The 57,671-nt window shown below is 71.8% G+C and carries 54 protein-coding genes (1 of these 54 only partly in view); 52 read left to right on the forward strand and 2 right to left on the reverse strand.

The features are described from left to right. The first annotated feature begins 131 nt into the window (after positions 1-131). The 17 genes from E4622_RS18020 (at position 132) to E4622_RS18100 (ending at position 17,837) form a co-directional block, all read left to right on the forward strand. Positions 132-1,157, forward strand: a complete 1,026-nt coding sequence (locus E4622_RS18020; RefSeq protein ID WP_134741634.1) for an ABC transporter permease — start codon at positions 132-134, stop codon at positions 1,155-1,157. A gap of 66 nt (positions 1,158-1,223) precedes the next feature. Further along, on the forward strand, positions 1,224-2,981 hold the full coding sequence (locus tag E4622_RS18025) for an ABC transporter substrate-binding protein (protein ID WP_167736151.1): 1,758 nt from the start codon (positions 1,224-1,226) through the stop codon (positions 2,979-2,981). A 117-nt stretch (positions 2,982-3,098) separates the two neighbouring features. Then, positions 3,099-4,106, forward strand: coding sequence for an ABC transporter permease (locus E4622_RS18030; protein ID WP_134741636.1), 1,008 nt, complete (start codon positions 3,099-3,101; stop codon positions 4,104-4,106). Then, positions 4,103-5,203, forward strand: a complete 1,101-nt coding sequence (locus tag E4622_RS18035) for an ABC transporter ATP-binding protein (RefSeq protein ID WP_134741637.1) — start codon at positions 4,103-4,105, stop codon at positions 5,201-5,203. Before E4622_RS18030 ends, E4622_RS18035 begins: the two co-directional genes overlap by 4 nt. Then, entirely contained in the window at positions 5,190-6,473 is a 1,284-nt protein-coding gene (locus tag E4622_RS18040; RefSeq protein ID WP_134741638.1) for a dipeptide ABC transporter ATP-binding protein, read from the forward strand. The genes E4622_RS18035 and E4622_RS18040 overlap by 14 nt, the downstream gene beginning before the upstream one ends. Then, a complete protein-coding gene (locus tag E4622_RS18045; RefSeq protein WP_245156101.1) occupies positions 6,460-7,842 on the forward strand; it encodes a replication-associated recombination protein A in 1,383 nt (460 codons plus the stop codon). The genes E4622_RS18040 and E4622_RS18045 overlap by 14 nt, the downstream gene beginning before the upstream one ends. Positions 7,843-7,853: 11 nt before the next feature. After that, positions 7,854-8,372: a hypothetical protein gene (locus E4622_RS18050; protein ID WP_134741640.1), complete on the forward strand. Its 519-nt coding sequence runs from the start codon at positions 7,854-7,856 to the stop codon at positions 8,370-8,372. Between the two features lie 52 nt (positions 8,373-8,424). Then, positions 8,425-8,709: a DUF6167 family protein gene (locus E4622_RS18055; protein ID WP_134741641.1), complete on the forward strand. Its 285-nt coding sequence runs from the start codon at positions 8,425-8,427 to the stop codon at positions 8,707-8,709. Continuing rightward, positions 8,709-11,426: an alanine--tRNA ligase gene (gene alaS / locus E4622_RS18060; protein ID WP_134741642.1), complete on the forward strand. Its 2,718-nt coding sequence runs from the start codon at positions 8,709-8,711 to the stop codon at positions 11,424-11,426. The genes E4622_RS18055 and alaS overlap by 1 nt, the downstream gene beginning before the upstream one ends. After that, positions 11,426-11,887 carry a Holliday junction resolvase RuvX gene (ruvX, locus tag E4622_RS18065; RefSeq protein WP_134741643.1) on the forward strand — a complete coding sequence of 154 codons (462 nt, stop codon included), beginning with the start codon at positions 11,426-11,428 and terminating at the stop codon, positions 11,885-11,887. The genes alaS and ruvX overlap by 1 nt, the downstream gene beginning before the upstream one ends. Further along, a complete protein-coding gene (gene mltG / locus E4622_RS18070; protein ID WP_134741644.1) occupies positions 11,880-13,073 on the forward strand; it encodes an endolytic transglycosylase MltG in 1,194 nt (397 codons plus the stop codon). Before ruvX ends, mltG begins: the two co-directional genes overlap by 8 nt. Before the next feature lie 3 nt (positions 13,074-13,076). After that, entirely contained in the window at positions 13,077-13,883 is an 807-nt protein-coding gene (locus E4622_RS18075; RefSeq protein WP_134741645.1) for a shikimate dehydrogenase, read from the forward strand. Further along, positions 13,880-14,605 carry an A24 family peptidase gene (locus E4622_RS18080; RefSeq protein WP_134741646.1) on the forward strand — a complete coding sequence of 242 codons (726 nt, stop codon included), beginning with the start codon at positions 13,880-13,882 and terminating at the stop codon, positions 14,603-14,605. Before E4622_RS18075 ends, E4622_RS18080 begins: the two co-directional genes overlap by 4 nt. Positions 14,606-14,645: 40 nt before the next feature. Then, a complete protein-coding gene (aroC, locus tag E4622_RS18085; protein WP_134741647.1) occupies positions 14,646-15,824 on the forward strand; it encodes a chorismate synthase in 1,179 nt (392 codons plus the stop codon). A 20-nt stretch (positions 15,825-15,844) separates the two neighbouring features. After that, a complete protein-coding gene (locus tag E4622_RS18090) occupies positions 15,845-16,315 on the forward strand; it encodes a shikimate kinase (RefSeq protein ID WP_134741739.1) in 471 nt (156 codons plus the stop codon). After that, complete coding sequence (gene aroB, locus E4622_RS18095; protein ID WP_134741648.1) at positions 16,312-17,412, forward strand: 3-dehydroquinate synthase; 1,101 nt, start codon at positions 16,312-16,314, stop codon at positions 17,410-17,412. Before E4622_RS18090 ends, aroB begins: the two co-directional genes overlap by 4 nt. Continuing rightward, positions 17,409-17,837: a type II 3-dehydroquinate dehydratase gene (locus tag E4622_RS18100; protein WP_134741649.1), complete on the forward strand. Its 429-nt coding sequence runs from the start codon at positions 17,409-17,411 to the stop codon at positions 17,835-17,837. Before aroB ends, E4622_RS18100 begins: the two co-directional genes overlap by 4 nt. A gap of 66 nt (positions 17,838-17,903) precedes the next feature. Here the strand turns inward: E4622_RS18100 and E4622_RS18105 are convergent, their stop codons facing one another. Further along, positions 17,904-18,197 (reverse strand): excalibur calcium-binding domain-containing protein, encoded by a 294-nt coding sequence (locus E4622_RS18105; protein WP_134741650.1) that lies wholly within the window; start codon positions 18,195-18,197, stop codon positions 17,904-17,906. A 185-nt stretch (positions 18,198-18,382) separates the two neighbouring features. Between E4622_RS18105 and efp the strand changes: the two genes are divergently transcribed. The 10 genes from efp to E4622_RS18155 all read left to right on the forward strand — a co-directional run bounded on the left by efp (position 18,383) and on the right by E4622_RS18155 (position 26,742). Next, the gene (gene efp, locus E4622_RS18110; protein WP_091025947.1) at positions 18,383-18,946 is read left to right on the forward strand and encodes an elongation factor P; all 564 of its coding nucleotides are present in this window, start codon (positions 18,383-18,385) and stop codon (positions 18,944-18,946) included. 13 nt (positions 18,947-18,959) lie between these two features. Then, on the forward strand, positions 18,960-19,367 hold the full coding sequence (gene nusB, locus E4622_RS18115) for a transcription antitermination factor NusB (protein WP_134741651.1): 408 nt from the start codon (positions 18,960-18,962) through the stop codon (positions 19,365-19,367). A 31-nt stretch (positions 19,368-19,398) separates the two neighbouring features. After that, a complete protein-coding gene (locus E4622_RS18120; RefSeq protein WP_167736152.1) occupies positions 19,399-20,196 on the forward strand; it encodes a DUF1206 domain-containing protein in 798 nt (265 codons plus the stop codon). Positions 20,197-20,232: 36 nt separating this feature from the next. Then, a complete protein-coding gene (locus E4622_RS18125) occupies positions 20,233-21,609 on the forward strand; it encodes an NAD(P)/FAD-dependent oxidoreductase (RefSeq protein ID WP_134741654.1) in 1,377 nt (458 codons plus the stop codon). A gap of 44 nt (positions 21,610-21,653) precedes the next feature. After that, complete coding sequence (locus E4622_RS18130; RefSeq protein ID WP_134741655.1) at positions 21,654-22,337, forward strand: hypothetical protein; 684 nt, start codon at positions 21,654-21,656, stop codon at positions 22,335-22,337. A gap of 64 nt (positions 22,338-22,401) precedes the next feature. Further along, the gene (locus E4622_RS23240) at positions 22,402-23,859 is read left to right on the forward strand and encodes a hypothetical protein (RefSeq protein WP_245156115.1); all 1,458 of its coding nucleotides are present in this window, start codon (positions 22,402-22,404) and stop codon (positions 23,857-23,859) included. A gap of 80 nt (positions 23,860-23,939) precedes the next feature. Beyond that, positions 23,940-24,956, forward strand: a complete 1,017-nt coding sequence (locus E4622_RS18140; protein ID WP_134741656.1) for an NADPH:quinone reductase — start codon at positions 23,940-23,942, stop codon at positions 24,954-24,956. 146 nt (positions 24,957-25,102) lie between these two features. Next, complete coding sequence (locus E4622_RS18145; protein ID WP_134741657.1) at positions 25,103-25,621, forward strand: hypothetical protein; 519 nt, start codon at positions 25,103-25,105, stop codon at positions 25,619-25,621. 72 nt (positions 25,622-25,693) lie between these two features. Further along, entirely contained in the window at positions 25,694-26,254 is a 561-nt protein-coding gene (locus E4622_RS18150) for a type 1 glutamine amidotransferase domain-containing protein (protein WP_134741658.1), read from the forward strand. A gap of 23 nt (positions 26,255-26,277) precedes the next feature. Beyond that, positions 26,278-26,742, forward strand: a complete 465-nt coding sequence (locus tag E4622_RS18155; RefSeq protein WP_134741659.1) for an NUDIX domain-containing protein — start codon at positions 26,278-26,280, stop codon at positions 26,740-26,742. On the opposite strand, the gene E4622_RS18160 is transcribed toward E4622_RS18155, so the two are convergent. Continuing rightward, the gene (locus tag E4622_RS18160; protein ID WP_134741660.1) at positions 26,739-27,146 is read right to left on the reverse strand and encodes a TIGR03618 family F420-dependent PPOX class oxidoreductase; all 408 of its coding nucleotides are present in this window, start codon (positions 27,144-27,146) and stop codon (positions 26,739-26,741) included. The two genes, E4622_RS18155 and E4622_RS18160, sit on opposite strands and share 4 nt — an antisense overlap. Before the next feature lie 143 nt (positions 27,147-27,289). On the opposite strand from E4622_RS18160, the gene pyrR reads away from it, so the two are divergent. The 25 genes from pyrR to fmt form a co-directional block, all read left to right on the forward strand. Beyond that, positions 27,290-27,865 (forward strand): bifunctional pyr operon transcriptional regulator/uracil phosphoribosyltransferase PyrR, encoded by a 576-nt coding sequence (gene pyrR, locus E4622_RS18165; RefSeq protein ID WP_167736153.1) that lies wholly within the window; start codon positions 27,290-27,292, stop codon positions 27,863-27,865. Next, on the forward strand, positions 27,862-28,818 hold the full coding sequence (locus E4622_RS18170; RefSeq protein ID WP_134741662.1) for an aspartate carbamoyltransferase catalytic subunit: 957 nt from the start codon (positions 27,862-27,864) through the stop codon (positions 28,816-28,818). Before pyrR ends, E4622_RS18170 begins: the two co-directional genes overlap by 4 nt. Next, complete coding sequence (locus tag E4622_RS18175; protein ID WP_134741663.1) at positions 28,815-30,131, forward strand: dihydroorotase; 1,317 nt, start codon at positions 28,815-28,817, stop codon at positions 30,129-30,131. Before E4622_RS18170 ends, E4622_RS18175 begins: the two co-directional genes overlap by 4 nt. Positions 30,132-30,213: 82 nt before the next feature. After that, positions 30,214-30,546: a cupin domain-containing protein gene (locus E4622_RS18180; RefSeq protein ID WP_134741664.1), complete on the forward strand. Its 333-nt coding sequence runs from the start codon at positions 30,214-30,216 to the stop codon at positions 30,544-30,546. Between the two features lie 195 nt (positions 30,547-30,741). Beyond that, entirely contained in the window at positions 30,742-31,914 is a 1,173-nt protein-coding gene (locus E4622_RS18185) for an MFS transporter (protein WP_134741665.1), read from the forward strand. A gap of 32 nt (positions 31,915-31,946) precedes the next feature. Further along, positions 31,947-35,654 (forward strand): nitrate reductase subunit alpha, encoded by a 3,708-nt coding sequence (locus E4622_RS18190; RefSeq protein ID WP_134741666.1) that lies wholly within the window; start codon positions 31,947-31,949, stop codon positions 35,652-35,654. A gap of 1 nt (position 35,655) precedes the next feature. After that, complete coding sequence (gene narH / locus E4622_RS18195) at positions 35,656-37,305, forward strand: nitrate reductase subunit beta (RefSeq protein ID WP_134741667.1); 1,650 nt, start codon at positions 35,656-35,658, stop codon at positions 37,303-37,305. After that, positions 37,302-37,997: a nitrate reductase molybdenum cofactor assembly chaperone gene (gene narJ / locus E4622_RS18200; RefSeq protein WP_134741668.1), complete on the forward strand. Its 696-nt coding sequence runs from the start codon at positions 37,302-37,304 to the stop codon at positions 37,995-37,997. The genes narH and narJ overlap by 4 nt, the downstream gene beginning before the upstream one ends. Then, on the forward strand, positions 37,994-38,722 hold the full coding sequence (gene narI / locus E4622_RS18205; RefSeq protein ID WP_134741669.1) for a respiratory nitrate reductase subunit gamma: 729 nt from the start codon (positions 37,994-37,996) through the stop codon (positions 38,720-38,722). The genes narJ and narI overlap by 4 nt, the downstream gene beginning before the upstream one ends. 1 nt (position 38,723) lies before the next feature. Further along, on the forward strand, positions 38,724-39,230 hold the full coding sequence (locus tag E4622_RS18210) for a hemerythrin domain-containing protein (protein WP_134741670.1): 507 nt from the start codon (positions 38,724-38,726) through the stop codon (positions 39,228-39,230). Positions 39,231-39,294: 64 nt separating this feature from the next. Further along, positions 39,295-40,488 carry a glutamine-hydrolyzing carbamoyl-phosphate synthase small subunit gene (carA, locus tag E4622_RS18215; protein ID WP_134741671.1) on the forward strand — a complete coding sequence of 398 codons (1,194 nt, stop codon included), beginning with the start codon at positions 39,295-39,297 and terminating at the stop codon, positions 40,486-40,488. A 1-nt stretch (position 40,489) separates the two neighbouring features. Further along, a complete protein-coding gene (gene carB, locus E4622_RS18220; RefSeq protein WP_134741672.1) occupies positions 40,490-43,810 on the forward strand; it encodes a carbamoyl-phosphate synthase large subunit in 3,321 nt (1,106 codons plus the stop codon). Beyond that, positions 43,807-44,865 carry a quinone-dependent dihydroorotate dehydrogenase gene (locus E4622_RS18225; protein WP_134741673.1) on the forward strand — a complete coding sequence of 353 codons (1,059 nt, stop codon included), beginning with the start codon at positions 43,807-43,809 and terminating at the stop codon, positions 44,863-44,865. The genes carB and E4622_RS18225 overlap by 4 nt, the downstream gene beginning before the upstream one ends. Next, complete coding sequence (locus E4622_RS18230; protein ID WP_134741674.1) at positions 44,862-46,022, forward strand: alpha-hydroxy-acid oxidizing protein; 1,161 nt, start codon at positions 44,862-44,864, stop codon at positions 46,020-46,022. Before E4622_RS18225 ends, E4622_RS18230 begins: the two co-directional genes overlap by 4 nt. Positions 46,023-46,134: 112 nt before the next feature. Continuing rightward, the gene (gene pyrF / locus E4622_RS18235; RefSeq protein ID WP_134741675.1) at positions 46,135-46,950 is read left to right on the forward strand and encodes an orotidine-5'-phosphate decarboxylase; all 816 of its coding nucleotides are present in this window, start codon (positions 46,135-46,137) and stop codon (positions 46,948-46,950) included. Beyond that, a complete protein-coding gene (locus E4622_RS18240; RefSeq protein WP_134741676.1) occupies positions 46,947-47,396 on the forward strand; it encodes a hypothetical protein in 450 nt (149 codons plus the stop codon). The genes pyrF and E4622_RS18240 overlap by 4 nt, the downstream gene beginning before the upstream one ends. Before the next feature lie 128 nt (positions 47,397-47,524). Then, entirely contained in the window at positions 47,525-47,845 is a 321-nt protein-coding gene (mihF, locus tag E4622_RS18245) for an integration host factor, actinobacterial type (RefSeq protein ID WP_134741677.1), read from the forward strand. A 19-nt stretch (positions 47,846-47,864) separates the two neighbouring features. Beyond that, on the forward strand, positions 47,865-48,467 hold the full coding sequence (gene gmk / locus E4622_RS18250) for a guanylate kinase (protein WP_134741678.1): 603 nt from the start codon (positions 47,865-47,867) through the stop codon (positions 48,465-48,467). A gap of 10 nt (positions 48,468-48,477) precedes the next feature. Further along, positions 48,478-48,810 (forward strand): DNA-directed RNA polymerase subunit omega, encoded by a 333-nt coding sequence (gene rpoZ / locus E4622_RS18255; protein ID WP_091025928.1) that lies wholly within the window; start codon positions 48,478-48,480, stop codon positions 48,808-48,810. Positions 48,811-48,868: 58 nt separating this feature from the next. Further along, a complete protein-coding gene (coaBC, locus tag E4622_RS18260; RefSeq protein WP_134741740.1) occupies positions 48,869-50,086 on the forward strand; it encodes a bifunctional phosphopantothenoylcysteine decarboxylase/phosphopantothenate--cysteine ligase CoaBC in 1,218 nt (405 codons plus the stop codon). A gap of 75 nt (positions 50,087-50,161) precedes the next feature. Next, a complete protein-coding gene (gene metK / locus E4622_RS18265) occupies positions 50,162-51,364 on the forward strand; it encodes a methionine adenosyltransferase (protein WP_134741680.1) in 1,203 nt (400 codons plus the stop codon). Positions 51,365-51,536: 172 nt separating this feature from the next. Beyond that, positions 51,537-54,092 carry a M4 family metallopeptidase gene (locus tag E4622_RS18270; protein WP_167736155.1) on the forward strand — a complete coding sequence of 852 codons (2,556 nt, stop codon included), beginning with the start codon at positions 51,537-51,539 and terminating at the stop codon, positions 54,090-54,092. 54 nt (positions 54,093-54,146) lie between these two features. Then, on the forward strand, positions 54,147-56,183 hold the full coding sequence (locus tag E4622_RS18275) for a primosomal protein N' (RefSeq protein WP_134741682.1): 2,037 nt from the start codon (positions 54,147-54,149) through the stop codon (positions 56,181-56,183). A 29-nt stretch (positions 56,184-56,212) separates the two neighbouring features. Next, positions 56,213-56,758: a peptide deformylase gene (gene def, locus E4622_RS18280; RefSeq protein ID WP_134741683.1), complete on the forward strand. Its 546-nt coding sequence runs from the start codon at positions 56,213-56,215 to the stop codon at positions 56,756-56,758. Next, positions 56,758-57,671, forward strand: partial view of a methionyl-tRNA formyltransferase gene (gene fmt / locus E4622_RS18285; protein ID WP_134741684.1) — the 5' portion only. It continues 67 nt past the right edge of the window; only the first 914 of its 981 coding nucleotides appear in the window; it begins with the start codon at positions 56,758-56,760; its stop codon lies beyond the right edge, outside the window. Before def ends, fmt begins: the two co-directional genes overlap by 1 nt.

Consider the following 57,671-nt stretch of genomic DNA (forward strand, 5'->3'; position numbering starts at 1 on the left):
AGATCGTTACGTCGGGGAGACCCGGTCGGCGCGATGTGTCACATAGAGTCGCGGGCGGCGCACAGGGCGCATCCCGGGACGACCCGGTCCGCCGTTTGGATTGGCAGACACACTGCCTGGACGAGGTGAGCATGTCGACACCCACGATGGGGTCCGAGACCGTCGGACACCTGAGTGACGAGACCGTTCCGGGCGACGAGCCGCCCGCCAAGAAACGGCAGGTGTCCGGTAAGTCCCCGATCCAGATCGCCCTAGGGCGGCTGCGCAAGGACAAGGTCGCGATGACCTGCTTCACCATCGTGATGCTCTTCGTGCTCGTCGCGATCTTCGCCGACGTGCTGCAGAACCTCTTCGACGTCACGACCGAGCCCGGCAACCCGGCCCAGCAGCTCAACCCGATGAACGAGCTGCTCCCCTACAAGGGCCCGCCGTCGGGGGGCTTCGATCCCGCCCACCCGTTCGGCGTCGCCCCCAAGACCGCGACCGACAACCTCGCCGTCTGGCTGGCGGGCTGCCGGACCTCCCTGCTCATCGCCTCGCTGGCGACCTTGGTGGCCTCGATCATCGGCATCACCCTGGGCCTCATCGCGGGCTTCGTGGGGGGCGTCGTCGACAAGGCGATCTCGTTCGTCATCGACTTCTTCCTCACCATCCCCTTCCTGCTGCTCGCGCTGACGCTGGCGCCGATCATCAACCAGCGCTTCGCGCTGAAGCCCGACCTCTACGAGAAGGCGCAGCTCTGGTCCCTGGTCGCGATCCTGGCGTTCTTCGGCTGGATGGGCGTGGCCCGCCTCGTGCGCGGCGAGGTGCTGTCGCTGCGCGAGCGCGAGTTCATCCTGTCGGCACGGGTCATCGGGATGCCGACCACGCGCATCATGGTCAAGGAGCTGCTGCCCAACCTGGTGGCGCCGATCGTCGTCGCGGTCTCCCTGATGCTCCCGGCGTTCATCGCCGCCGAGGCCGGCCTCGCCTACCTCGGCATCGGCATCACCCAGGGCAACTCCTGGGGCCAGACCATCCTGCGCGCCAGCAACTACTACGACGACTACGCGCTCTACTTCTGGGAGCCGCTGCTCGGGATCGTGATCCTGGTCGTCGCTCTCAACCTCCTCGGTGACGCCATCCGCGACGCCGTCGACCCCAAGACCCGTCGCTGACGGTTCCCCTAGATGTGGCCACGGGCCTCCGCCCGTGGCACGAATGAAAGAGAAAGGCTGGACAGCATGAAGCGCAACAAGACGCTCGCCGTTGTCGCGGGCTTCGCCTTGGCCGGTTCACTCGCGGCCTGTGGTGGAGATGGCGGCGACGACAACGCCGGTGACGGTCCCAGCAAGTTCATCGAGGCCGGCAGCGGCTTCGAGAAGATCGCCGACGCCACCGGACCGGCACCCGAGGTCGAGGGATCCCAGGTGGGCGGCGACATCACTGTCCACATCCCGCTCGACCCCGGCCCGGAGAACCTCGACCCGACCGACGGCTGGTCGGTCCTGGGCAACTCCATCCAGCAGGCGCTGACGCACCGCTCGCTCACCCAGTACCGCCGCAACGCGGAGTCCGGTGACATGGAGCTCGTGCCTGACCTGGCCACCGACCTCGGTACCCCGAACGACGACTACACCGAGTGGAAGTTCACGATCCGCGACGACGCGACGTGGGAGAACGGCAAGCCGATCACCGCGGAGGAGATCAAGTTCGGCATCGAGCGGTCCTTCGACGTCGAGAACTTCCCGGGCACGCCCGGCCAGGAGTACTCGGTCAAGAACATCGACTGCGGAGAGGGCTACACCGGCCCCTACAGCAGCAAGCCCGCCGACTGCTCCGGCATCACCGTCGACGGCCAGGACATCACCATCAAGATGACCCGCCCGTTCCCCGACATGGACTTCTGGGGCTCCTTCATGGCCATGGGCCCGATCCCGCTCGAGGGTTCGGAGCCGCCGGCCTACGGCGCGAAGCCGCTGTCCAACGGCCCCTACAAGATCCAGGAGTTCCGCCCGAACGAGACCCTCGTCCTGGCCAAGAACCCCGAGTGGAAGCCCGAGAGCGACCCGGGCCGTCACCAGTACGCCGACACCTGGACGTTCAAGTTCGACGCCGACCAGGAGAAGGTCGACGCGATCCTGCTGAGCGACTCCGCCGAGTCGCAGACCGCGGTCTCCAACCGCGTGGGCGCGACCAACGTGTCCAAGGCCAAGGACGCCCTGGGTGACAACTTCATCCAGCAGACCGGTCAGTGCGTGAGCTACCTTGCGCCCGACTACACCAAGATCACCGACATCAAGATCCGCAAGGCGATCGCCTACGCGTTCGACTACGAGAACATCTGGCTCGCCGGTGGTCAGGTCCCGAACGTCACCCGCATCCCCGCGAGCACGATCATGCCTCCGGGCATGTCGGGCCGCAAGGAGTACCAGCCCGACGGTGAGCAGTTCACCTTCGACCCCGAGAAGGCCAAGTCGCTGCTGAAGGAGGCGGGCGCCGAGGGCTACAAGCTGAGCTTCATCTACGACGACTCCGCTCCGGAGCTCGTGGACGCCAACGCCCAGCAGGTCAAGGGCTTCGAGGCCGCCGGCTTCGACGTGGAGGCCATCGCCTACCAGGAGGACGCTTACGAGCTCTTCGGGAACAAGACGAGCCCGATCAACAAGAAGCTCAACCTCCGTACGGTCAACTGGTGCTCGGACTGGCCGTCCGCCTACACGATGATCCCGCCCCTGGTCACCAAGGGCTCGCAGTACAACACCGCGTTCTTCGACGAGCAGGAGGTGCAGGACCGGATCGACGAGATCCCGACCCTGCCGCTCGAGGAGCAGGCCGGCGCCTGGGGCGACCTGGACGAGATGATCGGTACCGAGTACCTCCCGATCATCCCGACCGCCTACCGCAACGACCTGTTCGGTGCGGGCTCCAAGATCGGTGGCTTCACCGGTGACGCGGCCATGAGCGCGATCAACTACAAGGACCTCTACGTCGTCAAGTGACGAAGGTCCGGAGTAGCAGCTCCGCCGCATGACCGACGGTCGGGGGTCGGGCGCACCAGCGCCCGGCCCCCGGCCCCGGCTCCCACGTGCCTCGGCACACGCTGAAAGGTCCCCTGGATGTTCGCCTACATCGTCAAGCGGCTGCTGGCCGGACTCGTCGTGGTCGTCTTGATCTCGATGGCCGTCTTCGCCCTGTTCTGGTTCGGTCCCGAGTCCCCGGCGCGGCCCGTCTGTGAGTCGAAGACCGGCGGCAAGTGCACCGAGGAGCGGCTTGCGAACTTCGAGGAGAGCCTCGGGTACAACAACCCGATCTACGAGGAGTACGGCAAGTACGTCAAGGGCGTCTTCGTCGGGCGCGAGCTGACGGTCGGCACCCAGAAGATCGACTGCGACGCCCCGTGCCTGGGCTACTCGTTCAAGAACAACACGCTGGTCTGGGACGACCTCGTCAAGCGCATGCCCGCGACGGTCTCCGTCGCTGCCGGCGGTGCCTTCCTCTACCTCGCGCTCGGCATCCCCATCGGGGTGGCGGCCGCGAGACGGCGCGGCTCACTCACCGACAAGGTGCTGGTCAGCACCTTCCTGGTCGTGAGCTCGGTGCCCTACTACCTCTTCGCGCTCCTGGCGTGGATCTACTGCACCCTGGTGTTCGAGATACCCGTGCTGGGCAGCAGCGGCTACACGCCGTTCACCGACAACCCCTGGAAGTGGGCGACGGGGCTCCTGCTCCCGTGGCTCTGCCTGGGCCTGTTCGGCTGCACGCAGTACACCCGCTACACCCGCGGTGCGATGGTCGAGGCGCTCAGCGAGGACTACATCCGCACCGCCAAGGCCAAGGGGCTTCCGGCCAGCACCGTCGTCTACCGCCACGGCCTGCGCAGCGCGCTGGTGCCGGTGGTGACCGTCTTCGGCATCGACCTGGGTGTGCTCCTGGCCGGGACGATCTTCACCGAGAAGATCTTCGAGATCCAGGGCATCGGCCTGTGGGGCCTCAACGCCGTCGGTGCCAAGGACCTGCAGGTCGTCGCGGCGACCGCCCTGTTCGGGGCCGTCGTGATGGTCGTCAGTAACCTGTTGGTAGATCTCGTGTACAGCGTCCTCGACCCCCGCGTGAGGCTCTCGTGACCCAGACGTCCACCCCCTCGACCCGTCTCGACACCGACGACTTCCTCGTCGTCGAGAACCTGACCGTCGAGTTCCCGACCCCCGACGGGCCCGTGCGTGCCGTCAACGACCTCAGCTACTCGGTGGGGCTCGGCCAGACCCTGGGCATCGTGGGGGAGTCCGGCTCGGGCAAGTCCGTGTCGAGCATGGCCGTCCTCGGCCTGCACGACATGCAGCGCACCAAGATCACCGGCTCCATCCGCGTCGGCGGCCAGGAGATCATCGGGCTCGACGAGTCCGGGATGCGCAAGATCCGCGGCAACAGCGCCGCCATGATCTTCCAGGACGCCCTGGCCGCCCTGCACCCGTTCTACCGGGTCGGCGCGCAGCTCGCCGAGGCCTACGTCGTCCACCACCCCTCCGCCTCCAAGCGCGACGCGCGCCGCAAGGCCATCGAGATGCTCGACCGGGTCGGCATCCCGCAGCCCGACAAGCGGGTCGACGACTTCCCGCACCAGTTCTCCGGCGGCATGCGGCAGCGCGCGATGATCGCGATGGGACTGATCAACGACCCGTCGCTCCTCATCGCCGACGAGCCGACGACCGCGCTCGACGTGACCGTCCAGGCGCAGATCCTGGACCTGCTCCAGGACCTGCAGCGCGAGTTCAACTCCGCGGTCATCATCATCACCCACGACCTCGGCGTCGTCGCTGAGATGGCCGACGAGGTGCTGGTGATGTACGCGGGTCGCTGCGTCGAGTACGGCGCGTGCAAGGAGCTGCTCACCCACCCCGAGATGCCCTACACGTGGGGCCTGCTCTCCAGCATCCCGGACGTCACGGCCGACACCAACGCGCGCCTGATCCCGATCCCGGGCAACCCGCCGAGCTTGCTCGACCCCCCGAGCGGCTGCTCGTTCCACCCGCGCTGCGCCCACACCGACAAGGTGCCCGGCGCCCTCTGCGCCACGACGCTGCCCGAGCTGCTGCCCGGTGGGCGAGGGACGTCCCACCTCAAGCGCTGCCACCTGGCCAACCCCGACGAGGTCTTCGCACGCGAGGTGCTGGCCGAGATCGCCCCTGACATGGTCGAGGAGACCTCTGATGACCGAGCGTGACGCCACGCGCGACGAGCTGGTGCCCGAGGAGCAGACGACCTTGGAGCCCGAGCCGGTGCTCGTGCCCGAGGTGCCGAGCTTCGACAAGCTGGCCGAGCAGGCCAACACCGCGACCGAGCTCGACCTGTCCCGCGGCTCCGTGCTCGAGGTCGACAACCTCAAGATGTACTTCCCGGTCAAGTCCGGTGGGCTGATCCGCCGCAAGATCGGTGACGTGCAGGCCGTCGACGGCATCTCGTTCGAGGTGCAGCACGGCGGCTCGCTCGGCCTCGTGGGCGAGTCCGGCTGCGGCAAGTCCACGACGGGTCGCCTCATCACCCGCCTCTACACCCCGACCGGTGGCCGGATCCTCTTCGAGGACAAGGACATGGCGGAGATGAGCAACCGCGAGCTCAAGCCGATGCGGCGCCAGGTCCAGATGATCTTCCAGGACCCCTACACCTCGCTCAACCCGCGGCACACGGTCGGCTCGATCATCGGGGCGCCCCTCGAGGTGCACAAGGTGGTGCCTAAGGACAAGATCCTCCCGCGGGTGCAGGAGCTGCTCGAGGTCGTGGGTCTCAACCCCGAGCACTACAACCGCTACCCCAACGAGTTCTCCGGCGGTCAGCGCCAGCGCATCGGCATCGCCCGCGCGCTCACGCTCAACCCCCGGCTGCTAGTCGCCGACGAGCCCGTCTCCGCCCTGGACGTGTCCATCCAGGCGCAGGTCATCAACCTGCTCCAGGACATCCAGAAGGAGTTCGACGTCGCGTTCCTCTTCATCGCCCACGACCTGGCCGTCGTGCGGCACTTCTGCCCCGAGATCGCGGTCATGTACCTCGGCAAGATCGTCGAGATCGGCGACCGCGACAGCATCTACGGCAACGCCCACCACCCGTACACGCAGGCGCTGCTGTCGGCCGTGCCCGACATCAAGCAGGCCGCCATCGGTGGTCGCCGCGAGCGGATCCGGCTGCAGGGCGACGTGCCCAGCCCGATCAACCCGCCGTCGGGCTGCCGCTTCCGCACGCGGTGCCCGATCGCGCAGGAGATCTGCGCCAAGCACGAGCCGCCGCTGCTGCAGATCGGCAAGCGCCACAAGGTCGCCTGCCACTTCCCGGGCCCGATCGGTCACCACCCGGACACCCCGGTGACCGCGCCGCTGCTCGGCACCGACGCCTACGGCAGCCCCGACCCGGGCGCGACCCCGAGCCCGGCGATCACCAACAAGCCCGGCTACGACGACACCTGGTTCGACCTGGATGCGAAGACGCTTGGACGAGCCTGAGGGCCTGTTCGGCCCTCCCACGTCCGCGCCGCAGCGCCCCGGTGCCGGCTCCCTCGCCGGCAACACCCATGCCTCCGCCCCCCTGGCGGTGCGCATGCGTCCCCGCACGCTCGACGAGCTCGTGGGGCAGTCGCAGCTGCGCGCCCCCGGCTCGCCGCTGCGGCAGCTGATCGAGGGCGACCAGTCGATGTCGCTGCTGCTGTGGGGACCGCCGGGCACCGGCAAGACGACGATCGCGGCGATCCTGAGCCAGCAGACCGACCGGCGCTTCGTCGAGGTGTCGGCGGTCTCGGCCGGGGTCAAGGAGGTCCGCGCCGCGATCGACGCGGCTCGCGCGGAGCTCGTCAACGCCAGCCGCGAGACCGTGCTGTTCGTCGACGAGGTGCACCGTTTCAGCAAGGCGCAGCAGGACGCCCTGCTGCCGGGCGTGGAGAACCGGTGGGTCACGCTGGTCGCGGCCACCACCGAGAACCCGTTCTTCTCGGTGATCTCGCCCCTGCTCTCGCGCAGCCTCCTGCTGAGGCTGGAGTCGCTGACCGACGACGACGTACGCCGCGTCCTCGACCAGGCCATCACCGACGAGCGGGGTCTGGCCGGCCGCTTCACCGTCGAGCCCGACGCGCTCGACCACCTGGTCCGACTCGCCGGCGGTGACGCCCGCCGGTCGCTGACCTACCTCGAGGCCTCGGCGGGGGCCGCGTCGGCGCGCGGCAGCGACACCGTGGACCTCTCCACCGCGGAGACGGCCGTGGACCAGGCGGCGGTGCGCTACGACCGCCAGGGCGACCAGCACTACGACGTCACGAGCGCGTTCATCAAGTCCGTCCGCGGCTCCGACGCCGACGCCGCCCTGCACTACCTCGCCCGGATGATGGAGGCGGGGGAGGATCCCCGGTTCATCGCCCGGCGCCTGGTGATCCTGGCCAGCGAGGACATCGGGCTCGCGGACCCCACCGCGCTCACCACCGCGGTGGCCGCGGCGCAGGCCGTCCAGCTCATCGGCATGCCGGAGGCGCGGCTCAACCTGGCGCAGGCGGTGATCGCGCTCGCCGTCGCGCCGAAGTCGAACGCCGTCATCTCGGCGATCGACGCGGCGAGCGCCGACGTGCGTGCCGGCAAGATCGGGCCGGTGCCACCGCACCTGCGCGACGCCCACTACTCCGGAGCCAAGAAGCTCGGCCACGGCAAGACCTACAAGTACAGCCACGACGAGCCCTACGGCGTCGCGGAGCAGCAGTACGCGCCCGACGTCGTGCGCGACGCCGAGTACTACCGCCCGACCAGCCTGGGCGCCGAGGCCGCGGTCAAGGAGCGGTGGGAGCGCATCCGGCGCCTGATCCGCGGTGAGGGCCCCACACCCCCGCGATAGGGTCGACGACTGTGAGCGAGGACTGGACCGTGCCGGCGTGGACCATCGTGTCCGCGGTCGTCGTGGTGCTCCTGCTGGGGGTCGTCCTCGTCCTCATCACCGTCCGCGGCCGACGTCGGTCCGCCCGCGACCGGGCGGCCGCCCAGGCCGAGGCCGCCCGGCTGCGTGACCAGGTGGCTGAGATCGCCCGCCGGCTGGACGAGGCCGCGGCCGTGCCGGCGCCCGGCCGACCCGAGGCGGACACCAGCGACTACGTCATCACCCGCATCGGCACCCCGGACGAGCCGGCCCCCGTCGTCCCTGCACCGGTGTTCGCCGACCTCGTGCTGCGCGAGAGCGTGGTGCAGGCGGCCTCCCTGGTCGCCGGGCTGCGGCGCGCACTCGCCCCCGAGACCCGCCACCGGATCCGCTTCGAGATGCGGCGTGAGGTCAAGCGCTCGCGCAAGCAGCGGCGCGCCGACCTCAAGACCGCTCGCCGTGAGTGGGAGGCCCGGCAGCGGGCCGACGTCGACGAGGACTCCGCCGCATGAGCTCACCCCACGACCTCGCTCGCTGCGCTCCCGACGCCGCGGGGGCCCCGGCATGAGGCGGGGCCTCTGGTTCGTCGCCGGGGCCGGAGCCGGCGTCTACGCCATGGTCCGGGGCCGGCGCGCCGCCGAGGCGCTCACGCCCGACGGGCTCCGGGACCGGGTGGGCGCCGCCTTCGTCGGGGCCCGGATGTTCCGCGACGAGGTCGCGCAGGGCAAGGCCGACGCGGAAACCGACTTGCGGGAGCGGCTCGGCCTGGTGCCCGATGGGACCCCCGAGCTCACCGCCGCAAGCACCACCACCACGCACCAGATCACAGGACAGGAAGGCACCAGCTGATGGACACCGCGGAGATCCGCCGACGGTTCGTCGCTCACTTCGAGCGCAACGAGACCGTGGGGGCCCACCAGGCGGTGGCGTCGGCGTCGCTCCTGCTCGACGACCCGAACCTGCTGTTCGTCAACGCCGGCATGGTGCCGTTCAAGCCGTACTTCCTCGGCCAGGAGACGCCGCCGTACGAGCGTGCGGTGAGCGTGCAGAAGTGCGTGCGCACCCCCGACATCGAGGACGTCGGCAAGACCACGCGGCACGGCACGTTCTTCGAGATGTGCGGCAACTTCTCCTTCGGCGACTACTTCAAGGAGGGCGCGATCCAGCTCGCCTGGGACCTGGTCACCAGGTCGCAGGCCGACGGCGGCTTCGGGCTCGAGGAGAGCCGGCTCTGGCCGAGCGTCTACGTCGACGACCCCGAGGCGGTGGCGCTCTGGATGAAGGTCACCGGCCTGCCCGAGGAGCGCATCGTCAAGCTGGGCAAGCGCGAGAACTACTGGTCCATGGGCGTGCCCGGGCCGGGCGGGCCGTGCTCGGAGATCCTCTACGACCGCGGGCCGGAGTTCGGCCCGGACGGCGAGTTCGGCACCACGTCGCGCCTGGTCATGCCCACGGAGCTCGAGGACCGCTACCTCGAGATCTGGAACCTCGTCTTCATGCAGGACGAGCTCAGCGCCGTGCGCAGCAAGGACGACTTCGACATCCACGGCTCGCTGCCCAAGCGCAACATCGACACGGGCATGGGTCTCGAGCGGGTCGCGTTCCTGCTCCAGCAGAAGCAGAACATGTACGAGATCGACGTGATGTTCCCGGTGATCGAGCGCGCGATGGCGCTCACCGGTCGCACCTACGGCAAGGACCACGAGGACGACGTGCGGTTCCGCGTCGTGGCCGACCACGTGCGCAGCTCGATGATGCTCATCGCCGACGGCGTCACCCCCGGCAACGAGGCGCGGGGCTACGTCCTGCGCCGTCTGCTGCGGCGAGCGGTGCGCTCGATGCGCCTGCTCGGCTACGAGGACCCCGCGCTGCCCGAGCTGCTGCCCGTCAGCCGGGACCGGATGGGGGAGACCTACTCCGAGCTCCACCACGACTGGGACCGCATCGCGCGGGTCGCCTTCGCCGAGGAGGAGGCGTTCCGCAAGACCCTCCAGGCCGGCACGCAGATCTTCGACCTCGCCGCGGGCGAGGTCCGCGCCAGCGGGTCCACCACGCTGGCGGGGGACCGTGCGTTCGCGCTCCACGACACCTACGGCTTCCCGATCGACCTGACGCTGGAGATGGCCTCCGAGGCCGGGCTCAGCGTCGACGAGGCCGGCTTCCGGGCCTTGATGACCGAGCAGCGCGAGCGGGCCAAGGCCGACGCCCGCTCGAAGAAGGGCCAGCACGCCGACACCTCGGTCTACCGCGGGATCCTGGACTCCCACGGGCCCACCGACTGGGTCGCCTACGAGACCGAGGAGACCGAGTCGAGCGCGCTCGCGCTGCTCGTCGGCGGGGCGCCGGCGACCTCGCTGGCCCAGGGCGAGGTCGGCGAGCTCGTCCTCGACCGCACGCCGTTCTACGCCGAGTCCGGCGGCCAGGTCGCGGACGCGGGGACCATCGAGTTCGACGGCGGCCGGCTCGAGGTGCTCGACGTCCAGCGTCCGGTGCGTGGCCTCGTCGTCCACCAGGTGCGGGTCGTGGACGGGGAGCTCGTCCCGGGCTCGTCGCTGCACGCCAAGGTCGACCCGGAGTGGCGCGTCGGTGCCCGCCAGGCGCACTCCGGCACCCACGTCGTGCACGCCGCGCTGCGGGAGGTGCTCGGCCCCAGCGCGCTGCAGTCCGGCTCCTACAACCGTCCCGGCTACCTGCGTCTCGACTTCGGGTGGACCAGCGGGCTCTCACCGCAGCAGGTCCGCGACATCGAGCAGGTCTCCAACGAGGCGCTGCGCGCCGACCTCCCGGTGGGGTGGCAGTACATGACGCTGCCCGAGGCCAAGGAGTGGGGCGCGATCGCGCTGTTCGGCGAGACCTACGACGACCAGAAGGTGCGCGTGGTGGAGATCGGCGGCCCCTGGTCGCGCGAGCTGTGCGGTGGCACCCACGTGTCGCACTCGTCCCAGATCGGCACCATCGTGGTCACCGGCGAGGCGTCGGTGGGCTCGGGCAACCGCCGCATCGAGGCGTTCACCGGGGTGGAGGGCTTCGCCTACCTCGCCCGGGAGCGCGACGTGGTCGGGCAGCTCACGGGCCTGCTCAAGACCCAGCCCGACGACCTGGTCGGCCGCGTGTCCGACCTCGTCGAGCGGCTCCGGCAGGCCGAGAAGGAGCTCGAGAAGGGCCGGGTCGCACAGCTCCTGGCCGGCGCGGCGCAGCTCGCGGGCGCGGCCACCCGGGTGGGCGACGTCAACGTGGTCGCGCAGCGCGCCGACGGGGCGAGCGGTGGCGACGTACGCAGGCTCGCGCTCGACGTCCGCAGCCGGATGAGCCCCTCCGAGCCCGGCGTGGTCGTCATCATCGGCTCGACCGGGACCGGCGCCGACGCCAAGGTCGCCGTCGTCGCCGCGGTCAACGACGAGGCCCGCTCGCGAGGGCTGTCGGCCAACACGCTGGTGCGCGCCGTCGGACCGCTGCTCGGCGGCAAGGGCGGCGGCAAGGACGACGTCGCGCAGGGTGGTGGCACCGACGCGTCGCGCATCGACGAGGCACTCGCGCTGGTGCCCACCGAGGTGGCGCGCAGCTGATGCGCTTCGGCGTGCGGCTCGGCCTCGACCCCGGGGACGCCCGGATCGGGGTCGCCCGCAGCGACCCCTCCGGCTTCCTGGCCACCCCGGTGGAGACGGTGCGCCGCGGCAGGGGTGACCTGCGCCGGATCCAACAGATCCTGGCCGAGGAGGAGGCCGTCGAGGTGGTGGTCGGCCTGCCCCGCTCGCTGTCGGGCGGAGAGGGCCCGTCGGCCGCCAAGGTGCGCGAGTTCGCAGGTCAGCTGGCCCGTCGCGTCGCGCCCGTGCCGGTCCGGCTGTGCGACGAGCGTCTGACCACGGTGTCCGCGGAGGCTATGCTGCGCGACCGTGGCCACCAGGGCCGCAAACGGCGTGCCGTGGTCGACATGGCGGCCGCCGTCCTGATCCTGCAGCACGCGCTCGACACCGAACGCGCCTCGGGCCTCGCGCCGGGTGAGATCGTGGAGGAGACCCATGAATGACCCAGTGAACGACCCCGTGGACGACCGACCCGAGACCGACGAGGGCTCCTTCGTCGACGACGTCTACGAGGCCCCCGCCGGAGGCGCGCGCCGTCGCAAGCGGCGCGGCGTCTCCGGGTGCATCCCGGTGCTCGTGGTCCTGGCCGTGATCGCCGGACTCCTCTACTTCGGCGTCACCCGGGGGATGGACTTTCTCGAGGACCAGTTCGGCGAGGCCGAGGACTACCCCGGCCCCGGCAGCGGCCGGGTCACCTTCCAGGTCGTGAGCGGCGACAGCGTCGCCGACATGGGGCGCAACCTCAAGGAGGCCGGCGTGGTCGCCTCCGTGGACGCCTTCACCGCCGCTGCGAGCTCCAACCCGGACGCCACCAGCATCCAGGCCGGCTACTTCTCGCTGCAGAAGGAGATGAAGGCCGCCGACGTCGTCAAGATCCTCGTGGACCCGGACAACGTCAACAAGGGCGTCGAGAAGGTCACCTTCCCCGAGGGCCTGACCGTCGACCAGATCGTCGAGGTCATGGTCGACAAGACCGCCTTCAAGGCCAAGGGGATCCGCCGTGCGCTGGGCGACGCCGAGGCGCTGGGCCTGCCCGAGTTCGCCGGCGGCAACCCCGAGGGCTACCTGTTCCCGGCGACCTACATCGTGGCTCCGGGCTCCACGCCCGCGGACCTGCTGCGCCAGATGGTCGACCGCTGGAAGCAGGCGGCCGAGGACGCCGACCTGGCCGGCGCGGCCGAGCGGCTCGGCTACACCGAGCAGGAGCTGATGACGATCGCCAGCCTCACCGAGGCGGAGGCGCGCCCCAAGGACATGGCCAAGGTCGCCCGGGTGATCTACAACCGGCTGGAGAACGAGGGGACGGCCGGCACGGTCGGCCTGCTCCAGATCGACGCGACCGTCAACTTCGCGCTGGGCCGCAACCTCGGGGTCGCGATCACCGAGGAGGACAAGCAGGTGGACTCGCCCTACAACACCCACGAGGTCAAGGGCCTGCCCCCCGGTCCCATCGAGGCGCCCGGCGACGCCGCCATCCAGGCGGCCACCGAGCCGGCCAAGGGCGACTGGTACTACTACGTCACCGTCAACCTCAAGACCGGCGAGACCAAGTTCGCGGAGAGCTACGACGAGTTCCTCGACTACAAGGCCGAGTTCACCGAGTACTGCACCACGTCGGACGCCTGCTGACCCGTGAGGTGCGCCGTCCTGGGGGACCCGATCTCCCACTCGCTGTCCCCGGTGCTGCACCGGGCCGGCTACGCGGCGCTCGGCCTGGACTGGACCTACGACGCCGTGCGGGTCGGCCCGGGCGGGCTGCCCGAGCTGCTGCGCGGTGACTGGCGCGGCCTGTCGCTGACGATGCCGCTCAAGCGGGAGGCGGTCCCGCTCGCCGACGAGGTCACCGACCGGGTCCGGCTGGTGGGCGCGGCCAACACCGTGGTCGTCGCTGACGGCCGGGTGCTGGCCGACAACACCGACCTTCCGGGTGCCGTGGCCGCCGTCCGGGAGCGGTACGACGGTCCGGTGCGCGCCGGCACCGTGCTGGGCGGCGGCGCGACCGCGGCCTCGACCGGCCTGGCGCTGTGCGAGCTGGGAGCGACGAGGGTCACCGTGCTCGCGCGGTCGGCCGAGCGGGCGCAGGAGACCCTCGCCGCGATCGCCCGCCACCCGTCCGGGCCCGAGGTGCGCGTCGGCGCGCTCGGCGACGTACCGACCGGGGAGGTGCTGGTCTCCACCGTGCCGGCCTCGGCCCAGACTCCGGAGCTCATCCGCCGCGCCGCGGACGTGCCGGTGCTCTTCGAGGTGCTCTACGACCCGTGGCCCACCCCGCTGGCCGCGAGCGCGGGCTCGCGCCCCCTGGTGGGGGGCCTGGACCTGCTGGTGCACCAGGCCGCGCTGCAGTTCGAGCTGTTCACCGGCCTCGCCGCGCCGCTGTCGGCCATGCGGGACGCAGGGGAGGCCGCCCTCGCCGACCGTGCGGTGCGGCCGGCTCCGTGACGCAGGCCCCCGCCAGCCTGTTCCTGGTCATGGCCGCGTGCTGCGCCCTGGGCCTGCTGGTGCCGGAGCTGGTGCGACGCGTGCCCGAGCCGCCGCCGGAGCCGCCGGCCGAGCCGACGGGGGAGCCGCCCGCCGCCAAGGAGACCTACGCCGCGGTCGCGGCGCGTCCCGGGCTGGCGGCGAAGGCGGCGCTGGCCGCCGCGCTCGCGGGTGCGGTCATCGGCGCCGTGGTCGGCGCGCACTGGCCGCTGCTCTACCTGGTCCCGCTCGTCCCGATCTGCGTGGCGCTCGCGGTGATCGACTGGCGGACCTCGCTGCTGCCGACGAGGGTGATCGCGCCGACGTACGTGCTCACCGTGGGGCTGGTGCTCGTCGTCGCCGCCGTCACCGGCGACGTCGACGACCTGGTGCGAGCGGGATGGGGGTGGCTGATCGCCGGTGGGTCGTTCCTGCTGCTGTGGTTCGTTCACCCTGCCGGCCTCGGCTACGGCGACGTGCGGCTGTCGGGGATCCTCGGCATCGCCCTGGGCCACCTCGGGTGGGGCGAGCTGCTCGTCGGCCTCTACGCCGGCTTCCTGCTGGGCGGCCTCGGCGGGGGCCTGCTCGCGCTGCTGCGCGTCGTCGACCGTCGAGCGTTCCCCTTCGGTCCGTTCATGCTGGTGGGCGCCCTGGCGGGCATCGCCGTGGGCGAGCCGGTGCTGCGCAGTCTCGTGGAGGGGTGACCGGCGCGGCGGGCGGGGCGGTCAATGAAAGACTGCCCCCATGCTGCGTTGGCTCACCGCGGGCGAGTCCCACGGCCCGTCCCTGGTCGCGATCCTCGAGGGGCTCCCCGCCCATGTGCGGGTGACCTCCGACGACATCGCCGACTCCCTCGCCCGACGGCGGCTCGGCTACGGCCGCGGCGCCCGGATGAAGTTCGAGCAGGACCAGGTCACGATCACCGGCGGCGTACGCCACGGGCTCACCCAGGGCGGCCCGGTCGCGCTGCAGGTGGGCAACACCGAGTGGCCCAAGTGGGAGCGGGTGATGTCGGCCGACCCGGTCGACCCCGCCGAGCTCGAGTCCATGGCCCGCAACGCGCCGCTCACCCGGCCCCGTCCGGGCCACGCCGACCTGGCCGGCATGCAGAAGTACGACTTCGACGACGCTCGGCCGATCCTCGAGCGCGCCTCCGCACGCGAGACGGCCGCCCGCGTGGCCCTGGGCCGGGTGGCGTCCAACTTCCTCGAGCAGGCGACCGGCGCCCGGGTCGTCTCCCACGTCATCGAGCTCGGCGGCGTCCGCGCCCCCGACGGCCTGTGGCCCGACGCCGACGACGTCGCGCGCCTCGACGAGGACCCCGTCCGCTGCCTCGACGCCGCCACCTCGGCCGCGATGGTCGCGGCGATCGACCAGGCACACAAGGACGGCGACACCCTCGGCGGCGTCGTCGAGGTCGTCGTCCACGGGCTGCCGCCGGGTCTGGGCTCGCACGTCCACTGGGACCGCCGCCTGGACTCCCGGCTCGCCGGCGCGCTGATGGGCATCCAGGCGATCAAGGGCGTCGAGGTCGGCGACGGCTTCGCTCTCGCCGCCACCCCCGGCTCGCTCGCCCACGACGAGATCGTGCCGACCGACGAGGGCATCCGGCGCACGTCGGGCCGCTCCGGCGGCACCGAGGGCGGCATGACCACCGGCGAGGTCCTGCGCGTGCGCGCGGCGATGAAGCCGATCGCCACCGTGCCTCGGGCGCTGCGCACCGTCGACGTCGCGACCGGTGAGGCCACGGTCGCGCACCACCAGCGCTCCGACGTGTGCGCCGTGCCCGCCGCCGGGATCGTCGCCGAGGCGATGGTCGCCCTGGTGCTGGCCGACGCCGTCGTGGAGAAGTTCGGCGGCGACTCCGTGCAGGAGACCCGGCGCAACGTGCAGGGCTACCTCGACACGCTGAGGTACCGGTGAGCGTCGTCCTCGTCGGCCCCATGGGCTCGGGCAAGTCGACGGTCGGCCCGCTCCTCGCCGACGCGCTCGGCCTGACCGCGCGCGACATCGACGCCGAGATCGAGGCCCGCGAGGGGCGCTCGATCTCCGACATCTTCGTCGACTCCGGCGAGCAGCACTTCCGGGCGCTCGAGAAGGCCACGGTGGCCGCGGTGCTGGCCGAGCACGACGGCGTCGTGTCGCTGGGCGGCGGCGCGGTCCTCGACCCCGACACCCGGGAGCTGCTGGTCGACCACCAGGTCGTCTTCCTGCAGGTCGGCCTGTCCGAGGCGGTCAAGCGCGTCGGGCTCGGCACCGGTCGCCCGCTGCTGCTGGGCAACGTGCGCTCGCGCATCAAGGCCCTGCTCGACGAGCGGGCCCCCGTCTACGCCGCCGTCGCGGACCTCACCGTCGACACCGACCAGCGCTCCCCGGAGGACATCGTGGCCGAGATCGAGAGGGCGCTGCCGTGAGCGCCAGCGTGCTGCACGTCGGCGGCGCCTCGCCCTACGACGTGGTCGTGGGCGAGGACCTCGCCGGGCGGCTGCCCGCGATCCTGGGCGAGGACGTCCAGCGCGTGGCGCTGCTCTTCGCCGGCGCGCTGGGGGAGCAGGCCGAGCCGGTGCTCGAGGCGCTGCGCGAGCACTACGACGTGCTCGCGCTGGGGCTGCCCGACGGCGAGCGCGCCAAGACCTCCTCGGTCGCCAACGACTGCTGGGAGGCGCTGGGGGAGGCGGGGTTCACCCGCTCCGACGCGGTCGTCACCTTCGGCGGCGGCGCCACCACCGACCTCGGCGGCTTCGTGGCGGCCACCTGGCTGCGCGGGGTCCGCGTCGTCCACGTCCCCACCACGCTGCTCGCGATGGTGGACGCGGCCGTCGGTGGCAAGACCGGCGTCAACACCGCCGCCGGCAAGAACCTCGTCGGGAGCTTCCACGAGCCCGCCGGCGTGCTCTGCGACCTGGGGCTGCTCGCGACGCTGCCGCGCGAGGAGCTGGTCGCGGGCCTGGGCGAGGTGGTCAAGTGCGGCTTCGTCGCCGACCCCGAGATCCTGCGGCTGGTCGAGACGACCGAGCCGGAGGCGCTGACGGCCGGGTCGGAGGTGCTGCGCGAGCTGGTGGAGCGCGCGATCAGGGTCAAGATCGACATCGTCGTGGCCGACCTCCGCGAGACCGGCGGCAGCGACGGCCACCCGGGGCGCGAGGCGCTCAACTACGGCCACACCCTGGCCCACGCCATCGAGCGCTCCGAGGACTACGGGATCCGCCACGGCGAGGCGGTCGCCATCGGCGCCGTCTTCGCCGCGGAGCTCGCGCGAGCCGCCGGCGTGCTCGCGCCCGAGGTCGCCGACCGCCACCGCCGGGCGTTCGCGCGGGTGGGTCTGCCGACGACGTACGCCGGGGCCGACTTCGAGGAGCTGCACGCCGCCATGGCGGTCGACAAGAAGTCGCGGGGCTCGCAGCTGCGGTTCGTGGTGCTCGAGGACGTCGGCCGGCCGGTCATCCTCGCCGGCCCGTCCGAGGAGGACCTGCGCACCGCGTTCGGCGTCGTGAGCGGCGCCCGGCCGTGAGGGCGCTCGTGCTCAACGGCCCCAACCTGGGTCGCCTCGGGCGCCGGCAGCCCGAGATCTACGGCACCACCACGCACGCCGAGCTCGCCGAGCGGTGCGTCGCGTGGGGCGCCGAGCTGGGCCTGGACGTGGAGGTGCGCCAGACCAACCACGAGGGCGAGATGCTCGACTGGCTCAACGCGGCGGCCGACGACGGCGACGCCGTCGTGCTCAACGCCGCCGCCTGGACCCACTACTCCTACGCGATCTTCGACGCCTGCGCCCAGCTGACCGGCCCGCTCGTCGAGGTGCACCTTTCCGACCCCCACCAACGCCCCGAGGAGTTCCGCCACACCTCGGTGGTCACGCCGTACGCCGTGGAGGTCGTCGCCGGCCACGGGGTCGACGGCTACCGCATGGCCCTCGAGCGCGTCGCCCGGGGCTAGGCGTCCCGGGGGTCTCGACGGCCGCTCGCTGGCGCTCGCTGCTCGACCACCGGCGTCGGGCGGAGGTCACCTCTTCTCGCAGGCGATGCCGTCCTTGTCGCGGTCGCTCTTGGTGTTGGCGTCGTAGAGCGGCTTGCTCCGCTTGAAGCTGGTGACCGGGGTGCCGGAGGTCTTGTCGCGGGCGTTCGGCTTGCCGACACCGTGCGGGTAGACCTTGTTGAGGGCCGTGCAGTTCTTGAAGGTCTTGGCCTTGGCGGACACCGCGGCCTTCGCCGGCGGTGCGTCCGCGGCGGTGGCGGGGGCGGCGAGGCAGAGGCAGGCGACGGCCGCCAGGGCGACAAGCGGGCGAGCGAGGGACATGGGGTCTCCATCCGTTGACTGCGTGCAGTGCACCAGCGTTCGCGCCGTCTCGCAGGAGAACGCCTCAAGTGGCGAGGGCTACCGGTTCGGCGGGAGGTCGGGGCGCGGCTAGACTGCTCGGCTGTTGCCCGAGACCTCTCGGGGCGACGTACCAGACCCCCGGACACGAAGGCTGACTCGCGCGCATGGCATCGACCAACGACCTCAAGAACGGCATGGTGCTCAACATCGACGGTCAGCTCTGGGCTGTCGTCGACTTCCAGCACGTCAAGCCGGGCAAAGGCCCCGCGTTCGTGCGGACCAAGCTCCGCAACGTCGAGTCGGGCAAGAACGTCGACAAGACCTTCAACGCCGGCACCAAGGTCGAGACCGCGACGGTCGACCGCCGCACGATGCAGTACCTCTACAACGACGGCACGTCGTTCGTGTTCATGGACACCGGCACCTACGAGCAGACCGAGGTCTCGCCCGAGGTCCTCGGCGACGGCGCCAACTTCCTGCTCGAGAACCAGGACGCGATCGTGGCGACCAACGAGGGCCGCGTGCTCTTCGTGGAGCTGCCCGCGTCGGTCGAGCTCGTGATCACCTTCACCGAGCCCGGCCTCGCCGGCGACAGCGCCACCGGCCGCACCAAGCCCGCCACCCTCGAGACCGGGCACGAGATCCAGGTCCCGCTGTTCATCAACCAGGGCGAGAAGGTCAAGGTCGACACCCGCGACTCCTCCTACCTGGGTCGCGTCAAGTCCTGATGGCGGTCGTCTGATGGGGGCTCGCTCCAAGGCCCGCAAGCGCGCGCTCGACGTCCTCTACGCCTCGGAGATGCGCGGGGAGTCCGCCACCGAGGCGCTCGACCGCGCCATCGCCGACGGCGAGGGCCCGACCAACGACTACACCGCCACGCTCGTGCGCGGCGTCGTCGCGCACCAGGACGAGATCGACGAGCTGCTCTCCTCCCACTCCGAGGCCTGGACGCTCGACCGGATGCCGGCCGTGGACCGCAACGTCCTCCGGCTGGGCGTGTGGGAGATGCTCTACGCCGACGACGTGCCGGACACGGTCGCGGTCACCGAGGCGATGGCGCTCGTGCGCGAGCTCTCCACCGACGAGTCGCCGCCGTTCGTCAACGGCATCCTGGGCGCCATCCAGCGCCACCGCCCCACTCCTGCCTGAGGCCGGCCGCGGGCCTGGCATGCTGCACGCCATGAACTCGACGCCGGACCGGCAGGACGCCATGGACACCGCGGGACGTGTAGGGCTGGTGGCCTACGGCGTCGTGCACCTGCTGGTCGGGTGGCTGGCACTCCAGCTCGCCTTCGGCGACCGGGAGGGTGAGGCATCGAGCTCTGGCGCGGTGCAGCAGCTTGCCGAGCAGCCGTTCGGCAAGGCCATGGTGTGGGCGGTCGCCGTCGGGATGTTCCTGCTGGCGATCTGGCGGGTCCTCGACGCGATCCTCGGGCACGCGGAGGAGGACGACTCCGACCGGCTCAAGGCCGGCGCGGTGGGCGTCGGCAAGGCCGTCCTGTACGTCGCGGTCGGCATCAGCGCCGTGCGCGTGGCCTCCGGCTCGGGGTCGGGCGGCAAGAGCGGGACGGACTCGACCACGGCCAAGGTGATGGACGTGACCGGCGGGCAGCTGATCGTGGGCGCCGCGGGGCTGGCGGTCATCGGCTACGGCGGTTGGCTGATCTACACCGCCTGGTCCGAGCGCTTCCTCAAGAAGATCGACGGCAAGGACCAGGGCGGCAACACGGGCACGGCCTTCAAGTGGCTGGGCAAGGCGGGCTACGCCGCCAAGGGCGTCTCGATCGCGGTGATCGGCGGCCTCTTCGTCTACGCCGCCGCCAGCCACGAGCCGAAGAAGTCCGGGGGACTGGACGAGGCGCTGCACCAGGTCCTCGACCAGCCCTTCGGCCCCGTGCTGCTCACCCTCGTCGCCCTCGGCATCGTCGCCTACGGTCTGTTCGCCTTCGCGCGCGCCAAGCAGGACTCGCCCAGCTGACCCGCCCGTCGGGGGCGACCGTGGCAGGCTGACGCCATGGTTGCCACTGAGGTCGACGTCGTCGTGATCGGACTCGGCCCCGGTGGTGAGTACGCCGCCCAGAAGCTCGCCGAGGCCGGACTGCGCGTCGTCGGCGTCGAGAAGGGCCTGGTCGGCGGCGAGTGCCCCTTCTACGGCTGCATCCCGTCGAAGATGATGATCCGCGCCGCCAACACGATCGCCGAGGCACGGCGTGCGGTGACGCTCGCGGGCCAGGGCGAGGTGACGCCCGACTGGCGCCTGGTCGCCGAGCGCATCGACAAGCAGGCCACCAACCACTGGGACGACAGCGCGCACGTCGAGCGGCTCACCGGGGCCGGGGTGCGGATCCTGCGGGGGACCGGTCGCCTGGACGGCACCGGACGCGTCGTCGTCGCCGGCACCGACGGCAGCACCCACGAGCTCGTCGCGACCCGCGGGGTGGTCCTCAACGCCGGCACGGTGCCCGCGACGCTGCCCGTCGACGGCCTCGACGGCACGCCGTACTGGACCAACCGCGAGGTCGTGAAGGTCACCGAGCTCCCGAGGTCCCTGATCGTCATCGGCGGCGGGCCGATCGGGTGCGAGCTGACGCAGGCCTTCGCCCGCTTCGGGGTCCGCGTGACGCTGCTGGAGGTGGCCGAGCGGATCCTCGGCCCCGAGGAGCCCGAGAGCAGCGCGGTCGTCCACGACGTCCTGACCGGCGAGGGCGTGGACGTCCGCGCCGGGGTGCGCATCGAGCGGGTCGCGCACGACGGGGAGTTCCACGTGACCCTGGCCGGCGGGGACGTCGTGTCCGCCGAGCAGCTGCTGGTGGCGGCCGGTCGCCGCACCCAGCTCAGCGGCATCGGGCTCGAGACCGTCGGGCTGTCCGACGACCTGAGGCTCGTCGAGACCGACGAGCGGATGCGGGCCGGGGAGCGGTTGTGGGCGGTCGGCGACATCACCGGCAAGGGACAGTTCACCCACGTCTCGATGTACCAGGCGGCCGTCGTGGTGCGCGACGTCCTCGGCGAGGACGGGCCGTGGGCCGACTACCGGGCGGTGAGTCGCGTGACGTTCACCGATCCCGAGGTGGGCTCGGTGGGGATGACCGAGCACCAGGCGCGCGAGGCCGGCCTCCAGGTCCGGGTCGGGCTCGCGCAGGTGCCGGAGTCCAGCCGCGGCTGGATCCACCAGGCCGGCAACGAGGGCGTGATCAAGCTGGTGGCCGACGCCGAGCGCGGCGTGCTGGTCGGCGCGTCCTCGGTCGCACCCGCCGGGGGTGAGGTGCTGGGGCTGCTGGCGGCCGCCGTCCACGCCGAGATCCCGATCGCGACGCTGCGCACGATGCACTTCGCCTACCCGACCTTCCACCGGGCCGTCGAGGTGGCCCTCGACGGCCTGGTCGACTGAGACGCAGGTGGTTTGAGTGACGAGCGGATGGACACACTTCGCCCATGTCCTCGACGCTGCGCGCCCTCGCCGTCGGGCTGGCGGGCACGATCCTCGTGACCGGCTGCAGCGGTGACGACGGCGGCGAGGACGACGCCCGCCCGTCGACCAGCGCGTCGCCCCAGCCGCCGCCTGCTACCCCCACCGAGACGCAGCCGGTGGACGTGCCGGACGCGCCCTGCGCCGTGCGGGGCCAACTGCCGGGCGAGCGGGTGACGCTGGAGTCCGTGCGGTCGGTGGCGGTCTACGCCAACGCCTACACCCTCGCGCCCGGCACGAGCACCGGCGGCGAGGACGAGATGCTCAGCGCCCACGACCCCACCCCCATCCGCGTCACGTCCAGCAGCGGGAAGGTGCCGGCCGCCATCCGCCGTGCCGTGCTGGAGTCGGTGCTGGGTCTCTGGCCCGACACCGGTCCGCCCCCCGAGGACGGCCCGCACCGGATCCGCGTGCGCAACGACAGCGACGAGGACCGCCAGTACGTCGTCTACCGTGGTGGCGAGCTGAGGCGGGGCACCTGGTCCACCAAGCTCTGCGGCGCGCCGTACAACGACGGCACCCGGGTGGAGCGCCTGGCGGGCAGGTTCTCCACCCTGATGCGGCCGCTCGGCAAGGTGCGCACCTACGTGTGCGGCTCCGGGCCGAAGGACGACGTCGAACGCGCCGCCTCGCGCGTGTGCGCCGCCTGACGCCCGACCCGCCCGCCGCCCACCCGCCAGCAGCCGACCCGTCGCCCCGACACGGAGGAACCAGATGACCCAGCAGGAGCCCCCGGTCCCCGAGGACCACGACGTCTCCGACACGAGCGACCGCCTCTACACCCCCGAGGAGCTGGCCGCGTACGCCGCGCAGCAGGAGGCCGCGCCCGCGCCGGCACAGTTCGACCCGCTCACCGACCCCATGCCGGCCTACCCGTCGGGACCGCCGCCCACGGACCCGCCGAGCACCCCGCCGCCGGCGGCGCCCGCGGCTCCGCCGGTCCTCGCCGACCCGCCCCCGGCCTCACCTCCGCCCGTGGGACCGCCGCCCTCCTCGCCCCCGTCGTGGGTGTCCCCGCCGACGTCCCCGCCGCTCGTGACCTCCGTGCCGGACGCCGCCTCCGCGCCGCCAGCACCATCGGCACCGCCGCGGACGCCTCCCGCCGCGCCGCCCGCCCAGCCCTCGCTCCAGCAGGCCTCGCCGACGAGCCCGCCCCCCGCGCCGGTGCACAGCGCCCCGGCGCCGCCGGCACCGGTCGCGCCGGAGCCGGACCTGAGCGAGGCGGAGGTGCGCCGGTTCATGTCGGCGACCGACTTCCTGGACCGTCGCGACAGCGAGAAGGAGCTCGGCCCCGCGACGTGGGGCTGGCGCGGCCGGATGCGGCGCTGGACCGGCGGGCTGGTGCAGCCCAAGATGGGCCCGCGCGAGCTGGAGTACGAGGAGAACCGTCGTGCCATCCAGCGTGACTTCGACGGCCCGCGCACCATCGCCTTCATCAACCCCAAGGGCGGAGCCGCCAAGACCACCGGCGTGCTCGCGGCCGGCTTCACCTTCGGCACCGTGCGCGGCGGCGGCGTCGTGGCGTGGGACAACAACGAGACCCGCGGCACCCTCGGCATCCGCGGCACCCGCAGCGCGCACCGCAACACCACGCGCGAGCTCCTCGAGGACCTGGAGCGCTTCAGCGACGTCTACCAGTCGCGCATCGGCGACCTCGGCGCGTTCGTGCGCTCCCAGGGCGACGCGCACTTCGACGTCCTGGCCTCGGACGAGCGGCCCGACGTCACCGGCACCATCCGCGCCGACGACTTCAACGCCGTGCACCGGCTGCTCGAGCGCTTCTACCGGGTGATCCTCGTCGACACCGGCAACAACATGCGCGCCGAGAACTGGCTGGCCTCCGCGGACGCCGCCGACCTGCTCGTGGTCACGAGCACGGTCCGCGAGGACACCGGCTACAGCGGGCTGTGGATGCTCGACGCCCTCCAGGACGCCGGCATGCAGAACCTCAAGTACAAGGCGATCACGATCCTCTCCGACCCCTCGCCGCAGGTGGACAGCAAGCTCGCGCACGACCTGGTGCAGGTCTACGAGCAGCGCACGCGGGCGGTCTACCGGGTGCCCTACGACCCGGCGCTCGTCGCGGGCTCGGTGGTGCCCTACGCCCAGCTGTCCGAGGCCACCAAGATGTCCTGGCTCAAGGCGTGCGCGGGCATGGCGGCCGCCCTGTGATCGGCTCTGTGATCGGTCCTGTGATCGGCCCTGTGATGGAGCCGCGGAACATCTGAGCCGTTCTCGACCTTGGGAGTGACATGCGCGCAGTCGTCTACACCGAAGCCGGTCCGTCGTCCGTCCTGAAGGTCGTCGAGAGGCCGGTCCCCGAGCCCGGCCCCGGCGAGGTGCGGGTGCGGGTCGTCCGCGCGGGGGTCAACCCCACGGACTGGAAGTTCCGCTCCGGCACGGAGCCGGCCTTCGACGAGGTCGCGCCGGGCCAGGACGGCGCCGGCGTCGTCGACGCCGTTGGGGAGGGCGTCGACGGCCTGGCCGTGGGTGACCGGGTGTGGCTGGTGCTGGCCCAGTACGGCCGTGCGTACGGCGCGAGCGCCGAGCTCACCGTGCAGCCGGCCGCGCTGGTGGTGCCGCTGCCGGGCGGCGCCGACTTCGACCTCGGCGCCAGCCTCGGTGTGCCCGCGGTGACGGCGCACCGCGCCCTGACGTCGTCGCAGGAGGGTCCCGCTCGTCTGGGGCCGGGCACCCTGGACGGGGCCGTGGTGCTCGTGGCAGGGGGTGCCGGCGCGGTCGGCAACGCCGCGATCCAGCTGGCGCGCTGGTCGGGGGCCACCGTGGTCACCACCGTCAGCAGCGAGGAGAAGGCGGCCCTGGCCACCGCCGCCGGGGCGCACCACGTCGTCAACTACCGCACCGGCGACGCGCAGCGCGAGATCCTCGACGTGGCCCCGGACGGCGTGGACATCGCCGTCGAGGTGGCGCCGGCCGAGAACAACCCGCTGGACGTGGCCGTGGTCCGCAACCACGGCACCGTCGCGATCTACGCCAACAACGGCGGCGAGACCTTCGAGATCGACGTGCGCGCGACCTTCTCGCGCAACCTGCGCTACCAGTTCCTGCTGCTCTACACGCTGGACCCCGCGCTGCTGCGCGCCGCGACCGAGGACATCAACGCCGCGGTCGCCGCCGGTGCGCTCCGGGTGGGGGCCGACGCCGGCGTCCCGCTGCACCACTTCCCGCTCGAGGACACCGCGGCCGCGCACGACGCCGTGGAGGCCGGCACCGTCGGCAAGGTGCTCGTCGACGTCGGCACCGCGTAAGCGGTCTCTCAGGGCCCGATCGGAGGGTGGGACGTAGCCCGTTCGTCCGCTCGGGGCGGTCACGGATGGTCACGACGGGCCGTGGTGGACGCCGCGCGGGAGGACTAGAACGGAGAGACCCCCTCCCACCTCCCTCAGGAGCACCCATGTCCTCACGCAGCCTTCGCCCCTCGCTGTCGCTCGTCATCTCCGTCCTCGCCCTCGTCATCGCGATGGGCGGCACCGGCTACGCCGCGGCCAAGATCAACGGCGGCTCCATCAAGGCGGGCACCCTTCCGGGCTCCGCCCTGAAGGCCAAGACCGTCAAGGGCGCCAAGGTCAGGAACGACACGCTGACCGGGAAGCAGGTCAAGGAGTCCACCCTCGCGAAGGTGCCGGCGGCGGCGACGGCCGACACGGTCGCACCGGGAGCGGTCGGGTCGGCCGCGCTGGGAGAGATCACCCGTCGCAGCGGCTCGGCCTCCATCGCGGCGGGCGCGAACGGCTCCGCGACTGCGAGCTGCCTGCCGGGCGAGCGGGCCATCGGCGGTGGCAACGACGGGTCCTTCTCGTTCCGCGTCATCGCCTCGCGCAACACCGGTCTGGACGCCTGGACGGTCTACGTCTTCAACTCCGGCGGCAGCGCGGCCAGCCTCACGACCCACGCCTACTGCCTGGCCCCCTGAGGCCGGACACGGCCCAGCGGCACCCCCCACCGGTCCGGAGTGGCACCCGGGTCGTGTGGGTACCGGCAGACCATGACTGAAGACCTGACAGGCAAGAAGATCGCGTTCCTGCTGCACAACTCCGGTGTGGAGCAGGTGGAGCTGACCACCCCGTGGGAGGCCTTCCGCAGCGCCGGCGCCGAGACCACGCTCATCGCGCCCGAGAAGGGCGAGGTCCAGGCGTTCAACAACGACGTCGAGAAGGCCGACACCTTCGACGCCGAGCTGGCCGTCGCCGACGCCGACCCCGAGGAGTACGACGCCCTCGTGCTGCCGGGCGGCACCACCAACGCCGACTCGCTGCGCCAGGACGCCACGGCGGTCGCCTTCGTCAAGGCCTTCGCCGACGCGGGCAAGCCGGTGGCCGCCATCTGCCACGGCCCGTGGGCACTGGTGGAGGCCGACGTGCTCGACGGCAAGCGGCTGACGTCGTACGCCTCGCTCCAGACCGACATCCGCAACGCCGGCGGCACCTGGGTCGACGAGGAGGCCGTGACCTCCACCGAGAACGAGTGGACGCTGGTCACCAGCCGCGACCCCGACGACCTCGACGCGTTCGTCGACGCCGCCGCGGAGGCCTTCACCGCGCAGTGAGGCGCTCGCCGTAGCGTGGGGGCATGCCGATCCCCGAGTTCGTCGTCCGGCTGCGCGAGCACATCGGCCACGACCCGCTGTGGCTGCCGGCCGTGACCGCGGTCGTCCTTCGCGGCGAGGAGGTCCTCCTCGTCCGGCGCTCCGACAACGGTCGGTGGGCCCCGGTGACGGGGATCGTCGACCCGGGGGAGCACCCCGCCCTCACGGCCGTGCGCGAGGCCGAGGAGGAGACCGGCGTCGAGATCGAGGTGGAGGCACTGGCCTGGGTCAGCATCACGCCGGTGCTCACCCACGTCAACGGCGACCTGGCGCAGTACCTCGACCACACGTTTCGCTGTCGCTACGTCGCCGGCGAGGCGCACGTGGGCGACGACGAGTCGACCGAGGTGCGCTGGGCGCCGCTCGACGACCTGCCCGAGATGCAGCCGGTCATGGTCGAGCGGATCCGCACCGCGGTCGCCCACGCCGGCGATGTACGCCTGGACTAGTCGCGCGCGGCGCCCCAGCCGTGCCACCGGTCGATCTCCATCCACGCGCTGACCCGCGGGCTGTCGCGGGTGGGGTAGGGGGAGCCGCCGTAGTGGACGCTGAGGCGGTCGATGTCACGGAGCCCCTCGTCGTCCTTGAGCTCGACGACGCGGCCGATGAGCGAGACGTGGGTGTACCAGTTGTCGGCCGCCAGCGCGGTGAGCGTGACGCGGGGGTCGGCGCGCAGGTGGTTGAGGCGGACCCGGGTGTGGTCCATGTTGAGCAGCACCCGGTCGTCGTCCTCCAGCAGGTACCAGGTCGCGACCGAGACGGGCTGGCCGTCGGAGCGCAGCGTGGCGACCACGGCGGGGTTGGGCTGGGTGAGCAGGGCACGTACGTCGTCGGGGAACGGCAGGTGAGCCACGAGAACCTCCAGGGGTCGAGGGTCCCAACGTAACGGCTTCGTGAGCCGGTGCCCTGGGAGCCGTCCTGCGGGGTAGGGTGCTGCTCGATCGACATCCTTTAACGAGCCGTCCTGTGAGGCGGAGAAGGAGGTCACGCGCAGCCTTGTGTGCCCAGCCTGCAGACCCCCAGCCCGACCAGACCACCGGACGCGTGGTCCTCGACGCCCGTGACATCGCCCGGGCGCTGACCCGGATCTCGCACGAGATCCTCGAGCGCAACAAGGGCGCGGGCGACCTCGTGCTTCTCGGCATCCCGCGCCGAGGGGTGCCCCTGGCCCGCCGCGTGGCCGAGCGGATCTCCGCCGTCGAGGGCCTCGAGGTGCCGGTCGGCTCGCTCGACGTGACGATGTACCGCGACGACCTGCGCATGAAGCCGGCCCGCGCGCTGCTGCCCACCGAGATCCCGCCCGGCGGCATCGACGGGCGCACCGTGGTGCTGGTCGACGACGTGCTCTTCTCCGGGCGCACCATCCGCGCCGCGCTCGACGCGCTCAACGACGTCGGCCGTCCCGAGGCGGTGCGGCTCGCGGTGCTGGTCGACCGGGGTCACCGCGAGCTGCCGATCCGCGCCGACTTCGTGGGCAAGAACCTCCCCACGTCGCTCGTGGAGCGCGTCAGCGTCCGCCTGGCCGAGACCGACGAGGTCGACGCCGTGAGCATCGACGGAGCCCCGGCATGAAGCGCCACCTGCTCAGCGCCGCCGACCTGACCCGCGACGACGCGGAGCTGGTCCTGCGCACGGCAGAGGAGCTCCGCTCGCTCGCCGACCGCCCGATCAAGAAGCTGCCCGCCCTGCGGGGACGCACCGTGGTCAACCTCTTCTTCGAGGACTCCACCCGCACCCGGATCTCCTTCGAGGCGGCCGCCAAGCGGCTCAGCGCCGACGTCATCAACTTCTCCGCCAAGGGCTCGAGCCTGTCGAAGGGGGAGAGCCTCAAGGACACCGCGCTCACGTTGGAGGCGATGGGCGCCGACGCCGTCGTCGTACGCCACGGCGCCAGCGGCGCCCCCCACCGGCTCGCCCACTCGGGATGGGTGCGCTCCAGCGTGGTCAACGCCGGCGACGGCACCCACGAGCACCCCACCCAGGCGCTGCTCGACGCGTTCACGATGTGGCGCCACCTGGGTGCGCTGGACGGGCGCCGGGTCGCGATCGTCGGCGACGTGCTGCACAGCCGGGTCGCGCGCTCCAACGCGCTGCTCCTGCAGACCCTCGGCGCCGAGGTCACGCTGGTCGCCCCGCCGACGCTGCTGCCGGTGGGCATCGACACCTGGGGCGTCGAGACGTCCTACGACCTCGACGCGGTCCTGCCCAAGGCCGACGTGGTGATGATGCTGCGGGTGCAGCGCGAGCGCATGAACGCCTCCTTCTTCCCGACCGCGCGCGAGTACTCCCGCCGCTACGGCCTGGACGGCAAGCGCATGCGCATGCTGCAGGACCACACGATCGTCATGCACCCCGGCCCGATGGTCCGCGGCATGGAGATCACCGCCGACGTGGCCGACTCCGACCGCTCGGTGATCGTCGAGCAGGTCACCAACGGCGTCGCCGTGCGGATGGCCGTGCTCTACCTGCTCCTCTCCGGCGCCGAGGGCGTCACCGGCACCGACGAAAGCGAGAACGACGCGTGAGCGCGTACCTGGTCACGAACGTCTCCATCCTCGGCGGCGAGCCCACCGACCTGCTGCTGCGGGACGGGGTCGTCGCGGCGATCGGCTCGGGTGTTGGTTTCGAGACAGGCGCCAGCGCGCCTTCCTCAACCACCGACGGGGAGGTGATCGACGGGACGGGGCTGGTGGCCCTGCCGGGGCTGGTCGACCTGCACACCCACCTGCGCGAGCCGGGGCGTGAGGACGCCGAGACCGTCGAGTCGGGCACCCGGGCCGCCGCGCTCGGTGGCTTCACCGCCGTGCACGCCATGGCCAACACCGAGCCGGTCGCCGACACCGCCGGTGTCGTCGAGCAGGTCTGGCGGCTGGGCCGCGAGGCCGGCTACTGCGACGTCTACCCGATCGGCGCCGTCACCGTCGGCCTGGCGGGGGAGCAGCTCGCCGAGCTGGGCGCGATGGCCGACTCCGCGGCGCGGGTGCGGGTGTTCTCCGACGACGGAAAGTGCGTCAGCGACGCGGTGCTGATGCGCCGGGCGCTGGAGTACGTCAAGGCGTTCGACGGCGTCATCGCCCAGCACGCGCAGGAGCCGCGGCTGACCGAGGGCGCCCAGATGAACGAGGGCGAGCTGTCCGGCCGTCTGGGGCTCACCGGCTGGCCCGCGGTCGCCGAGGAGGCGATCATCGCCCGCGACTGCCTGCTCGCGGCCCACGTCGGCTCCCGGTTGCACGTCTGCCACGTGTCGACGGCCGGCTCGGTCGAGATCGTCCGCGACGCCAAGCGCAAGGGCTGGAACGTCACCGCCGAGGCGTGCCCCCACCACCTGCTGCTCACCGACGACCTGGCCGAGACCTACGACCCGATCTACAAGGTCAACCCGCCCCTGCGCAGCAGGGCCGACACCGAGGCGCTGCGGGCGGGCCTGGCCGACGGGACGATCGACATCGTCGCCACCGACCATGCGCCGCACCCCCACGAGGACAAGGACTGCGAGTGGGCCGCCGCGGCGTTCGGCATGCTCGGCCTCGAGACCGCGCTCTCGATTGTGCAGGAGACGATGGTCGACCCCGGGCTGCTCGACTGGGCCGGTGTGGCCGAGCGCATGTCCTACGCGCCCGCGCGCATCGGCCGCGTCGCCGACCACGGCCAGCCGATCGAGGTGGGGGCGCCGGCCAACGTCGTCCTCTACGACCCGTCCGTACGCCGGGTGGTCGACGCCGCCTCGTCCGCCTCGCTCTCGCGCAACACGCCGTACGCCGGGCGCGAGCTGCCCGGACGCGTCGTCGCGACGTTCCTGCGAGGCAAGGCCACCGTGCTGGACGGCAGGCTGACCTGAGTCGTCGCCGGGAGCGCCGGCGGCGAGAACGTGACATGGTGCAGGTGGGGGACCGGTTCGACCACCAGCACAGGAGACGAGCATGCAGGCGGAGTCCCTCACGGACCTGGTCCGACAGCACCTCGAGATCGCACGGTCCGCGTCCAGCGGACGTAGCGCCCACACGGTCCACGGAGGCCACGAGCACCGCCTGCGCCAGACGCTGATCGCGCTGGCGGCCGGTCACCGGCTCGACGAGCACGAGAGCCCCGGCGAGGCCACGCTCCAGGTCCTCCATGGCACGGTGACCCTCGTCGCCGGCGAGGAGCGCCATGACGGCGCGACCGGCGACCTGATCGTGATCCCGGACTCCCGCCACTCCCTCGAGGCGGTCGATGACGCGGTCGTGATGCTGACCGTCGCGATGCAGGTCTGACGCGCCGACCCGAACGGCCTCACTTCGAGGGACCTTGGTCCCTGACGCTCGCCGCGCGGCCGTAGTCGGATGGACCCGGCAGCCGATCCGGCTGCCGATGGGCACACCGGAAGGCAGGTCTCGATGGTCAGCAGGAGCAGGACGAGGGAGCAGGTCGCAGACGCGGTGGAGGCGCACACGGGATCACCGTGGGTGATGCTGTCCGTCGCCACGATCGGCTTCGTGGTCAACTTCTGGGCCTGGGCCCTACTCAGTCCCCTAGGCCCGCTCTTCCGTGACGAGGGGACGCTCGGGTCGCTGACCGAGTCCGACGTCGCGCTCCTGGTCGCCGTGCCCGTCGTCGTGGGCTCGCTCGGCCGGATCATCGTGGGAGCCCTGACCGACCGCTTCGGCGGCCGCGTGCTGTTCCCGCTCGTCTCCGTGGCCACCATCGTCCCGATCCTGTTCATCGCGTTCTTCGCTCTCGACTCCTACGCCCTGCTCCTCGTCGGCGGGTTCTTCCTCGGCATCGGCGGCACGGCCTTCGCGGTCGGCGTGCCCTTCGTCAACGCGTGGTTCCCCCCGGAGCGCCGCGGCCTCGCGGTCGGTGTCTTCGGCGCAGGCATGGGCGGTACGGCGATCAGTGCGCTGACCACGGTCAAGCTCTACGACGGACTCGGCACCGAGGCGCCGTTCCTGATCACCGCCGCGGCGCTGGCCGTCTACGCCGTCGTCTCCTGGCTGGTGCTGCGTGACGCCCCCGGGCGCGGGGTGCCCACGACGTCGCTGATGACCCGACTCTCCGCCAACGCCCGCCTTTCCATCACCTGGCAGGCCTGCGTGCTTTACGCCGTGGCCTTCGGCGGCTACGTCGCGTTCTCGGTCTACCTGCCCAGCTACCTCAAGACGGCGCACGGCCTGACTGCCGCCGACGCCTCCAACCGCATGGCCGGCTTCGTGCTCGTGGCCGTCCTCATGCGACCGGTGGGCGGCTGGCTGTCCGACCGGTTCGGCGCCGTCCCGGTGCTCGCCGCCGGCTACGCGGTCGTCGTGGCCGGCGCTGCGATCTCGGCCGGCACCCCGCCACTGGACGGCGTCGGCACCGCGGCGTTCCTCGCCATGGCCGCAGCGCTCGGCAGCGGCAGCGGCGCCACCTTCGCCCTCATCGCCAAGGTCACCGAGCCCGCCCGGGTCGGGGGCGTGACCGGGCTGGTCGGAGCGGCCGGAGGTCTGGGCGGGTTCGTGCCGCCGCTGATCATGGGCTACGTCTACGGCCGCACCGACTCCTACGCGATCGGGCTGTGGCTGCTGGCCGTCGCCGCCGCCGCCACCCTCGTCCTCACTCTCACCGTCGTCCGCCGTACCGCCCAGGCCCAGGAGCAGCAGTGACCCAGACGAACAGACCCAGCCAGGACATAGGGATGGACGGGGGGTTGGCCGACGCCCTCGTGCGCAGCCGTCGGTTCTTCACCAAGGGCACGGTCTCGGAGGACCGGCGGACGCTCACCAAGAAGGGTGGCCGCGAGGCCGACGACTTCTACCGCGACCGCTGGAGCCACGACAAGGTCGTCCGCTCGACGCACGGCGTCAACTGCACCGGATCGTGCTCGTGGAAGGTCTACGTCAAGGACGGGATCATCACCTGGGAGACCCAGCAGACCGACTACCCGTCGGTCGGTCCGGACTCGCCGGAGTACGAGCCCCGCGGCTGCCCGCGCGGTGCGGCGTTCTCCTGGTACACCTACTCGCCGACGCGGGTGCGCTACCCCTACGTCCGCGGCGTGCTGCTGCAGATGTTCCGCGAGGCCAAGGCCCAGCACGGTGGCGACCCGGTCAAGGCCTGGGAGCACATCGTCGAGAACCCCCAGCGCGCCAAGGCCTACAAGTCCGCACGCGGCAAGGGCGGTCTGGTGCGCGCCACGTGGGACGAGGCGGCCGAGATCGTGGCGGCCGCGCACGTCCACACGATCAAGAGGTACGGGCCCGACCGGGTCGCCGGCTTCTCGCCGATCCCGGCGATGTCGATGGTCTCCCACGCCTCCGGCGCGCGGTTCGTGAACCTCATCGGAGGCTCGATGTTGAGCTTCTACGACTGGTACGCCGACCTGCCGGTCGCCTCGCCCCAGGTCTTCGGTGACCAGACCGACGTGCCCGAGTCGGGGGACTGGTGGAACGCCGGGTACCTGATCATGTGGGGCTCCAACCTTCCGGTGACCCGCACCCCCGACGCTCACTGGATGACCGAGGCGCGCTACCGCGGCCAGAAGGTCGTCGCGGTAGCGCCCGACTACGCCGACAACGTCAAGTTCGCCGACGAGTGGCTGGCCGCCAAGCCTGGCACCGACGCGGCGCTGGCGATGGCGATGGGCCACGTGGTGCTGAAGGAGTTCTTCGTCGAGAAGGACACGCCCTACTTCACCGAGTACGTCAAGAGCTACACCGACCTGCCCCACCTGGTGCGCCTCGAGGAGGGCCCGGACGGGACCTTCACCTCGGGGAAGTTCCTGACGGCCTCGGACCTGACCGAGCACGCCGACGAGGAGAACGCCGAGTTCAAGACGGTCCTGATCGACGCGCGCACGGGGGAGGCCGTCGTGCCCAACGGGTCGCTGGGCCACCGGTACGGCGAGGCCGGGGTCGGCAGGTGGAACCTCGACCTGGGCGACGTCGACCCGATGCTGACGCTGCTCGACGTCACCGCCGAGACCGTGACGGTCCGCCTGCCCCGCTTCGACACGGGCGACGGGGCCGCGGCCGACCTACCGCGCGGGGTGCCGGTGCGGCGCGTCGACGGCCATCTGGTGACCACCGTCTTCGACCTGCTGCTCGCGCAGTACGGCGTGGGGCGCAGCGCGGGAGGCCGAAACCTGCCCGGCGAGTGGGCCGACGGCTACGACGACGCCACCGCGCCGTACACCCCGGCCTGGCAGGAGGCGATCACCGGCGTGCCGGCCGCCACCGCCGCCCGGATCGGGCGCGAGTTCGCCGCCAACGCCGAGGAGTCGCGGGGCCGCTCGATGATCGTGATGGGCGCCGGGACCAACCACTGGTTCCACTCCGACACCATCTACCGGGCGTTCCTGACCCTGACCAACCTGACCGGGTGCCAGGGCGTCAACGGCGGTGGCTGGGCGCACTACGTGGGCCAGGAGAAGGTCCGCCCGATCACGGGCTACACCCAGGTCGCCAACGCGCTCGACTGGAACCGGCCGCCGCGCAACATGATCCAGACGGCGTTCTGGTACCTGCACACCAACCAGTTCCGCTACGACCAGTTCGGCGCCGACACGCTGTCGGCGACCACCGGCAAGGGCCAGCTCGCGGGCAAGTCGACCGCCGACGTCATCGCGCAGAGCGCGCGGATGGGCTGGATGCCGTCGTACCCGACGTTCGACCGGAACCCGCTCGACCTGAGCGACGACGCGGCCGCCGCCGGCAAGCCGGTGGGGGAGTACGTCGTCGACCAGCTCAAGTCCGGTGACCTCGACTTCGCCGGTGAGGACCCCGACGCGCCGCAGAACTACCCGCGCATCCTGTCGATCTGGCGCGCCAACCTGCTTGGCTCCTCGGGCAAGGGCAACGAGTACTTCCTCAAGCACCTGCTCGGCACCGACTCGTCGGTGCGCGCCACCGAGACGCCGGAGGAGCACCGCCCGGTCGACGTGACGTGGCGCGAGTCCGCGCCCGAGGGCAAGCTCGACCTGCTGATGACGATCGACTTCCGCCAGACCAGCACCACGATCTTCTCCGACGTCGTGCTGCCGGCGGCGACCTGGTACGAGAAGCACGACCTCAACACCACCGACATGCACCCGTTCGTGCACTCCTTCAACCCCGCGATCGCCCCGCCGTGGCAGACCCGCACCGACTGGGACGCCTGGCAGACCATCGCCAAGCGCTTCAGCGAGCTGGCCGAGACGCATCTCGGGGTGCGCAAGGACGTCGTCGCGGTGGCGCTCACCCACGACACCCCGGACGCGATGGCCAACCCGCACGGCGTCGTCCGCGACTGGAAGAAGGGCGAGTGCGAGCCGGTGCCCGGCGTGACCATGCCCAAGCTGGTCGAGGTGGAGCGCGACTACGGCGCCGTCTACGAGAAGATGAACGCCCTCGGGCCGCTGACGGACACCCTCGGCGCCACCACCAAGGGCGTGACGTTCGAGCTCGGCAAGCAGGTCGACTACCTGCGGCACAAGAACGGCACGGTGCGCGGCGGCGTGGCCGACGGACGCCCGTCGCTGAAACGCGACGTCCATGTGTGCGAGGCGATCCTGGCGCTGTCCGGAACCACCAACGGCCACCTCGCGGTGCAGGGGTTCAAGACCCTCGAGAAGCGCACCGGCGTCCAGCTGGCCGACCTCGCCGCGGAGCACGAGGGCAAGCAGATCACCTTCGCCGACACCCAGGGCCCGCCCGTGCCGGTGATCACCTCGCCGGAGTGGTCGGGCTCCGAGACCGGCGGGCGGCGCTACTCGCCGTTCACCATCAACGTGGAGCGCAAGAAGCCCTGGCACACGCTGACCGGACGCATGCACTTCTACCTCGACCACGACTGGATGACCGAGCTCGGCGAGGGACTGCCGGTCTACCGGCCGCCGCTCAACATGGCCGCGCTGTTCGCCGAGCCGCAGCTGGGGAACGTCTCCGACGGGGCCGGCGGCGCCGAGGTCGAGGGGCTCACCGTGCGGTACCTGACCCCGCACAACAAGTGGTCGATCCACTCCGAGTACCAGGACAACCTGTTCATGCTGTCGCTCTCGCGCGGCGGGCAGAACATCTGGATGAGCGACCGCGACGCGGCCAAGGTCGGGATCGAGGACAACGACTGGATCGAGGCGGTCAACCGCAACGGCGTGGTGGTCGCGCGGGCGATCGTGTCGCACCGGATGCCCGAGGGCACGGTGTACATGTACCACGCGCAGGACCGGCTGATCGACGTACCGCTCGCCGAGACCTCGGGCAAGCGCGGGGGCATCCACAACTCCCTGACCAGGCTCCTGGTCAAGCCGTCGCACCTCATCGGCGGCTACGGCCAGCTCGCCTTCGCGTTCAACTACCTCGGCCCCACGGGCAACCAGCGCGACGAGGTCACGATCATTCGCAAGCGCTCACAGAACGTGGAGTACTGACATGCGCGTCATGGCACAGATGGCGATGGTCATGAACCTCGACAAGTGCATCGGCTGCCACACCTGCTCGGTGACCTGCAAGCAGGCGTGGACCAACCGCACCGGGACCGAGTACATCTGGTTCAACAACGTGGAGACCCGTCCGGGCCTCGGCTACCCGCGCACCTACGAGGACCAGGAGAAGTGGAAGGGGGGCTGGGAGCTCAACAAGAGGGGTCGGTTGGCGCTCAAGGGCGGCGGCCGCTTCAAGAAGCTGGCCACGATCTTCTCCAACCCCAAGCTCCCCTCGATCGGGGAGTATTACGAGCCGTGGACCTACGACTACTCCACACTCACCGACGCCCCGGCCCAGGAGCACACCCCGGTCGCCCGCCCCAAGTCGCTGATCTCGGGCAAGGACATGAAGATCGAGTGGTCGGCCAACTGGGACGACGACCTCGGCGGCTCCACCGCCACCGCGCACCTCGACCCGATGCTGAAGAAGATCGGCGACAAGGTGAAGTTCGAGTTCGAGCAGACCTTCATGTTCTACCTGCCGCGGATCTGCGAGCACTGCCTCAACCCGTCGTGCGCGGCGTCGTGCCCGAGCGGTGCGATCTACAAGCGAGAGGAGGACGGCATCGTCCTGGTCGACCAGGAGAAGTGCCGCGGCTGGCGCATGTGCGTCTCGGGCTGCCCGTACAAGAAGATCTACTTCAACCACAAGACCGGCAAGGCCGAGAAGTGCACGTTCTGCTTCCCGCGGATCGAGGTCGGCCTGCCGACCGTCTGCTCGGAGACGTGCGTGGGCCGGCTGCGCTACATCGGCCTGATGCTCTACGACGCCGACAAGGTGCTCGAGGCGGCGTCCACCACGGACGACCAGGGGCTCTACGAGGCGCAGCGCGAGGTCTTCCTGGACCCGTTCGACCCCGAGGTCATGCGGGAGGCCGAGAAGGCCGGCATCGCCCGCGACTGGGTCGACGCCGCGCAGCGCTCGCCGATCTATGCGCTGATCAACACCTTCAAGGTCGCGCTGCCGCTGCACCCGGAGTACCGCACGATGCCGATGGTTTGGTACATCCCGCCGCTGTCTCCCGTCGTGGACGTCGTGCAGGAGACGGGGGAGGACGCCGAGGACAAGGGCAACCTCTTCGCGGCCATCGACGCCCTGCGGATCCCCGTCGAGTACCTCGCGGAGCTGTTCACGGCCGGTGACGTCGAGCCGGTCGACGCCGTGCTGAAGAAGCTCGCCGCGATGCGCTGCTACATGCGCGACATCAACATGGGCCGCGAGCCCGACGGCTCGATCCCGGAGGCGGTCGGGATGAGCGAGGAGGAGATGTACGACATGTACCGGCTGCTCGCCATCGCCAAGTACGACGAGCGCTACGTCATCCCTCCCGCCCACGCCGAGCAGGCGCACGCGCTGGAGGAGCTGGCGACCGAGTGCGCGGTCCAGGACTACGGCGGCGGCCAGCAGGACCTCTTCGGGGAGGGCTCCGGGATGCCGACGCCGCTCGCGGTCGAGAACTTCCAGGCCCTCAAGGACCGCCAGACGTCCGACACCCTGGCGAGCCCGGCGGACAAGAGCGGCCGGGTCAACCTGCTCAACTGGGACGGCAAGGGCATGCCCTCCGGTCTCTTCCCGCCGCAGGAGAAGGACTCGTGAGCCGCCGGTCGAGGGGCGCCCTGGCCCCGGACCAGCTGACGATCGCCTGGCAGTCGGTCTCGTTGCTGCTGGACTACCCCGACGAGACGATGCTGGGACGGCTCGAGGTGGTCCGGGCTGCCTCACAGCGGCTGCCGCAGCCCGTCGGGGACTCGATCAGGGGATTCGCCGACCACCTGGAGGCCGCGTCCCTGCCCGACCTCCAGGCCGAGTACGTCGAGACGTTCGACAACCGTCGCCGCTGCAACCTGTTCCTCACCTACTTCGCCCACGGCGACACGCGCAAGCGGGGGATGGCCCTGCTGCGCTTCAAGCAGACCTTCCTCGACGCCGGCTACGAGCTCGACGACGCCGAGCTGCCCGACCACCTGTGCGTGGTGCTGGAGTTCGCGGCCACGGTGGACCAGGAGGCGGGGCGACAGCTGATGCTCGACCACCGGGCCGGACTCGAGCTGCTGCGGGTCTCCCTGGTGGACATGTCGTCGCCCTGGGCGCCCCTGCTCGACGCCGTCACGGCGACCCTGCCGCCCCTGCGCGGCGACGAGCGGGACGCCGTACGACGCCTCGCCGCCGAGGGGCCTCCCGAGGAGGAGGTGGGGCTGGCGCCCTTCGCCGCCCCGCAGTTCAGCCCGGGCGCCACCTCCGACACGACCCTCCTGCCCATGCCCTCCTTCCCAGGAGCACGTCGATGACCGAGTTTCTCTTCGTCGTGGTGCCCTACGTGTGCCTCACGACATTCGTCGTCGGCCACGTGTGGCGCTACCGCTACGACAAGTTCGGGTGGACCACCCGGTCCAGCCAGCTCTACGAGAACCGGCTACTGCGCATCGGCAGCCCGCTGTTCCACTTCGGGATGCTCGGCGTCGTAGGCGGGCACGTGATCGGCCTGCTGGTGCCGCAGTCGTGGACCGACGCGGTGGGCATCAGCCACACGACGTACCACGTGGTGGCCGTGGGGGGCGGCCTGCTCGCGGGCATCGCGGCCGTGGTCGGGATGGTGATCCTGATCTACCGGCGGCGCACGGTGGGGCCGGTCTTCTCGGCGACGACGGTCATGGACAAGGTGATGTACGTCTTCCTGGCCGCCGCGATCGTCCTGGGCATGTGGAACACCATCGCGGGCTCGATCCTGACCATCGGCGGTGAGTACAACTACCGCGAGGGCGTCTCGGTCTGGTACCGCTCGTTCCTCGCCTTCCAGCCCGACGCCGACCTGATGGGCGAGGCGCCGCTGGGATTCCAGCTGCACGCCCTGGTCGCGTTCGCGCTGTTCGCGCTGTGGCCGTTCACCCGGCTCGTCCACGTCTTCAGCGCGCCGCTGGGCTACCTCACCCGGCCCTACATCGTCTACCGCAGTCGCGACGACCGGGGCCTGGGCAGCCACCGTCCACGCCGGGGCTGGGACCGGGCCGGCTGAGATGTGCGAGCACTGCGGCTGCAAGGGCGTCGAGCCCATCGGTGAGCTCATGGCCGAGCACTCGGCGCTGGCGCACGAGGCCCACCACGTCCGGGGCGCCGTCGCCGTCGGTGACCACGCCGGGGCCATGGCGCTGCTGCACGGCATGGTCGACCACCTCGTCCGCCACGTGTCGCGCGAGGAGGACGGCATCTTCCGCGCCATGCGGGCGAGCGGGGAGTTCCTCGAGGAGCTGGACGCGCTCGAGGGGGAGCACCGCGACCTCGAGTCCGTGATCGCCGGCCTGGACATCGCCGACCCTGCTTTCGCGAGCACGGTGAGCAGGCTCCTGGACGACCTCGACCAGCACATCGAGCGGGAGGACCTGGGCATCTTCCCGGTCTCGGTCGTCACCCTGGGAGCGTCCGGGTGGGCCGTCGTGGACGGCGCCCACGAGCGCACCCCGAGCTTCCTCGTCGACGGGCCCGGCCACGCCTGGACGGAGTCGGGCGCGGTCCCCACCCACTGATACGCTCGCAGGGTTCCGACATCCTTTAACTGTCCGTCCTGAGAGGCGGAGAAGGAGGTACGGCGTGCCCCTGCATGCCCCCGCGATCCTGGTCCTCGAGGACGGTCGCACGTTCACCGGCGACGCCTACGGCGCGCCCGGCGAGACCTTCGGCGAGGCCGTCTTCAACACCGGCATGACCGGTTACCAGGAGACGCTCACCGACCCGTCCTACCACCGCCAGGTCGTCGTGATGACCGCCCCGCACGTCGGCAACACCGGGGTCAACGACGAGGACCCGGAGTCCTCGCGCATCTGGGTGGCCGGCTACGTCGTCCGCGACCCCGCGCGCATCCCGAGCAACCACCGCTCGCGTCGCAGCCTGGACGACGAGCTGCGGGCCCAGGGGGTCGTCGGGATCTCCGGCATCGACACCCGTGCGCTGACGCGGCACCTGCGCGAGCGCGGCGCCATGCGGGTCGGCATCTCCTCGACCGAGACCGACCCCGCCGCGCTGCTCGCGCGGGTCCGGGGCGCCGAGCAGATGAGCGGCTCCGAGCTGGCGGGCGAGGTCTCCACCCAGGAGGCCTACGTCGTGCCGGCGCAGCCCGGTCCGTGGGGGCGCGAGAAGCGCCTCACGGTGGCCGCGCTCGACCTCGGCATCAAGACGATGACCCCGCACCGCATGGCCGAGCGCGGCATCGAGGTGCACGTGCTGCCCGCGACCTCGAGCCTGGACGACGTGCTCGCCGTGCAGCCCGACGGCCTCTTCTACTCCAACGGGCCCGGCGACCCGGCGGCCACGACGCACCAGATCGCGCTGCTGCAGGACGCCCTCGCCCAGGACCTGCCCTACTTCGGCATCTGCTTCGGCAACCAGCTCTTCGGACGCGCGCTGGGCTTCGACACCTACAAGCTGACCTACGGCCACCGCGGCATCAACCAGCCGGTGATGGACCGCACCACCGGCAAGGTCGAGGTGACCGCGCACAACCACGGGTTCGCCGTCGACGCCCCGCTGGACGGACCGGTCGAGACGCCCTACGGCGTCGCCTCGGTCAGCCACGTGTGCCTCAACGACGACGTCGTCGAGGGGCTGGAGCTGCGCTCGCCCGAGGGCGGGCTGAAGAGCTTCTCCGTGCAGTACCACCCGGAGGCGGCCGCCGGTCCGCACGACGCGGCGTACCTCTTCGACCGGTTCGTCGAGCTGATGGGTGCGCGCTCGGGTGGTTTCGAGGCTCGCTCCGCTCGCACCTCAACCACCGAGGGAGACGCCTGACATGCCCAAGCGCGAGGACATCAAGAGCGTCATGGTGATCGGCTCCGGGCCGATCATCATCGGCCAGGCGTGCGAGTTCGACTACTCCGGGACCCAGGCCTGCCGGGTGCTCAAGGAGGAGGGGATCCGGGTCATCCTGGTCAACTCCAACCCGGCCACGATCATGACCGACCCGGAGTTCGCCGACGCGACCTACGTCGAGCCGATCACGCCGGAGTTCGTGGAGAAGGTCATCGCCAAGGAGCGCCCCGACGCGCTGCTGGCCACGCTGGGAGGGCAGACCGCGCTCAACGCCGCCATGGCGCTGGACAAGGCCGGCGTGCTGGAGAAGTACGACGTCGAGCTGATCGGCGCCTCGATCGAGGCGATCGACCGCGGCGAGAACCGCCAGGTCTTCAAGAAGATCGTCGAGGAGCTCGGCGGCGAGTGCTCCGCCTCGGTCATCTGCCACACCATGGAGGACTGTCTGGGCGCGGCCGACCAGCTCGGCTACCCGATGGTCGTGCGCCCCAGCTTCACCATGGGCGGCACCGGCTCCGGCATGGCCTACGACGAGACCGACCTGCGCCGCATCGCCGGGGCGGGCCTGGCCGCCAGCCCGACCACCGAGGTGCTCCTCGAGGAGTCGATCATCGGCTGGAAGGAGTACGAGCTCGAGGTCATGCGCGACACCGCCGACAACGTGGTGATCGTCTGCTCGATCGAGAACGTCGACCCGATGGGCGTGCACACCGGCGACTCGATCACGGTGGCTCCGGCGATGACGCTGACCGACCGCGAGTACCAGGCGATGCGCGACCTGGCGATCGGCATCATCCGCTCGGTCGGGGTCGACACCGGCGGCTGCAACATCCAGTACGCCGTCAACCCGGCGGACGGCCGGCTGATCGTGATCGAGATGAACCCCCGAGTCTCCCGGTCGAGCGCGCTGGCGTCGAAGGCGACCGGCTTCCCGATCGCCAAGATCGCGGCGAAGGTCGCCATCGGCTACACCCTCGACGAGATCTCCAACGACATCACGACCCGCGAGGACGGCTCGAGCACGCCGGCCAGCTTCGAGCCCACGCTCGACTACGTCGTCGTCAAGGTCCCGCGCTTCGCGTTCGAGAAGTTCCCGGGCGCCGACCCGACGCTGACCACGCACATGAAGTCCGTCGGTGAGGCGATGGCCATCGGCCGCAGCTTCACCGAGGCACTGCAGAAGGCGCTGCGCTCGCTGGAGAGCCCCGACGCCGTCTTCGACTGGCACCAGGAGTGGGTCGAGCTCGACAAGGACGCCCTGCTCGCCGAGATCGAGACGCCCCACGACGGCCGGCTCAAGAAGGTCATGGACGCGCTGCGCGCCGGCGCGACGCCGCAGGAGGTCTTCGACCACACCAAGATCGACCCGTGGTTCGTCGACCAGCTCCTGCTGATCAACGAGGTCGCCGAGGAGGTGACCGCGGCGGCCGAGCTCACGCCGTACCTGCTGCGGCGGGCGAAGCGCCACGGCTTCTCGGACGCGCAGATCGGCAAGATCCGCGGTATGACGCCCGACGTCGTGCGCGGGGTGCGCCACGCGCTGGGCATCCGGCCGGTCTACAAGACCGTCGACACCTGCGCGGCCGAGTTCGCCGCGGCCACGCCGTACCACTACTCCTCCTACGACGAGGAGAGCGAGGTGGCGCCGCGCGAGCGGCCTGCGGTGATCATCCTGGGCTCGGGTCCCAACCGGATCGGGCAGGGCATCGAGTTCGACTACTCCTGCGTGCACGCCAGCCTGGCGCTCAGCGAGGCCGGCTACGAGACCGTGATGGTCAACTGCAACCCCGAGACGGTCTCGACCGACTACGACACCTCCGACCGGCTGTACTTCGAGCCGCTCACGCTGGAGGACGTGCTCGAGATCGTCCACGCCGAGACCCTCGCCGGCCCGGTCGCCGGCGTCATCTGCCAGCTCGGCGGTCAGACCCCGCTCGGCCTGGCCCAGGGCCTGGAGGACAACGGCGTGCAGGTCGTCGGCACCTCACCGGCGGCGATCCACCTGGCCGAGGAGCGCGGCGCCTTCGGCGAGGTGCTGCGCGAGGCCGGTCTGCCGGCGCCCAAGTACGGCATGGCGACCAGCTTCCTCGACGCGCACCGCATCGCCGGCGAGATCGGCTACCCCGTGATGGTGCGCCCCTCCTACGTCCTGGGCGGACGCGGCATGGAGATCGTCTACGACGACGACGCGCTCGAGGCCTACATCGGCCGGGCCACCGACATCAGCTCGGCCCACCCGGTGCTGGTCGACCGGTTCATCGACGACGCGGTCGAGATCGACGTGGACGCCCTCTACGACGGGCAGGAGCTGTTCCTCGGCGGGGTCATGGAGCACATCGAGGAGGCCGGCATCCACTCCGGCGACTCCTCCTGCGCGCTGCCGCCGATCACGCTCGGCGCCGCCGAGATCCTGCGGATCCGCAAGGCCACCGAGGCGATCGCCGCCGGCGTGGGCGTCCGCGGCCTGCTCAACATCCAGTTCGCACTGGGCTCCGACGTCCTCTACGTCCTGGAGGCCAACCCGCGCGCGAGCCGCACGGTGCCGTTCGTCTCCAAGGCCACGGCGACGCCGCTCGCCAAGGCCGCGGCGCGCGTGATGATGGGCGAGACGGTGGCCGACCTCCGCGCCGCCGGCGTCCTCCCGGCGACCGGCGACGGTGGCACGCTGCCGGCCGACCAGCCGATCGCGGTCAAGGAGGCGGTGATGCCCTTCAACCGCTTCCGCACCCCCGACGGCGCCCAGGTCGACACCATGCTCGGCCCGGAGATGAAGTCCACCGGCGAGGTCATGGGCTTCGACTCCGACTTCGGGACCGCGTTCGCCAAGGCCCAGGCGGCGGCGTTCGGGTCGCTGCCGACCTCCGGCAAGGTGTTCGTCAGCATGGCCAACCGCGACAAGCGGCACATGATCTTCCCGATCAAGGTGCTCTCCGACCACGGGTTCGAGATCCTCGCGACCCAGGGCACGGCGGAGGTGCTGCGCCGCAACGGAGTCCAGGCCACCGTGGTGCGCAAGCACTTCGAGGGCCCCGGCCCCCACGGCGAGAAGACCACCGTGCAGCTGATCCTCGACGGCGAGATCCAGCTGGTGATCAACACGCCCAACGGCTCCGCCAGCGGTGGGGGCAGCGGCAGCTCCGCGCGCGTCGACGGCTACGAGATCCGCACGGCCGCGGTGATGGCCAACATCCCGTGCATCACCACCGTGCAGGGGCTCGGCGCCGCGGTGCAGGGCATCGAGGCGCTCGAGCGCGGTGACATCGGCGTGCGCTCGCTGCAGGACTGGGCGCGCCGCGCGTGATCTACGACAGGCTCTTCGAGCACGGCTTCACGCGGGTCGACCCGGAGCGTGCCCACCACCTGGGCTTCCGGGCGCTCCGCGCGGCGCGCCCGCTGCTGGAGGGTCTCGGCCGGCTCGACCGTCGCACGCCGGGTCGACCGGTCGTGGCGATGGGGCTGCGGTTCCCCCACGTGCTGGGGCTGGCCGCCGGCTTCGACAAGAACGCCGTCGGCGTCGACGCCCTGGCCGCGCTCGGCTTCGGGCACGTCGAGATCGGCACCGTCACCGGCGAGGCGCAGCCCGGCAACCCGCGGCCGCGACTGTTCCGGCTGACCGAGGACCGTGCGGTCGTCAACCGGATGGGCTTCAACAACGACGGCGCGGAGGCGGTCGCCCGCCGGCTCTCGGACCGGGCGGCCCGCGTCGGTCCCGAGCGGGCCGGCCGACCCGTGCTCGGCGTCAACATCGGCAAGACCAAGGTCGTCCCCGAGGACGACCAGGCGGCGGTGGAGGCCGACTACGAGAAGAGCGCCCGGCTGCTCACGCCGTACGCCGACTACCTGGTCGTCAACGTCAGCAGCCCCAACACCCCCGGCCTGCGGAGCCTGCAGTCGGTCGAGAAGCTGCAGCCCCTCCTCGAGCACGTACGCCGCACGGCCGACGAGGCCGCGGGGGAGCGGCGGGTGCCGCTGCTGGTCAAGATCGCCCCCGACCTGGCCGACGAGGACGTCCTCGCGGTGGCCGACATGGCGCTGGCCATCGGGCTGGACGGCATCCTCGCCACCAACACCACGGTCTCGCGCGCGGGACTGGCCAGTCCCGACGCGACCGTCGAGGCCGTCGGTGCCGGTGGCCTGTCCGGGCGGCCCCTGCGCCACCGCTCGCTCGAGGTCCTGCGCCTGCTCAAGGGGCGCGTCGGCGACGACCTCACGCTGGTGGGGGTCGGCGGCATCAGCACCGTCGAGGACGCCCGCGCCCGCCTCGAGGCCGGTGCCGACCTGCTGCAGGGCTACACCGCGTTCGTCTACGAGGGGCCCGCGTGGCCGCGTCGCATCGTCAGGGGAGTGAGCACATGAGCCAGTTCGGCGACTACCAGAACGAGCTGTACCTCGCCGCGCTCGGCGGGGTGCTGCCGCAGCACCCGTTCACCTACGCCGACCTCGAGCGGGGCGCCCTGGAGGTGCTGCCGCCCGAGCTGCGCAGCTACGTCGCCGGGGGCAGCGGCAGCGAGGCCACCCAGCGGGGCAACGCCGAGGCCTTCGGGCAGTGGGCGCTGGTGCCGCGGATGCTGCGCGGGACGGCCGAGCGGGACCTCTCCGTCGAGCTGTTCGGCAAGCGGCTGGACACTCCGCTGATGATGGCGCCGGTCGGCGTCGTCGGGCTGTGCACCCCCGACGGCCACGGCGACATCGCCACGGCGCAGGTCGCCGCGCAGACCGGCGTGCCGATGATCGCCTCGACGCTCATGAACGACCCGCTGGAGGACGTGGCGCCCCACTCGGGCGACACCCCGGCGTGGTTCCAGCTCTACACCTCCAAGAACCGCGAGCTGGCCGCCAGCCTGGTGAGCCGGGCCGAGGCGGCCGGCTACGACGCCATCGTGGTCACCCTCGACACCTGGGTGCCCGGGTGGCGCCCACGCGACCTGGCCAGCGGCAACTTCCCGCAGCTGCGCGGCAAGGTGCTGGCCAACTACACCTCCGACCCGGTCTTCCAGGAGATGACCGGTCCGGACCCCGACCCCGGGACCGTGGTGCTCACCTGGGTCAGCACCTTCGGCCAGCCACTCTCGTGGGACGACCTGCCCTGGCTGCGCTCGCTCACCACGCTGCCGATCGTCCTGAAGGGGATCTGCCACCCCGACGACGCCCGTCGCGCCCTCGACGAGGGCATGGACGGCATCTACTGCTCCAACCACGGCGGCCGCCAGGCCGACGGCGGCGGCTCGGCGCTCGGCTGGCTGCCGGGCGTCGTCGAGGCGGTGGACGACCGGGCGCCGGTGGTCTTCGACTCCGGCGTCCGCACCGGCGCCGACGTCGTCAAGGCGGTCGCGCTCGGCGCCACGGCGGTCGCGATCGGCCGCCCCTACGTCTACGGCCTCGCTCTCGGCGGGGTCCCGGGCGCCGTGCACGTCCTGCGCTCGCTGCAGGCCGAGGCCGACCTGGTCATGGCGGTCGACGGCTACCCGACCATCGCCGACCTCACCCCCGACGCCCTCGTGTGGCAGCCATGAGCAAGGAGCACTGCATGAGTCTCGACAGGCCGGTCGGGAGTTCCTTCGTCACTCCCGCGACCGCTCGACCTCCCCGCGTGATCCACCCCCTCGCGAGCTCGGGGGTGGCGCGGTGACGTTCGGTTCCCGCCTGCACGCCGCCCTCGCCGAGCGCGGCCCGTTCTGCGTCGGCATCGACCCGCACGCGGGCCTGATCAAGGAGTGGGGGCTCACCGACGACGTCGCCGGCCTGGAGCGCTTCGCGCTCGGCGTCGTGGAGGCCGTCGCCCCGGTCTGCTCGGTGGTGAAGCCGCAGTCGGCGTTCTACGAGCGCTTCGGCAGCCGGGGCGTCGCGGTGCTGGAGCGGGTGATCTCCGAGTCGCGCGCCGCCGGCGCCCTGGTGCTCCTGGACGTCAAGCGCGGCGACATCGGCTCCACCTCGCAGGCCTACGCCGACGCCTACCTCGACCCGACCTCGCCGCTCGCGGCCGACGCCATCACCGCCAGCCCCTACCTGGGCTTCGGCTCGATCGCCCCGATGATCGACACGGCCCGCCGGCACGACGCCGGTGTCTTCGTCCTCGCGCTCACCTCCAACAAGGAGGGTCCCGAGGTGCAGGGGGCGCGCACCGACGACGGAGGCACCGTCGGGGGGCTCATGATCGAGCACCTGCGGCGTCTCAACGACGGTGCGGAGCCCCTCGGCTCGTTCGGCGCGGTCGTCGGGGTCACCATCGGTGCGACCGACGTCGACCTCGCCTTCAACGGCCCGGTGCTCGCACCCGGCTACGGCGCCCAGGGCGGCACCGCCGCCGACATCCGGCGGATCTTCGGCTCCGCGGCCGGGCAGGTGCTGGCCAGCTCCTCTCGCGAGGTGCTGCGGCTGGGCCCCGACGCCACCGCGATGCGCGACGCCGTCCACGCGGCCAACGACGAGCTGCGGGCGTGAGCCGGCCGGTCGCGGGCGCGCTCCTGGCGCTCGTGCTGGCGGCCACGCTGGCCGGCTGCGGCGACGACGACCCGTACGCGGACTACTGCGAGGAGGTCACGGCCCAGCAGAAGGACGTCACCGAGGCGCTCGCCGACCGCGGACCGACCGCCCTCATCGAGGCGCTGCCGAGCTTCCGCGCGCTGCAGGACGAGGCGCCCCGCGACATCGCCGACGACTGGGACGTGCTGGTGACGCGCATCGACGCGCTGGCCGAGGCGCTCGAGGACGCCGACGTCGACCCGGCGACGTACGACGCGACGTCGCCGCCCGCCGGGCTGGACGCGGAGGAGGAGACCGCGATCGAGGCGGCCGCCACCGAGCTGGCCGGGCCGGCGGCCAGGTCCGCGCTCACGGCGGTCGACCAGCAGGCGCGCGACGTGTGCAAGACCCCGTTGTACCTGTGACGTGACGGTCCGCACATTTCTAGAACCTGTTCTCACTCTGCGATTGCAGGGCCGTCGGAGATCTGACTAGATTGGCCCCTCCAGTGGCGCGTGCTCCCGTCGCCCTGACAACTAAAGGACCCATCCCCGTGGCTCTGCCCCCCCTCACTCCCGAACAACGTCACGCCGCCTTGGAGAAGGCCGCCGCCTCTCGTCGCGAGCGGGCCGAGGTGAAGAACCGCCTCAAGAACTCCGGCGCCTCCATCACCGAGGTGCTGCAGCAGGGCACGACCAACGAGGTCATCGGCAAGATGCGGGTGGTCGACCTCCTGCAGTCCATGCCCGGCCTCGGCAAGGTGCGGGCCCGCCAGACCATGGAACGGCTCGGCATCGCCGAGAGCCGCCGGGTCCGCGGGCTCGGCACCAAGCAGGTCGCGGCGCTCGAGCGCGAGTTCGCCCCGGGGGAGTGACTCACCGGATACTGCTCCGGTGACCTCCGCACCTGCACTCACCCGTCTCGTGGTCCTCGCCGGCCCGACCGCCGTCGGCAAGGGCACCGTGGCCGCCGCCGTGCGCGAGCGCCACCCCGAGGTCTGGATCTCGGTCTCCGCCACGACGCGACGCCCGCGCCCCGACGAGGTGGACGGCGTGCACTACTTGTTCGTCGACGACGCCCGCTTCGACGAGATGGTCGCGGAGGACGAGCTGCTCGAGTGGGCCGTGGTCCACGGCGCCGCGCGCTACGGCACGCCTCGCGGCCCGGTCGAGGCCGCCCTCGCCGACGGTCGGCCCTCGATGCTGGAGATCGACCTGCAGGGCGCGCGCCAGGTGCGCACGACGATGCCGCAGGCGCTGTTCGTCTTCCTGAAGCCCCCGTCCTGGGACGAGCTCGTACGCCGCCTGGTCGGTCGCGGCACCGAGACCGAGGCCGAGCGGGAGCGCCGCCTGGAGACCGCGCGGGCCGAGCTGGCCGCCGAACCGGAGTTCGACGTCACCATCGTCAACCACGAAGTTCACGATGCGGCCGATGAGTTGGTATCCTGGATGGTGCTCGACTCCGAGCACTCCCATCCCCGGCCAACCGACTTGTGAGGCTTCACGCGTGTCTGCGCCCAACATCGACGCTCAGGGTGTCACCAACCCCTCGATCGACGACCTGCTCACCAAGACCGACAGCAAGTACAAGCTGGTCCTCTACAGCGCCAAGCGGGCGCGCCAGATCAACGCCTACTACTCCCAGCTGGGCGAGGGGCTGCTCGAGTACGTCGGCCCGCTCGTCGACACGCACGTCCAGGAGAAGCCGCTCTCGATCGCGCTGCGCGAGATCAACCAGGACCTGCTGACCTGCGAGGACGTCGACCCGGCCGAGCTCGCCGCCGAGGAGGCCGCTGCCAAGCAGGCCGCCATCGACGCCTCGTTCACGTCGAACGAGTAGTTCGCTGAGCATCACCGACACACGCGTGGCCGTGTCCCCTACGGGGGCGCGGCCCCGTGTGGTTCTGGGGGTCGCCGGCGGCATCGCGGCCTACAAGGCCTGCGAGCTCCTGCGCCGCCTCACCGAGTCCGGCCACGACGTCACCGTCGTCCCGACCGCCGCCGCCCTGGAGTTCGTGGGCGCGCCGACCTGGGCCGCGCTGAGCGGCAAGCCGGTCACCGCCTCGGTCTGGGACGACGTCCACGAGGTGCCCCACGTGCGGATCGGCCAGAGCGCCGACCTGGTCGTCGTGGCCCCGGCCACCGCCGACCTGCTCGCCAAGGCCGCCCACGGCCTGGCCGGTGACCTGCTCACCAACACGCTCCTCACCGCCCGCTGCCCGGTCGTGCTGGCCCCGGCCATGCACACCGAGATGTGGGAGCACCCGGCCACGCAGGCCAACGTCGCCACGCTCCGCTCGCGCGGGGTGCTGGTCATCGAGCCCGCGGAGGGGCGCCTGACCGGCAAGGACACCGGCAAGGGCCGGCTGCCCGAGCCGTCGGCGATCTTCGAGGTCTGCGTCGACGTGCTGGCCGGCGGATCCTCCGGTGCGGCCAGCCGGGGCCACGACCTCGCGGGTCGCTCGGTGGTGGTCTCGGCCGGCGGCACCCGCGAGTACCTCGACCCGGTCCGCTTCCTCGGCAACCGCTCCTCGGGCCTGCAGGGCTACGCGCTGGCCCGCGCCGCCCACGTCCGCGGGGCCGAGGTCACGCTGGTCGCCGCCAACGTCGCGCTGCCCGACCCCGCCGGGGTCAAGGTCGTGCACGTCGAGACCACCGCCGAGCTCCGTACCGAGGTGCTGGCCGCCGCCGCGGCGGCCGACGCCGTCGTCATGGCCGCGGCCCCCGCCGACTTCCGGCCCACCGCGGTCAGCGACGCCAAGATCAAGAAGGCCGACGACGGCTCGTCGCCGAGCATCGAGCTCGTGCAGAACCCCGACATCCTCAGCGAGCTGTCGCACCACCGCCCGCGCCCGGACGCCGTCATCGTCGGGTTCGCTGCGGAGACGGGCGACGCCACCGGCTCGGTGCGCGAGCTGGCCGCGGCCAAGCTGGAGCGCAAGGGCTGCGACCTGCTGGTGGTCAACGACGTCAGTGGGGGAGCGGTGTTCGGCAGCCCCGACAACGAGGGGGTCATCCTGGCCGCCGACGGCGAGGGGACCGACGTACCCCGGGGGTCGAAGACGGCCGTCGCGCACGCGATCTGGGACCAGGTCGCGCGTCGATTCGGTGACTGAGACGCCCGTCTTGCATGCTGGGCCCTGAATATGCTTGGACCTGTCGAGATTGCCTAGCGGGAATGAGTTTGCACTGTGGCTGGACGTCTTTTCACCTCGGAGTCCGTGACCGAGGGGCACCCGGACAAGATCGCTGACCGGATCAGCGACACCGTCCTGGACTACCTGATGGAGCACGACACGGACAAGGAGAACCTCCGCGTCGCCGTCGAGACCCTCCTGACCACCGGCCTCGTGGTCGTGGCCGGCGAGGTGCGCACCAACGCCTACGCCCCAGTCGCCGACCTGGTCCGCAAGGCCGTCCTCGACATCGGCTACGACTCCTCCGAGAAGGGCTTCGACGGCGCGTCCTGCGGCGTCCAGGTCGCCATCGGCGCCCAGTCCTCCGACATCGCGCAGGGCGTCGACCAGGGCCTGGAGGCCCGCGTCGGCTCCTCCGAGGACGAGCTCGACCAGCGCGGCGCCGGCGACCAGGGCCTGATGTTCGGCTACGCCTGCGACGACACCGACGTCCTGATGCCGCTGCCGATCGTGATCGCGCAGCGCCTCGCGGAGAAGCTCACCGAGGTCCGCAAGAACGGCACGATGAGCAACCTGCGCCCCGACGGCAAGACCCAGGTCACGATCGAGTACGACGAGGCCGACCGGCCCGTGCGCATCGACACCGTCGTGCTGTCCACCCAGCACTCCGAGGAGACCGACCTCGCCAAGCTCGAGGCCGAGATCAAGCAGCACGTCATCGACCCCGTGCTGGCGACGTTCTCGCTGCCCTCCGAGGGCTACCGCCTGCTGGTCAACCCGACCGGACGCTTCGTCGTCGGCGGCCCCATGGGCGACGCCGGCCTGACCGGCCGCAAGATCATCGTCGACACCTACGGCGGCATGGCCCGCCACGGTGGTGGCGCCTTCTCCGGCAAGGACCCCTCCAAGGTCGACCGCTCGGCCGCCTACGCCATGCGCTGGGTCGCCAAGAACGTCGTCGCCGCCGGGCTCGCCCGCCGCTGCGAGGTCCAGGTCGCCTACGCGATCGGCAAGGCCGTGCCCGTCGGCGTCTTCGTGCAGACCTTCGGCACCGGCATCGTGCCCGACGAGCAGATCCAGGCCGCCGTGCTCGAGGTCTTCGACCTGCGCCCCGCCGCGATCCTGCGCGACCTCGACCTGCTCCGCCCGATCTACGCCAAGACGTCGGCCTACGGCCACTTCGGCCGCGAGCTGCCGGAGTTCACGTGGGAGCGCACCGACCGCGCCGACGCGCTGAAGGCAGTGATCAACGCCTGAGCGACCCGTCGCACCGTCGACCCGTCAGGAACCTTCTGACGGGTCGACGTCTTCTCCGCCCGGTGACCGCCTCCCCGTCGTATGACCCGTTCGGGCCATGGGAACTGGTCACGGTCGCTGCCTAGGCTGCGCACCATGGCCGCCCGGCCATACGGTCGGACGGGAGACGGCGATGCGCGTGCACAGCAGATGGTCCACGGGGGCCCTGGCCCTGGCGGTGCTGACCGGGGGGCAGCTCGCGGTCCTGACCGGCGGCAGCCAGGCCGCCCCAGCAGACCCCGGTGACCGTGGCCGGTCGGCCGTCGAGCGGCTCCGTGCCGAGGCGGCGGACGCGGTCACGCTGGTCGGGCGTCCCGGAGCGGTCAGCTTCGTCGGCACGCCCGCCGGTGGCGGGATCGACAACCCCCGCGTCGACGACGGTACGCCGGTCGCCACGGCCGCCCGCGCGCACCTGGACCGCTACGGCAGCGCTCTCGGCGCCGACCGGGCCGGCACGCACCTCGCACCGACCGCACAGGTCCGCTCGGCCACGGGCCAGGACGCGGTGCGCTACCGCCAGGAGGTCGGCGGGCTGCCGGTGCTCGGTGGCGAGGTCGTGGTCAGCCTGCGACCCGGAGGCGACCTGGCCTCGATGCTGTCCACCATGAGCACCAGCACGGGCGTCCCGGAGGCCCTGGTCGATGAGGCCACGGCGGCGGACGCCGCGCTGGCCGCCGCCCAGAGCTCGTCGCGGCGCGAGGGCCTGCAGGTCGCCGACGAGGGCCGCTGGCTGTTCGACGCCGCGCTCCTGGGTGCCCGCACCGAGCACGGCGCCCGCGGGGTGTGGCGCTTCGAGGTCGGCAACGGGGCCGACGTACGGCGCCTGGTGCTGGTCGACGACCTCACCGGAGCCGTCGTCATGGACGTCGACCAGGTCGCGCACGCGCTGGACCGGATCGTCTGCGACAACAACAGCGTCGAGCGAGTGGACGCCGTGCCCTGCACCGCGCCGATCCGCAGCGAGGGTGAGGCCGCCGTCGGGCTCACCGACGCCAACCTGGCCTACGACTACGCCGGCGACGTCTCGGAGATGTACGCCGCCCTCGGGATCGACCTCACCGCACTGGTCGGCAAGGACGTCTCCGGGGTGAAGAAGCTCGCGAGCACCGTCCGCTGGTGCTTCACCGGCTCCGCCGGCTGCAACCCCTATGCCAACGCCTTCTGGAGCGGCACCGAGATGTACTACGGCGAGGGCTACGCCAGCGCGGACGACGTCGTCGGCCACGAGATCACGCACGGCGTGATCCAACGCAACGCCGACCTCCTCTACTGGGGCCAGTCGGGTGCGATCAACGAGTCGTTCGCGGACATCATGGGCGAGATCGTGGACCACCGGAACGGGGCCGGCACGGACGCACCCGGCGACTGGCAGCTCGGCGAGGACCTGCCGCCCGACGTCGGCGCCATCCGCGACCTGAGGAACCCGCCGGCCTTCGAGCAGCCGGACAAGATGACGAGCACGCTGTACACCAGCGACATCGGATTCGACTACTACAGGGACCGCGGCGGGGTCCACACCAACAGCGGGGTCGGCAACAAGACGGCGTACCTCATCTCCCAGGGCGGCACCTTCAACGGCCAGACCGTCACCGGCATCGACGGCGCGGACGCAGACCTGAACAAGACCGCCCGGCTCTACCTCGCCGCGATCCAGGGACTGACCTCCGGCAGCGACTACGCCGACCTGGCCCGGGTGCTCGACCAGAGCTGCCAGGACCTGGTCGGGACCCACGGCTTCACCGCGACCGACTGCGCCGAGGTCCACCAGGCGGGGGTCGCGACCGAGCTGACCACGACCCCGCCCAAGGCGCCGCAGCGGCCGGACGCGTCCGTGGCGTGCCCGGCGGGCAACGTGCGACGGGTGCTCTTCTCGAGCGAGACCGGGACGCCGACGGACAAGCTCGTCCCCAGCACCCCGGACGGCACCTGGTCCCGCGCCCCCGGTGACTACCCCGGCAACGCCACCTCGGGCAAGGACTCGTGGTTCGCCATCGACTCCCCGTCGATCCGCACGTCCAGCCTCGTCACGGCGGCCCCGGTCGTGCTGCCGGCGGGGAAGAAGAGCTATCTGAGCTTCAACGGCTGGTACGTCCAGGACTGGTACGAAGGCGCCTACCAGGACGGGGGGACCGTCGAGGTCGACGACCTGGGGACGGCGGCCGAGCCACTGGACGCGGCCGCGATGCCCTGGGTCAACGGGCCCCACCGGACGCTGAGCCAGTTCCAGGCCGTGCCGCAGCCGCACGCCGGGAAGAAGGCGTTCGGCGGGGACAGCTTCGGCTGGGTCCGCAGCCGGCTCGACCTGAGCAGCCTGGCGGGCCGCTCGGTCAAGCCGCAGTTCACCCAGCGCAGCGACGGTCAGTACGCCGTGTACGGCTGGTACCTCGACGACATCGAGGTCTACACCTGCGAGCCCGGCACCCTGGTGGCGCCGGCGCCGACCATCCGCGGGGTCGCCAAGGTCCGCAAGGTGCTCACCGCCGTCCCCGGCACCTGGCGACCCGCCGGCGTGCTGCTCACCTACCAGTGGTTCCGCGGAGCCAAGGTGATCCCGGGTGCCCGGGGGAGGACCTACAAGGTCAAGGCGGCCGACCGGGGCAAGAAGCTCACGGTCCGCGTGACCGGCACCAAGACCGGCCACACCACCAGGGTCGTGGTCTCCCGTCCCACGAGGAAGGTCCGCAGGTAGCAGGCTGGCACCGGCGCGGCGGGAGCGTCGACGGACGCTGGTAGAACTCTGGGCATGAGTGCACCGGAGGAGCAGCCCGAGCTGCTGCCGGGGATGGTGCGGGCGACCGTCAAGGCGTCGCAGGCCAAGGCGCGAGCCAGCCGGGCGCGCACGGTGGCCGCCGCGCCGGTGGCCGAGGTCGACCCCGTGGCGCGGGTGCTGGTGGACGTGCCGCTGGCCCACCTGGACCGCCCCTTCGACTACGCCGTGCCGGCCACGATGGACGACGGCGTGCGTCCGGGGGTGCGGGTCAAGGTGCGCTTCGCGGGGCAGGACCTGGACGGCCTGGTCGTCGGGCGCGGCGCCACGTCGGACCACCTCGGGGTCCTGGCCCCGCTGCGCCGGCTGGTGAGCGCCGAGCCGGTCCTCTCGCCGGCGGTCGCGGCGCTGGCCGACGACCTGGCCGAGCGCTACGCCGGGTCGCGCTCCGACGTGCTGCGGCTGGCCGTCCCGCCGCGCCACGCCACCGCCGAGAAGGAGCCCTCGCCGCCGGCCCCTCCCGTCGGCGAGCTGCCGGCGGCGCCCGAGGGCTGGTCCGACCACCCCCTCGCCGGCGCCTACCTCCGCCACCTGCGCGAGGGCGCGTCGCCTCGCGCCGTGTGGGGCGCCGTGCCGGGCGCCGACTGGCCCGCCCTGCTGGCCCACGCCGCCGCCGAGACCTACGCCGGCGGCCGTGGGGTGCTGCTGTGCGTCCCCGACGGCAAGGACGTCGCCCGCCTCGAGCGGGCGCTGGTCGACCGCCTGGGGGAGGGCCACCACGTCGCGCTGACGGCGGGTCGGGGCCCCGCGGCGCGCTACCGCGAGTTCCTCGCGGTCAGCCGCGGCGCGCGGCGGATCGTCGTCGGCACCCGCGCGGCGGCGTTCGCCCCGGTGCACGACCTCGGCCTGGTCGTCCTCTGGGACGACGGCGACGACCTGCACAGCGAGCCGCGCGCGCCCTACCCCCACGTGCGCGAGACGCTGCTGCTGCGCGCCGAGCGTGAGGGGACGGCGGTGCTGCTGGGCGGCTTCGCCCGCAGCGTCGAGGCGGCCTACCTCACCCGCACGGGCTGGGCCCACGAGCTCGCCCCGGACCGCCCGGCGCTGCGGGGTGCGGTCACCGTCAGCGTCACCGGCGCCACCGAGTGGGAGCTCGACCGAGACCCCCACGCCCGCACCAGCCGGATGCCGCGCCAGCTCCACGACGCCGTGGGCAGGGCGCTGGAGCGAGGTCCGGTGCTGGTCCAGACGCCACGCCTGGGCTACGTCACCTCGCTGGCCTGCGAGCGCTGCCGCGAGCCGGCCCGGTGCACCGTCTGCCAGGGGCCGCTGGCCCTGGGCGGCCCCACGGCGCCTCCGGCCTGCCGCTGGTGCGGCACCCCCGACGAGGCCTGGTCCTGCCGGGTGTGCGGCCACCGGGGGCTGCGCGCCCCGGTCCTGGGCGACGCCCGGACCGCCGAGGAGCTCGGGCGGGCCTTCCCGGGCGTCCGGGTCCTGACCTCGTCGGGCGACCGCGTCCTGGCCGACGTCGACGACGACCGCGCCATCGTGGTGGCCACACCCGGCGCCGAACCGGTCGCCCATGGCGGCTACGCCGCCGTGGTCCTGCTCGACACCTGGCTGCTGCTCGGCCGCACCGACCTGCGCACCGAGGAGGAGGCGCTGCGCCGCTGGTGCAACGCCGTGGGGCTGGTGCGCCCGGGTGGGGAGGCGCTCGTCGTGGGGGACCCCTCCCACCCCGCCATCCAGGCGCTGGTGCGGTGGGACCCGCCCGGCTTCGCCGAGCGCGAGTCCGTGCAGCGCCAGGAGGCCCACCTGCCGCCGGCCTCGCGGCTGGCGACGATCAGCGGCGACCCCGGCGCCGTCGACGACGCCGTGACCCTGCTGTCGGCGCCGGAGAGCGCCGAGGTGCTCGGCCCGGTCGACCTGAGCGACGAGGAGAGCCGGGTGGTGGTCCGGGTCCCGCGGGCACAGGGAGCCGCGCTCTCGACGGCCCTGCGCGAGCTGCAGCGGGTGCGCAGCGCGCGCAAGCTGGACGCCGTACGCATCCACGTGGACCCCGTCAGTCTCTAGCCGTCCCCGGACCTCACTAGACTGGCGGTATGCCCATCCAGCCCATCCGGCTCTTCGGAGACCCCGTGCTGCGCAAGCCCGCAGTGGAGGTCGTCGACTTCGACAAGGAGCTGCGCCGGCTGGTCGAGGACCTCACCGAGACGATGCTGGACGCTCCCGGCGCCGGGCTCGCTGCTCCCCAGATCGGCGTCGGTCTCCGGGTGTTCACCTGGCACGTCGAGGGCGAGCTCGGTCACCTGGTCAACCCGTCCCTCGAGCTGTCCACCGAGCTCCAGGACGGGCCCGAGGGTTGCCTGTCCCTGCCCGAGCTGACCTACGAGTGCCAGCGCGCGCTCTCGGTGGTCGCGCGGGGCTTCAGCATGCACGGCGAGCCGGTCACGATCGAGGGCTCGGACCTCCTGGCCCGCGCCATCCAGCACGAGACCGACCACCTCGACGGGGTGCTGTTCATCGACCGCCTCGACACCGAGGCCCGCAAGGCGGCCATGCGCGAGATCCGTGAGTCCGAGTGGTTCGGGCTCGAGCGGCCGACGGTCAAGGTCAGCCCCCACGCGACCCGCGGGCTGGGCATCTGATGCGCCTGGTCTTCGCCGGCACCCCCGAGGTGGCCCTGCCCTCGCTCGATGCCCTGGCCGAGTCCGGGCACGAGCTGGTCGGCGTCGTCACCCGCCCCGACGCCCCGTCGGGTCGCGGCCGACGGCTCGTCGCCAGCCCCGTGGCGCAGCGCGCCGAGGAGCTCGGGCTGCTGGTGCTCAAGCCCGACCACCCGCGCGACCCGGACTTCCAGGCCGCGCTGCGCGCGCTCGAGCCCGACTGCTGCCCGGTGGTGGCTTACGGCGCGCTGCTGCCGCAGTCGGCCCTGGACATCCCACCGCACGGCTGGGTCAACCTGCACTTCTCGTGCCTGCCGGCCTGGCGCGGCGCCGCCCCCGTGCAGCACGCGATCTGGGCCGGCGACGAGGTCACCGGCGCGACGACGTTCCGCATCGTCAAGGCCATGGACGCCGGCCCGACCTACGGCGTGATGACCGAGCGCATCCGCGACGACGACACGGCCGGCGACCTCCTCGGCCGGCTGGCCGAGGGCGGAGCGGGACTGCTCGTGGCGACCCTCGACGGCCTGGCCGACGGCTCGATCGTCGCCCGCGAGCAGGAGGAGGACGGCGTGTCGTTCGCGCCGAAGATCTCCGTCGAGGACGCCCGCGTCGACTGGGCCGTGCCCGGACACCTGCTCGAGCGCCAGATCCGCGCCTGCACCCCCGCCCCCGGCGCCTGGTCCCTCCACGAGGGCCAGCGGATCAAGATCGGCCCGGTGCTGGTGGTCGACGAGCAGCTGCCGCCCGGCGAGCTCGCGATCCGCAAGAGCCACGTCCTCGTCGGCACCGCCACCCACGCCGTGGTGCTGGGCCCGGTGCAGCCGTTCGGCAAGAAGCAGATGCCGGCCGCCGACTGGGCTCGCGGCGCCCGGCTCGAGTCCGGGGCGCGGCT

The sequence above is a fragment of the Nocardioides sp. 503 genome (assembly GCF_004522095.1).
Classification (GTDB): domain Bacteria; phylum Actinomycetota; class Actinomycetes; order Propionibacteriales; family Nocardioidaceae; genus Nocardioides.

Coding starts and splice junctions, on each gene's coding strand:
- E4622_RS18020 (WP_134741634.1), top strand. CDS start 132: ATGTCGACACCCACGATGGGGTCCGAGACCGTCGGACACCTGAGTGAC.
- E4622_RS18025 (WP_167736151.1), top strand. CDS start 1,224: ATGAAGCGCAACAAGACGCTCGCCGTTGTCGCGGGCTTCGCCTTGGCC.
- E4622_RS18030 (WP_134741636.1), top strand. CDS start 3,099: ATGTTCGCCTACATCGTCAAGCGGCTGCTGGCCGGACTCGTCGTGGTC.
- E4622_RS18040 (WP_134741638.1), top strand. CDS start 5,190: ATGACCGAGCGTGACGCCACGCGCGACGAGCTGGTGCCCGAGGAGCAG.
- E4622_RS18055 (WP_134741641.1), top strand. CDS start 8,425: ATGAGGCGGGGCCTCTGGTTCGTCGCCGGGGCCGGAGCCGGCGTCTAC.
- alaS (WP_134741642.1), top strand. CDS start 8,709: ATGGACACCGCGGAGATCCGCCGACGGTTCGTCGCTCACTTCGAGCGC.
- ruvX (WP_134741643.1), top strand. CDS start 11,426: ATGCGCTTCGGCGTGCGGCTCGGCCTCGACCCCGGGGACGCCCGGATC.
- mltG (WP_134741644.1), top strand. CDS start 11,880: ATGAATGACCCAGTGAACGACCCCGTGGACGACCGACCCGAGACCGAC.
- aroC (WP_134741647.1), top strand. CDS start 14,646: ATGCTGCGTTGGCTCACCGCGGGCGAGTCCCACGGCCCGTCCCTGGTC.
- E4622_RS18090 (WP_134741739.1), top strand. CDS start 15,845: ATGGGCTCGGGCAAGTCGACGGTCGGCCCGCTCCTCGCCGACGCGCTC.
- E4622_RS18105 (WP_134741650.1), bottom strand. CDS start 18,197: ATGTCCCTCGCTCGCCCGCTTGTCGCCCTGGCGGCCGTCGCCTGCCTC.
- efp (WP_091025947.1), top strand. CDS start 18,383: ATGGCATCGACCAACGACCTCAAGAACGGCATGGTGCTCAACATCGAC.
- nusB (WP_134741651.1), top strand. CDS start 18,960: ATGGGGGCTCGCTCCAAGGCCCGCAAGCGCGCGCTCGACGTCCTCTAC.
- E4622_RS18120 (WP_167736152.1), top strand. CDS start 19,399: ATGAACTCGACGCCGGACCGGCAGGACGCCATGGACACCGCGGGACGT.
- E4622_RS18125 (WP_134741654.1), top strand. CDS start 20,233: ATGGTTGCCACTGAGGTCGACGTCGTCGTGATCGGACTCGGCCCCGGT.
- E4622_RS18130 (WP_134741655.1), top strand. CDS start 21,654: ATGTCCTCGACGCTGCGCGCCCTCGCCGTCGGGCTGGCGGGCACGATC.
- E4622_RS23240 (WP_245156115.1), top strand. CDS start 22,402: ATGACCCAGCAGGAGCCCCCGGTCCCCGAGGACCACGACGTCTCCGAC.
- E4622_RS18140 (WP_134741656.1), top strand. CDS start 23,940: ATGCGCGCAGTCGTCTACACCGAAGCCGGTCCGTCGTCCGTCCTGAAG.
- E4622_RS18145 (WP_134741657.1), top strand. CDS start 25,103: ATGTCCTCACGCAGCCTTCGCCCCTCGCTGTCGCTCGTCATCTCCGTC.
- E4622_RS18150 (WP_134741658.1), top strand. CDS start 25,694: ATGACTGAAGACCTGACAGGCAAGAAGATCGCGTTCCTGCTGCACAAC.
- E4622_RS18155 (WP_134741659.1), top strand. CDS start 26,278: ATGCCGATCCCCGAGTTCGTCGTCCGGCTGCGCGAGCACATCGGCCAC.
- E4622_RS18170 (WP_134741662.1), top strand. CDS start 27,862: ATGAAGCGCCACCTGCTCAGCGCCGCCGACCTGACCCGCGACGACGCG.
- E4622_RS18180 (WP_134741664.1), top strand. CDS start 30,214: ATGCAGGCGGAGTCCCTCACGGACCTGGTCCGACAGCACCTCGAGATC.
- E4622_RS18185 (WP_134741665.1), top strand. CDS start 30,742: ATGCTGTCCGTCGCCACGATCGGCTTCGTGGTCAACTTCTGGGCCTGG.
- E4622_RS18190 (WP_134741666.1), top strand. CDS start 31,947: ATGGACGGGGGGTTGGCCGACGCCCTCGTGCGCAGCCGTCGGTTCTTC.
- narH (WP_134741667.1), top strand. CDS start 35,656: ATGCGCGTCATGGCACAGATGGCGATGGTCATGAACCTCGACAAGTGC.
- narI (WP_134741669.1), top strand. CDS start 37,994: ATGACCGAGTTTCTCTTCGTCGTGGTGCCCTACGTGTGCCTCACGACA.
- E4622_RS18210 (WP_134741670.1), top strand. CDS start 38,724: ATGTGCGAGCACTGCGGCTGCAAGGGCGTCGAGCCCATCGGTGAGCTC.
- carB (WP_134741672.1), top strand. CDS start 40,490: ATGCCCAAGCGCGAGGACATCAAGAGCGTCATGGTGATCGGCTCCGGG.
- E4622_RS18230 (WP_134741674.1), top strand. CDS start 44,862: ATGAGCCAGTTCGGCGACTACCAGAACGAGCTGTACCTCGCCGCGCTC.
- E4622_RS18270 (WP_167736155.1), top strand. CDS start 51,537: ATGCGCGTGCACAGCAGATGGTCCACGGGGGCCCTGGCCCTGGCGGTG.
- E4622_RS18275 (WP_134741682.1), top strand. CDS start 54,147: ATGAGTGCACCGGAGGAGCAGCCCGAGCTGCTGCCGGGGATGGTGCGG.
- def (WP_134741683.1), top strand. CDS start 56,213: ATGCCCATCCAGCCCATCCGGCTCTTCGGAGACCCCGTGCTGCGCAAG.